Source organism: Streptomyces sp. CB01201, assembly GCF_002803085.1.
Lineage (GTDB): Bacteria > Actinomycetota > Actinomycetes > Streptomycetales > Streptomycetaceae > Streptomyces > Streptomyces hundungensis.
Genome location: NZ_NNBJ01000007.1, coordinates 1 through 57671 on the forward strand (window position 1 = coordinate 1; position 57671 = coordinate 57671).

Below are 57671 nucleotides of genomic sequence, written 5' to 3' on the forward strand. Positions count from 1 at the left end.
GCCTTTCAGCGCCGATGGTACTGCAGGGGGGACCCTGTGGGAGAGTAGGACGCCGCCGAACAAATCTTCAACGCTGGTCCCTGAACTTCGGTTCGGGGGCCAGCGTTTTTTTTGTGCCCGATCACCTGGCGTTCATGTGGCAAGAGGAAGATCCGCTGTCATGGGAATGACAGGAGCGCTCAAGTCTGCCGGGGTCGCGACCGGCGACGAGGTGATCGTGCCGGCCTACGACACCGCGGAGTCGGCCCGGGCCGTCGTCGCCGCAGGGGCCGTTCCGGTGTTCGCCGACATCGATCCGTCGACGTACTGCCTGGACCTGGACGCCGTCGGGCGGGCCGTCACGTCACGGACCGCCGCTGTCGTACTCGTACGCCGCTTCGGGTATCCCGCGGATGGCGGGCGGTTCGCCGAACTGGCCGCTGGGCGTGGGGTGTTGCTGATCGAGGCCGAGGACCACGAGGGCCTCGGCGGGGACGTGGCCCAACGGCGGGAACACGCCGGGTATTTGGACCGGCGGCTCATCGGAGTGGAGACGCCCGTGCCCGCCGAGGGGCATCGCTATCAGCGGTACGTGGTGCGGGTCCCCGGCAACGGCCGGCCCGATCGGGACGCGTTCGCACGGCTGTTGCGGCGGCGCGGGGTCGCGTGCGAGGTGCCCGTGCCCATTCCCGTCCACCGGATGCGGGAGTTCAGGCGGGACGGGCTGAGCCTTGCCGCGACCGAGCGGGCCGCGGACGAGACGCTGGCGCTGCCCTCGCTCGACGGGCTTTCCCCGGCGGAATTGCGGCGGTTGGTCTCCGTCTGCAATGCACTCGGCGGCCTGCTGCAACCCGCCTAGCGGCAAGCGCCGGGCGCGGTTCGGAACACCGTCTGATTCGGGGTATGCTTTATCTCGTTGGTGAGGGGGAAACCCCGAAACGACAACAGGCCCCTATAGCTCAGTCGGTAGAGCGTCTCCATGGTAAGGAGAAGGTCTGCGGTTCGATTCCGCATGGGGGCTCAGAACATCGAAAGGCCCCGCCCTCTGGGCGGGGCCTTTCGCGTTCCCGCGTGCCCTCCCCGGGCTAGCGCTTGGCCTGCTCGGGGATGCGCATGGACAGGATCGCCATGTCGTCGGATGCGGGTTCGGCGGCGAACCGCTCGACCGCGCGCAGGACCCGTGCCGCGACCGCGCCCGCCGTCAGACCCGTGCACGTGGCCAGCACATCGGTGAGGCCGTCGTCGCCGAGCATGCGGGTGCCCTCGCGGCGTTCGGTGATGCCGTCGGTCACACAGAGCAGGACGTCGCCCGGGTCGAGGGTGATCGTCTGCTCGTACAGTTCCAGGTCCTCCATCACGCCGAGCAGCGGCTGCGGGTCGGCGGCCGGCTCGACCGTTCCGTCCTGGCGCAGGCGCAGCGGGAGCGGATGGCCGGCGCAGACGACCTTCAGGATGGCGCTGCCGTCCTCCTGGGGCCACAACTCCCCGTAGAGGAGGGTGAGGAAGCGGCTGCGGGCGCCCTCGTCGAGGATCGCCGCGTTCAGGCGCTCCAGGACCGCCGGCCCGCCGAAGCCCTCACGGGCCAGCAGGCGCAGGGCGTGCCGGGCGAGGCCGGTGACCGCGGCGGCCTCCGGGCCCGTACCGCACACATCCCCGATGGCGAAGCCGTACGCGCCGTCGCGGATCGGGAACAGGTCGTAGAAGTCGCCGCCCACCTCGTTGCCCTCGCCGGCCGCGCGGTAGATCACCTCGACCTCGACGCCCGGGATCTGCGGCAGGCCCGGCGGCAGCAGGGAGCGCTGGAGGGAGCGGCTGATCGCCATGCGCTCCGAATACAGGCGTGCGTTGTCGAGGGCGAGGGCGGCCCGGCGCGAGAGGTCCTCGGCGAGTTCGAGGATCTCCTGGCGGAAGTGGTCGTCCGACGGCTTGCCCAGCGTCAGCATGCCGATCACGCGGTTGCGGGCCACCAGCGGCAGCACGACCGTCTCGCCGCCGACCGCGGCCGCCGTCGACAACGTGGTGCCGAGGCTGCTGCCGGTGAGCGGGCCGCCGGAGCGGCCGAAGTCACGCATCGAGACGCGGAGCGCGGCCTGGTGGGCGGCCTCGCCCGGCGCGGTCCAGACGCGGGCGCCGGGGGTGGGCACCGGCTCCGGCGGGCTGATCTTGGACAGGAGGGCCTTGAGGCCGTCGATGCGCTCCTCGTCCTCGTGCAGGACATAGGAGAGGTAGGGGTCCGACGCCTGGTCGGCGATCGTGTAGACGGCGCACCAGGTGGCCAGCGTGGGCACGGTCATCTGGGCCATCAGGGCCAGCGTCTGATCCCGGTCCAGGGTGCCGGCCAGCAGGTCGGAGGCCTCGACGAGGAAGCTCAGGGAGCCCCGGCGCAGGCGTTCCAGCTCGCCCAGGCGGGCCGATTCGACGGCGAGCGCGATGCGGTCGGCTGCGAACTGGAGGCGCAGCGCCTCCTCGTTGGAGTAGCGGCCGGGGGATTCGGCGGCGACACCGAGCGAACCGGTCAGGCGGCCCTCGACCTTGAGGGGGACGGTGACGACCGAGCGCATCCCGGTGCTCTCCAGGAGCGGCACCGCACCGGGCACCGCCGCGAGGTCCTCGTGGACGGCGGGCATCCGCGCCGAGCCGTAGCGGCCGGTGCCGGCTTCGACGGGCACGCGGGCGAAGCGCTGGCGGGCCGAGGGCAGGCCGGTGGTGGCCCGCACCTCCAGCTCGGTCTCGTCGTCGGTGGCGAGCAGCAGGAACGCCGAGTCGCCGTCCAGCATGTCGCGGGCGCGTTCCACGGTGCGCTGGAGCAGGCCGTCGAGGTCGTCGGGGGCGGGGGAGCCGATGAAGACCTCGAACGGGTCGACGCTGCGGCTGTCCCCCAACGTGCCGGGATCGGCGGCGGGTTGACGCGTCGGCGTCTGCAACACGGCCCGCTCGTCGTCGCGTACGAGCAGACAGACGGTGGACGGTTCGCCCTCGGTGTCGCGGACCCGCAGATGCGAGGCGTACACCGGGACCACCCGCCCGTCGGCCCCTCTTATCCCGTACGTGCCTTCCCAGCGCGAGAGTTGGAGGGCCTCGACGATGCCGGTGGACGTGCCGGGGGTGTGCGGCCAGGCCGCGAAGTCGGTGAGCGCCTTGCCGGTGACCTGCTCGGCCCGGTGGCCGAAGAGTTCCTCGGCGTCCTCGTTCCAGGCGCGTACCGCGCCCGCGCGGTCGATCTGGACGACGGCGACGCGGACCCTGCCGTCGGTGACCGGCAGCAGCGCGGTCGGCAGGGCGGGGCCTGCCGAGCGGGTGCCCACGGGGCGGTTGGGCAGGTCGAGTTGGAACCAGACGGTCTTCCTGGTCGGCGTGTACTCGACGCCCCAGCGCGAGGCGAGGGCCGCGCACAGCAGCAGGCCTCGGCCGTTCTCGCGGTCGGGGCCCGCGATGTCGGCGGGCGAGCCGAGCAGCGGAACCTCACGCTCGGGATAGCGGTCGGCCACCTCGACGCGTACGCCGTCGTCCGAACGCAGGCACAGCACGTCGGCCTGGGTGCCGGCGTGGACGACCGCGTTGGTGACGAGCTCACTGGTGAGGACCACCGCGTCGTCGACGACATCGGCGTACCCCCAGCCCTGGAGGGTGTCGCGGACGAAGGCGCGGGCGGTCGCGACCGACCGCCCGACAGGGTCGAAGCTGGCTGCCGCCCGCGCGGTGATCACAGAACTCCTCGTACGCGTCTCGACGCCCGGATCTCCTTGCCGGGGCTCCGGAACGTGCCCTCCGGGAATCAACAGTCCCACGTCGGCCCGCCCCCTCCGGTGTCCCGTGGTCGTCCTTTGTGCCGCCCGCCCCAAGCTTTACCGAGCGAAGGGGACGAACCACCCCTTGCCGGGCGGACCGGGGCGGTGGGACAGCCGGAAGCCAGGTTACTTACCTTCGCTGTCCGAACGGATGCCGGTCACCGGTGTTTCCGCCCTCCGTGGGCGGGGACGGATATGCGAAGCTGCCGAACTGTTATGGCCTGGTTCGGCCATGGTGAAACACTGGGCATGCTTTGGGAGACAGCCCGGGCAGTGCGGTCAACCCTTGCGGGAGGGACACGGTGGAGTCTGGCGCAGCAGCGCGGGGCGTAAGCACGCGCGCGAAAGACGATCAGTCCCGGACTCAACAGGCCCGGAGTCACAAGCAGCGGGGAGGCAACGGGACCACCGAGGTCGACACGGCGGCACTGCAACGACTGCTCGCCGCCCTCGCCTCGATGCGGGACGGGAACTTCCGCAAACGCCTGACGGTCTCGGGCGACGGGGTGATGACGGAGATCGCCGCCGTCTTCAACGAGGTCGCCGACCGCAACCTCCACCTGACCGGGGAGATCGCCCGGGTGCGCAGGATGGTGGGACGCGAGGGCAAGCTCACCGAGCGCCTGGAGAACGGCGCCTGCGAGGGCTCCTGGGCGACCGCGATCGACGCCTCCAACGCGCTCGTCGACGATCTCGCCCGGCCCGTCTCGGAGGTCGGGCGGGTCCTGTCCGCGGTCGCCGACGGTGATCTCGAACAGCGCATGGACCTGCGCTCGCACGGCAGCGACGGCGCCGAGCGGCCCCTGCGCGGCGAGTTCCTCAAGGTCGGCCGGACCGTCAACAACCTCGTCGACCAGCTGTCCGCGTTCACCGACGAGGTGACCCGGGTCGCCCTCGAAGTCGGCACGGAGGGCAAGCTCGGCGGCCAGGCCCAGGTACGCGGAATGTCCGGTTCCTGGAAGGATCTGACGGATTCCGTCAACACGATGGCGTACCGGCTGACGGCCCAGGTACGTGATATTGCTCTCGTCACCACGGCCGTCGCCAAGGGCGATCTGTCCCGCAAGGTCACCGTGCACGTGGCCGGCGAGATGCTCCAGCTGAAGAACACCGTCAACACGATGGTCGACCAGCTGTCCTCGTTCTCCTCGGAGGTGACCCGCGTCGCCCGCGAGGTCGGCACGGAGGGCGAGCTCGGCGGTCAGGCGCAGGTGCCGGGCGTGGCCGGGGTGTGGAAGGACCTCACCGACTCCGTCAACGTGATGGCGACCAACCTGACCGCGCAGGTGCGCGGCATCGCCCAGGTCACCACCGCCGTCGCCAACGGTGACCTGTCGCAGAAGGTCACCGTGAACGCGCGCGGCGAGGTCGCCCAGCTCGCGGAGACCATCAACCAGATGACCGAGACGCTGCGCACGTTCGCGGACGAGGTCACGCGCGTCGCCAACGAGGTCGGCGCCGAGGGCCTGCTCGGCGGTCAGGCGCAGGTGCCGGGGGCCGCGGGCACGTGGAAGGACCTCACCGACTCCGTCAACACCGTCTTTCGCAACCTGACGACGCAGGTGCGGGACATCGCGCAGGTGACGACGGCCGTCGCCAGCGGAGACATGAGCCAGAAGGTCACGGTCGACGTGGCCGGGGAGATGCTGGAGCTGAAGAACACCGTCAACACGATGGTCGACCAGCTCCAGTCGTTCGGCTCCGAGGTGACCCGGGTCGCCCGCGAGGTCGGCATCGAGGGCCGGCTCGGCGGACAGGCCGAGGTGCCGGGGGCCGCGGGCACGTGGAAGGACCTCACCGACTCCGTCAACACCGCCTTCCGCAACCTCACCGGCCAGGTCCGCGACATCGCCCAGGTGACCACGGCGGTCGCCAACGGCGACCTGTCGCAGAAGGTCACCGTGGATGTCGCGGGCGAGATGCTGGAGCTGAAGAACACCGTCAACACGATGGTGGCGCAGCTCTCCTCGTTCGCCGACCAGGTCACGCGCATGGCGCGGGACGTGGGCACCGAGGGCCGGCTCGGCGGGCAGGCGCGCGTCGACGGCGTGTCCGGCACCTGGAAGGAACTCACCGACTCCGTCAACTTCATGGCCGGCAACCTGACGTCGCAGGTGCGTCAGATCGCCCAGGTGACCACGGCGGTCGCCCGCGGCGACCTGTCCCAGAAGATCGACGTGGACGCCCGCGGCGAGATGCTGGAGCTGAAGAACACCATCAACACGATGGTCGACCAGCTGTCCGCCTTCGCCGAGCAGGTGACCCGCGTCGCCCGCGAGGTCGGCACCGACGGCCGGCTCGGTGGCCAGGCCCAGGTGCCCGGCGTCGCCGGTGTGTGGCGCGACCTGACGGACTCCGTGAACGGCATGGCCGGCAACCTCACGGCCCAGGTCCGCAACATCGCCCAGGTCGCCACCGCCGTCGCCCGCGGCGACCTGTCCCAGAAGATCGACGTGGACGCCCGCGGCGAGATCCTGGAACTCAAGAACACCCTCAATACGATGGTCGACCAGCTCTCCAACTTCGCCGAGCAGGTCACCCGTGTCGCCCGCGAGGTCGGCACCGAGGGCATCCTGGGCGGCCAGGCCGAGGTGCAGGGCGTCTCCGGCACCTGGAAGGACCTCACCCAGTCCGTCAACTCCATGGCCAACAACCTGACTTCACAGGTCCGCAACATCGCCGAGGTGACGACCGCGGTCGCCGAGGGCGACCTCTCCAAGAAGATCACCGTCGACTCCAAGGGCGAGATCCTGGAGCTGGTCACGACCGTCAACACCATGGTCGACCAGCTGTCCAACTTCGCCGACGAGGTCACCCGCGTCGCCCGCGAGGTGGGCACCGAGGGCATCCTCGGCGGTCAGGCCCGGGTGCGGGGCGTCACCGGCATCTGGAAGGACCTCAGCGACAACGTCAACCTGATGGCCGCGAACCTGACGACCCAGGTCCGCAACATCTCCCGGGTCTCGGCCGCCGTCGCCAACGGCGACCTCACCAAGAAGGTGACGGTCGAGGCGCGCGGCGAGGTCGCCGAACTCGCCGACACCGTGAACACGATGGTCACCACCCTGTCCTCGTTCGCCGAGCAGGTCACCAAGGTGGCCCGCGAGGTGGGCACGGACGGCATCCTGGGCGGTCAGGCCCGCGTGCCCGGTGTCTCCGGCACGTGGAAGGACCTCACCGAGTCGGTGAACTCCATGGCCGACAACCTCACCGGTCAGGTCCGCCAGATCGCCACCGTCACCACCGCCATCGCCCAGGGCGACCTCACCAAGAAGATCGACATCGATGCGCGCGGCGAGATCCAGGAGCTGAAGAACACCATCAACACGATGGTCGACCAGCTGTCGTCGTTCGGCCAGGAAGTGACCCGGGTGGCCCGCGAGGTGGGCACCGAGGGCCAGTTGGGCGGCCACGCCCGCGTCCGCGACGTCGACGGGACCTGGCGCGACCTCACCGAATCGGTGAACGAGATGGCCGGGAACCTGACCCGGCAGGTCCGCGCGATCGCAGCCGTCGCCACCGCCGTGACCCGCGGCGACCTCAACCTGAAGATCGACGTGGACGCGGCCGGCGAGATCCAGGCCCTCCAGGACAACATCAACACGATGATCGCCAACCTGCGCGACACCACCGTCGCCAACAAGGAACAGGACTGGCTCAAGGGCAACCTCGCCCGCATCTCCGGCCTCATGCAGGGCCGCCGCGACCTCGACGACGTCGCCTCCCTCATCATGACCGAGCTGACCCCGGTCGTCTCCGCCCAGCACGGCGCGTTCTTCCTCGCCATGCCGACCGGCGGCGCCCCCGAGGTCAGCGCGGCCGGCGACGGCTCGTACGAGCTGCGGATGCGCGGCAGCTACGGATACTCGGCCGGCTCCATGCCGACCTCCTTCCGGCCCGGCGAGACCCTCATCGGCACCGCCGCCGAGGAGAAGCGGACCATCCTGGTCGAGAACGTCCCGCCCGGCTACCTCAAGATCTCGTCCGGGCTGGGCGAGGCACCGCCCGCCCATGTGATCGTGCTGCCCGTCCTGTTCGAGGGCAAGGTCCTCGGCGTGATCGAACTGGCCTCCTTCCAGCCGTTCACCCACATCCAGAAGGACTTCCTCAACCAGATCGCCGAGATGATCGCGACCAGCGTCAACACCATCTCCGTCAACTCCAAGACCGAAGTCCTGCTCAAGCAGTCCCAGGAACTCACCGAGCAACTGCGCGAACGCAGCGCCGAGTTGGAGAACCGCCAGAGCGCCCTCCAGGCCTCCAACGCCGAACTGGAGGAGAAGGCCGAGCTGTTGGCCCAGCAGAACCGGGACATCGAGGTCAAGAACACCGAGATCGAGGAAGCCCGCCAAGTGCTTGAGGAGCGCGCCGAACAGCTCGCCGTCTCCATGCGCTACAAGTCCGAGTTCCTCGCCAACATGTCCCACGAGCTGCGCACCCCGCTCAACTCCCTGCTGATCCTGGCCAAGTTGCTCGCCGACAACGCCGAGGGCAACCTCTCGCCCAAGCAGGTCGAGTTCGCCGAAACGATCCACGGTGCGGGTTCCGACCTGCTCCAGCTGATCAACGACATCCTCGACCTGTCCAAGGTCGAGGCCGGCAAGATGGACGTCTCACCGACCCGCATCGCCCTCGTCCAGCTCGTCGACTACGTGGAGGCGACCTTCCGCCCGCTCACCGCGGAAAAGGGCCTCGACTTCTCCGTACGGGTCTCACCCGAACTGCCCGCCACCCTCCACACCGACGAACAGCGCCTGCTGCAAGTGCTGCGCAACCTGCTGTCCAACGCGGTCAAGTTCACCGACAGCGGCGCCGTCGAACTCGTCATCCGCCCCGCCGGAACCGACGTACCGCACGCCATTCGCGAACAGCTCCTGGAAGCCGGCTCGCTGCGCGACGCCGACGCCGACCTCATCGCGTTCTCCGTCACCGACACCGGCATCGGCATCGCGGCCAGCAAGATGCGCGTCATCTTCGAAGCGTTCAAACAGGCCGACGGCACCACCAGCCGCAAATACGGCGGCACCGGACTCGGCCTGTCCATCAGCCGGGAGATCGCCCGCCTGCTCGGCGGCGAGATCCACGCGGCCAGCGAACCGGGCCGCGGCTCCACCTTCACCCTCTATCTCCCGCTCCACCTCAGCGAGTTGCCCTCCCAGGGCTACCCGCAGCTCGCCCCCGGCGGCATGGAAGCCGCGGCCGGCCTCGCCATCGAAGCCGCCGGCCGCCCCGACCCGGAGCCCTACCAGGACGCCACCGCCACCGGCACCGGACACGGCGCCACCGGACACGGCACCACCCAGCCCGGGACCGCCGGTCTGTTCCGCAGGCGCCGCAAGGTGCTCGGCGGCGACCCCCACCAGGAGACGGCGCCCACCGGGCAGCCCCCGGCGCAGAGCTGGGAGGAGAGCGAGCCCGAGCGGAGCCCCGCCAAGGCGTTCCACTTCGGCGGCGAGAAGGTACTGATCGTCGACGACGACGTACGCAACGTCTTCGCGCTCACCAGCGTCCTCGAACAGCACGGCCTCTCAGTGCTGTACGCCGAGAACGGGCGCGAGGGCATCGAGGTCCTCGAACAGCACGAGGACACCGCGGTCGTCCTGATGGACATCATGATGCCGGAGATGGACGGCTACGCGACGACGTCCGCGATCCGGCGCATGCCCCAGTTCGCGGGCCTGCCCATCGTCGCCCTCACCGCGAAGGCGATGAAGGGGGACCGCGAGAAGGCCATCGACTCCGGCGCCTCCGACTACGTGACCAAGCCCGTCGACCCCGACCATCTGCTCTCCGTCATGGAGCAGTGGATGCGAGGAAAGTGACCGCCCGCCGCCCGCGGGCCCGGGCGTTGCTGACTCACTGTGGCCGACGACGTGTGAGGCAACGGTATTCGGGGAACCTTCTGGTCTCCCACTACGTTTCTGCTACGTGCACAGTGACATCGCGGTGACAGGGTGTGGCGACAGGCGGGGTGCGGCTACCATGACCGGCACAAGGACGGGCGACGCAAGGGAGTCGTCCCCTGGGGCGGCGCCCGGTGCACTGCCGGGGCGAGGAGGACGGGCCATGGTGCAGAAGGCCAAGATCCTCCTGGTCGATGACCGGCCGGAGAATCTGCTGGCGCTGGAGGCCATCCTCTCTGCGCTCGATCAGACACTGGTGCGGGCATCGTCAGGGGAGGAAGCGCTCAAAGCGCTACTGACGGACGATTTCGCGGTCATTCTGCTGGACGTCCAGATGCCCGGAATGGACGGGTTCGAGACCGCCGCGCACATCAAGAGGCGCGAACGCACACGAGATATCCCGATCATCTTCCTCACGGCCATCAACCACGGCCCCCACCACACCTTCCGCGGATACGCGGCGGGCGCCGTGGACTACATCTCGAAGCCGTTCGACCCCTGGGTGCTCCGCGCCAAGGTGTCCGTCTTCGTCGAGCTGTACATGAAGAACTGCCAGCTGCGCGAACAAGCCGCCCTGCTCCGCCTCCAACTCGAAGGCGGCACCCACGGCAGCGGCCCCGCCAAGGAATCCGCCGGCCTGCTCGCCGAACTCTCCGCGCGCCTCGCGGCAGTTGAAGAACAGGCCGAAGCGCTCTCCAAGCAGCTCGACGACGACTCCGCCGACGCCGCGGCCGTCGCCACCGCCGCCCACCTGGAGCGCAAGCTCACCGGCCTGCGCCGCGCACTGGACGCCCTGGAGCCCGGAACCGGCGGCGCGCCCACCCTCCCCTCCCAGAACTGACCGCCCGACACCTGACGCCACGTCCACCTGACGTGGCGTCAGCAGCCTTGCGGCATACGACACGGACGGGTGAAGGCGTAGGCACACGTGTCCACCGCCGCCGACCCAGGTAACCTCAGCACCATGGCCTCACGTACGTCCGGCAAGGGTTCCCAGGGCACGGCGGGCACCGCGAAGCGCACCGGCCGTACCCCGGCGAAGAAGGCTGCGCCCGCGAAGAAAGCCACCGCCCCCAAAGCACCCGTCAAGAAGACCGCGCCCAAAAAGGCGCCCGCGAGGAAAGCGGCCGCCCCCCGGCCCGCCCCCAAAGCCGCACCTTCCCCGACCGGCGGCGTCTACCGCCTCGCCCGCGCCGTCTGGCTCGGCGCCGCCCACACCGTCGGAGCCATGTTCCGCGGCATAGGACGCGGAGCCAAAGGACTCGACCCCGCCCACCGCAAGGACGGCGTCGCCCTCCTGCTCCTCGGCCTCGCACTCATCGTCGCCGCCGGCACCTGGTCCAACCTGCGCGGCCCCGTCGGCGACCTCGTACAAATGCTCGTCACCGGCGCCTTCGGCCGCCTCGACGTCGTCGTACCGCTGCTCCTCGGCGCCATCGCGATCCGCCTCATCCTCTATCCCGAGAAGCCCGAGGCCAACGGGCGCATCGTGATCGGCCTGTCCGCCCTCACCCTCGGCGTCCTCGGCCAGGTCCACATCGCCTGCGGCTCACCCGGCCGCAACGACGGCACCGACGCCATGCAGGACGCCGGCGGCCTCATCGGCTGGAGCGCGTCCAAACCCCTCGAATTCACCCTCGGCGACGTCCTCGCCGTCCCCATGCTCATCCTGCTCACCGTCTTCGGACTGCTCGTCGTCACCGCCACCCCCGTCAACGCCATCCCGCAACGGCTGCGGCTGCTCGGCGTCAAACTCGGCGTCCTCGAACCGCTGCCCGGCGACGCCGCCGAGGACGAGGCGTACGACGACGAATGGCGCGAGGACGAACCCGTCGCCCGCACCCGGCGCCGCCCCGCCACCCCCGCCGCACACGACCCCGAATGGGCCGAGCAGGAAGCACTCACCCGCCGCCGCGGCCGCGGACCCCGGCGGGGCTCCGTACAGCCGGCGTTCCAGAACGGACTCGACCCCGTCGACGTGGCCGCCGCCGCGGCCGCGGCCCTCGACGGCGCCGTCATGAACGGACTGCCGCCCTCGCCCGTCGTCGCCGACCTCACCCAGGGCGTCACCGGCGAACGCGACAAGGAACAACACGAAGCCACCCCGCTGCCCACCGCCCGGGCCGCCGAGACCGCCACCCCCGAAACCGCCACCCCCGCCAAGACGGCCCCCAAGGCCACACCCGGCGCGCCCCCCGTCGTCCCCGACCTGACCAAGCCGCCGCGCGACACCACCGAAGCACTGCCCCCGCGCGCCGAACAGCTCCAGCTCGCCGGGGACATCACCTACGCGCTGCCCTCCCTCGACCTCCTGGAGAAGGGCGGCCCCGGCAAGACCCGCAGCGCCGCCAACGACGCCGTCGTCGCCTCGCTCCAGAACGTCTTCATGGAATTCAAGGTCGACGCCAACGTCACCGGCTTCACCCGCGGCCCCACGGTCACCCGCTACGAGATCGAACTGGGCCCCGCCGTCAAGGTCGAGCGGATCACCGCCCTGGCCAAGAACATCGCCTACGCCGTCGCCAGTCCCGACGTACGGATCATCTCGCCGATCCCCGGCAAATCCGCCGTCGGCATCGAGATCCCCAACACCGACCGCGAAATGGTCAACCTCGGCGACGTACTGCGCCTCGCGGACGCGGCCGAGGACGACCACCCGATGCTGGTCGCGCTCGGCAAGGACGTCGAGGGGGGCTATGTGATGGCCAACCTCGCCAAGATGCCGCACGTCCTGGTCGCCGGAGCCACCGGCTCCGGAAAGTCCTCCTGCATCAACTGCCTCATCACCTCCGTGATGGTGCGCGCCACCCCCGAGGACGTCCGCATGGTCCTCGTCGACCCCAAGCGCGTGGAGCTGACCGCCTACGAGGGCATCCCGCACCTCATCACGCCGATCATCACCAACCCCAAACGGGCCGCCGAGGCGCTCCAGTGGGTCGTGCGCGAAATGGACCTGCGCTACGACGACCTCGCCGCGTTCGGATTCCGCCACATCGACGACTTCAACGAGGCCATCCGCAACGGCAAGGTGAAACTGCCCGAGGGCAGCGAACGCGAGCTGACGCCGTACCCGTACCTCCTGGTGATCGTCGACGAGCTCGCCGACCTGATGATGGTCGCGCCGCGTGATGTGGAGGACGCGATCGTCCGCATCACCCAGCTGGCCCGCGCCGCCGGCATCCACCTGGTCCTCGCCACCCAGCGGCCCTCCGTCGACGTCGTCACCGGCCTCATCAAGGCGAACGTGCCCTCACGGCTCGCGTTCGCCACGTCCTCCCTCGCCGACAGCCGCGTCATCCTCGACCAGCCGGGCGCCGAGAAGCTCATCGGCAAGGGCGACGGCCTCTTCCTGCCGATGGGCGCGAACAAGCCGACCCGCCTCCAGGGCGCCTTCGTCACCGAGCACGAGATCGCGGCCGTCGTCCAGCACTGCAAGGACCAGATGGCCCCGGTCTTCCGGGACGACGTCACCGTCGGCACCAAGCAGAAGAAGGAGATCGACGAGGAGATCGGCGACGACCTCGACCTGCTGTGCCAGGCCGCCGAGCTGGTCGTCTCCACCCAGTTCGGCTCGACGTCGATGCTCCAGCGCAAGCTCCGGGTCGGCTTCGCCAAGGCCGGCCGGCTGATGGACCTCATGGAGTCCCGCAACATCGTCGGCCCCAGCGAGGGCTCCAAGGCGCGGGACGTCCTGGTCAAACCGGATGAACTCGATGGAGTGCTGGCGGTGATCCGGGGGGAGGCTCCCTGAGTGTGCGGGAGCGCGAGCGCGGCGGTCGCGGGCGGTCGGCGGACAGAATCCGTCGACTGTCATCGCGCTGTCAGCTGACAGATTCTGTCGCCCCACCCCCCACTCCGCCCCCCGCCCCCACCCGCCACTGTCGGCCGACCGGCCCAAACAGCACTCGTACGGGATCCCCGAGCAACCGTTTCCCTTGGCCGTACGTCAAGTTGAGGGAAGCGTGGAAGCAAGCGTGGTCGCCGTTCCGTTCGTCAGGGGCGCCGGCCATACCGATGGCGTACAAACTCCGCTCCACCGGTTGCCCCACTCTTTCCCACCCCCCCTAGACTGAACACCCAGCAGGTGGCTCACGCTCGAAAGGCGCCCCCGTGTCCATCGGCAACTCTCCCGAAGACGACCGGCCTTCGATCGAAGACGACGGGCCCTCGATCGGTCGTGTCCTCCAGCAGGCCCGTATCGCCGCCGGACTGACGGTCGACGAGGTCAGTTCCGCCACCCGGGTGCGCATCCCCATCGTGCACGCGATCGAGGAGGACGACTTCTCGCGCTGCGGCGGCGATGTGTACGCGCGCGGACACATCCGCACGCTCGCCCAGGCCGTCGGCATCGACCCGGGCCCCCTGGTCGACCAGTACGACGCCGACCACGGCGGCCGTCCCGCGCCCACCCCCGCGGCCCCCCTGTTCGAGGCGGAACGCATCCGCCCCGAACCGCGCCGCCCCAACTGGACCGCCGCCATGGTCGCCGCCATCGTCGTGGTCGTCGGCTTCGTCGGCTTCACCATGTTCAGCGGCGGCAGCGACAAGAAGAGCGGCAGTTCCGTCGCCGAGGGCCCCGCCCAGCAGAAGCCCCCGGCCAAGTCGCCGTCCGCCCCCGCCCCCTCCAAGCCCCCCGCCCCCAAGCCCACCCCCAGCCCCTCCGACAGCGCGATCGCAGCCGTCCCCGCCGACAAGGTCACCGTCAAGGTCACCGCGATCAACGACAAGAGCTGGATCTCCGCCAAGGACCACAACGGCAAGATGCTCTTCGACGGCCTGCTCCAGAAGGGCGAGGCCCAGACGTTCCAGGACGGCCAGCAGGTCGACCTGATCCTCGGCAACGCCGGGGCGATCGAGCTGTACGTCAACGGCAAGAAGATCGACAGCAAATTCGAGGACGGCCAGGTCGAGCGCCTGAGCTACACCAAGGGCGACCCGCAGGTCGGCTGAGCCCGCCCGGCCCACGACCCTCGCGGCGGGGGCGTGGGCCAGGACAAAGTAGTCTTGAGTCCATGCCCGAACGCCGCACCGTCGCCCTTGTCACTCTTGGCTGCGCCCGTAACGAGGTGGACTCGGAGGAGCTCGCAGGCCGCTTGGCAGCGGACGGCTGGGAGCTCGTCGAGGACGCATCGGCCGCGGACGTCGCCGTCGTCAACACCTGCGGATTCGTCGAAGCCGCCAAGAAGGACTCCGTCGACGCCCTCCTCGAAGCCAACGATCTGAAGGATCACGGCAAGACCCAGGCCGTCGTCGCGGTCGGCTGCATGGCCGAGCGGTACGGCAAGGACCTCGCCGAAGCGCTCCCCGAGGCCGACGCCATCCTCGGCTTCGACGACTACGCCGACATCTCCGACCGCCTCCAGACCATCCTCAACGGCGGCATCCACGCCTCGCACACCCCCCGCGACCGGCGCAAGCTCCTGCCGATCAGCCCCGCCGAGCGCCAGAGCGCCCCCGACGTGGCGCTGCCCGGACACGCCCAGGACACCCCGCCCGAGGACCTCCCCGAGGGCCTCGCGCCCGCCTCCGGGCCGCGCGCCCCGCTGCGCCGCCGGCTCGACACCAGCCCCGTCGCCTCCGTGAAGCTGGCCTCCGGCTGCGACCGCCGCTGCTCGTTCTGCGCCATCCCGTCCTTCCGCGGCTCGTTCATCTCGCGCCGCCCCAGCGACGTGCTCGGCGAGACCCGCTGGCTGGCCGAGCAGGGCGTCAAGGAGGTCATGCTGGTCTCCGAGAACAACACCTCCTACGGCAAGGACCTCGGCGACATCCGGCTCCTGGAGACGCTGCTGCCCGAGCTGGCCGCCGTCGACGGCATCGAGCGCGTCCGGGTCAGCTACCTCCAGCCCGCCGAGATGCGCCCCGGCCTCATCGACGTGCTGACCTCCACCGACAAGGTCGTGCCGTACTTCGACCTGTCCTTCCAGCACTCGGCGCCCGCCGTACTGCGCGCGATGCGCCGCTTCGGCGACACCGACCGCTTCCTGGAACTGCTCGACACCATCCGCGCCAAGGCCCCCACCGCCGGCGTGCGCTCCAACTTCATCGTCGGCTTCCCCGGCGAGACCGAGGCCGACTTCAAGGAGCTGGAACGCTTCCTCAGCGCGGCCCGCCTCGACGCCATCGGCGTCTTCGGCTACTCCGACGAAGAGGGCACCGAAGCGGTCGGCTACGAGGGCAAGCTGGACGCCGACACCATCGCCGAACGCCTCGCCCACCTGTCACGCCTGGCCGAGGAGCTCACCGCGCAGCGCGCCGAGGAACGCATCGGCGACACCGTGCGCGTCCTGGTCGAGAGCGTCGACGACGAGGACGGGGCGGTCGGCCGCGCCGAACACCAGGCGCCCGAGACCGACGGCCAGGTGACCTTCACCGAAAGCGCGGGCCTCACGCCCGGCCTTATGGTCGAGGCCAAGGTCGTCGCCACCGAGGGCGTCGACCTGGTGGTCGAATTGATCGGCGGGGTTGAGGAGGCGGGCAGATGACCGGAGTCCCGGCATCGGCGGCGGGCGGTACCGGCCGGACGCCGGCGCCCGGCGGCAAGCTGGGCGCTGCGGCCGTCAACCAGGCCAGCCTCTGGAACATCGCCAACATCCTCACCATGATCCGGCTCGTGCTCGTGCCGGGCTTCGTCATGCTGCTGCTCGCGGACGGCGGCTACGACCCGGCGATGCGGGCCTGGGCCTGGGCGGCCTTCGCCGTCGCCATGATCACCGACATCTTCGACGGACACCTGGCCCGCACGTACAACCTGGTCACCGACTTCGGGAAGATCGCCGACCCGATCGCCGACAAGGCGATCATGGGCTCCGCGCTGGTCTGCCTCTCCCTCCTCGGCGACCTGCCCTGGTGGGTCACCGGCGTCATCCTGTTCCGGGAACTCGGCATCACGCTCATGCGTTTCTGGGTCATCCGGCACGGAGTGATTCCGGCCAGCCGCGGCGGCAAGCTCAAGACCCTCGCCCAGGGCACCGCGACCGGCATGTACGTCCTGGCGCTCACCGGGCCGCTCGCCACCCTGAGGTTCTGGGTGATGGCGCTCGCCGTGGTGCTCACGGTCGTCACAGGGCTCGACTATGTGCGCCAGGCGGTCGTCCTGAGGCGCAAGGGGCTCGCCGCGCAGCGCGAGGCCGCGGGATCCGCGTTGTGACCGAGGCGGCCCGGCTCCTGCGCGTGCTCACGGAGCGTGACGAGACGCTCGCCGTGGCGGAGTCCCTGACGGGTGGCCTGGTGGCCGCCGAGCTGACCTCGGTGCCCGGCGCCTCACGCGTCTTCCGCGGCTCCGTCACGGCGTACGCCACCGAGCTCAAGCGGGACGTCCTGGGCGTCGACGGGACCCTTCTGGCCGAGCGCGGCGCGGTCGATCCCGAGGTCGCGCAGCAGATGGCGGCGGGGGTGCGCACGGTGCTGGGCGCGGACTGGGGGATCGCGACCACGGGTGTGGCCGGACCCGAACCCCAGGACGGCCGGCCCGTCGGGACGGTATACGTTTCGGCCGTTGGCCCGGCGGGAGCGAAGAAAACCGTCGCATTGAGGTTGAACGGCGACCGGGCGGAAATTCGTAGGGAGAGTGTACGCAGCGTGCTCGAACTCCTCTCCAGTGAACTCCGCAAGGACGAGCGGGCACAGGATACGGAACAGAACGGGGGGATTTGATGTTTGCAGCCCTGAGTGAACACGACATCGCTCCCCGCACGGCCGCGGCGCGAGGCGGTACGGTGGGGCGTGAAGGATGCGGCTACGCGGTCCGAGGAGGGAGCCACCGATGATTCTGCTCCGTCGCCTGCTGGGTGACGTGCTGCGTCGGCAGCGCCAGCGCCAGGGCCGTACTCTGCGCGAAGTCTCCTCGTCCGCCCGAGTCTCACTCGGCTATCTCTCCGAGGTGGAGCGGGGGCAGAAGGAGGCATCCTCCGAGCTGCTCTCCGCGATCTGCGACGCGCTTGACGTACGGATGTCCGAGCTCATGCGCGAAGTGAGCGACGAGCTGGCACTTGCCGAGCTCGCTGCCTCTGCGGCGGCGAGTGACCCGGTGCCGGTGCGTGCGCCGGTACGTCCGATGCTCAACTCGATCTCCGTGTCGTCAGTGACTGGTGTGCCGACGGAGCGGGTGACGATCAAGGCGCCCGCGGAAGCGGTGGACGTCGTCGCGGCCTGATCTCCAGGGCGCGCACCCAGGCTTGTACTGAGCCCCGGCCGGTCTCCATGACCGGCCGGGGCTCAGCCCTTTCCCGGCCCCGTCCGAGCCCTTTCCCGGCCCTTTCCCGGCCTCCTTCCGGCGCGCCCGATTCGGGGCTTCTGTGGCAGGGTGGTAAGAGATCGCGCATACGTCCGCATGTTCCGTACGGGTGTTCCCCCCTGCGGTGATCCCGCGGGCGGTACGCCCCGTGGAGCCGTGGAGGAAACGCATGTCCTACATCAAGAGCCCGCTGTCCGACGCCGACCTCAAGGTGGTCGGCGACGCTCTGCAGGGCGCTCTCGTCGACCTCGTGGACCTCGCCCTGGTCTCCAAGCAGGTCCACTGGAACGTGGTCGGCCCCCGCTTCCGGTCCGTCCACCTCCAGCTCGACGAAGTGGTCGACACCGCGCGACTGCACTCGGACACCGTCGCCGAGCGGGCCTCCGCCGTCGGCGTCAGCGCGGACGGGCGAGCCGCCACCGTCGCCAAGTCCAGCGCGATCGGCACCGTTCCCGACGGCTGGATCAAGGACACCGACGCCGTGAAGATCCTCGTCGACGGGCTCGGCGCGGTCATCGCCCGGATGCGGGAGCGCATCGAGGCGACCGCCGACCCGGACCCCATCAGCCAGGACATCCTCATCGGCCTCACCGCCGACCTGGAGAAGCACGCCTGGATGTTCCAGGCCGAGACGGTCTGACGACCCCGATGAACGCCCAGGACACCGAGGCCGCCCAGGGCACTCGGGACACCGAGGTCGCCAAGGCGACAGCCCCCACCCGCCGCACGCGAATAGGCCGCGCGCGGGCCGGGTCGTACGCCGCGGAGCGCCGCCGGGAGAGCGGAGCGCGCCGGGCCTGCACCCGGTGCGCCCTCCCGGCGCCTTCCGCGGCGGTCTAGCGTCGGCCCGAGGAGGCAACCCCATGGCGGTGGCGGTGCGTTGGGTGCCCGCGCTGGTGGTAGCGGCGCTGTGGTGGTGGGCCGTGCTGCGCATGGTCCTGGAGCCCGGCCAGACCGGGTTCGTCGAGGGCGCGATGGTCGCGGGCGGCTGGGGGCTGAGCCTGCTGCCCGTCCATGTGGCGTCCGCGGCCGCCGGGCGTCGCGAACCCGCCACGCAGCGGCCTACCAGGGCATGGAGACGCCGCCGTTCGGACGCAGGATCTGACCCGTCGTGAACGCCGAGGCGTCCGCCGCGAGATGCAGCACCGTCTGGGCGACGTCCTCCGGCTGCCCGAGCCGGCCGAGCGGCGAAAGGCGCAGCATCATCGACTCGATCTGCTCCTGCTGCTCGGCCGCGTGCTGATCGGTCATGGGAGTACGGATCCAGCCGGGCGCGACGGCGTTGACGCGGATCCCGTGCGGGCCGAGCTCGGCGGCGAGCGTCCTGGTGAGCTGCACGACGGCGACCTTCGAGACGCTGTAGCAGAACAGGCCGGGCCGCGAGGAGTCCACCGCACCCGACGCCATGGTGACGATCGAGCCCCGGATGCCGTGCGCGATCATCGCGCGGGCCACCTCCTGGCAGGCGTGCAGTACGCCCCGGAAGTTGACGGCGAGCACCCGGTCCAGATCGGCGTCCTCGGTGTCCAGGACCGAGCTGGTGTGCATGACGCCCGCGATCGCCGCCAGCACATGGACCGGGCCGGCCACCTCCAGCGCCGCCTTGACCTGCGCGCGGTCCGACACGTCGAGCCGGTGGACGTGCGCGGTGCCGCCCGCCTTCACGATCAGCGCCCGCGTCTGGTCCAGTCCCGCCTCGTCGAGATCCGCGCAGTGCACCGCGGCACCCGCCTGCGCGAGCAGCAGGGCACTGGCCCGCCCGATGCCGCCGGCGGCGCCGGTGACGAAGGCGGTCCGGTCATGGAGGTCGTACGCCGTGAGGGGCATTCCCGGACGGTACGACCAGACCTGACGGGTCGTCAATAACTGTGCGGGCAGGCCTCGATGGGGCTGTTGGCGGCTCGGCGGGGTTGTGGTGCGGCGGGGGTGGGGCGGGTGCGTGGCGGGTACGCGGCAGGGCCCGTACCAGGGGCGGGCCGGGTGCGCGGCGGGAGGCGGGGGCGGCGCCACGGGCGGGCCGGGTGCGCGGCGGCTCTGCGAATGGGCCGGGCGCAGCCGGGCCGCCTCGGGCCGGCTGCCCGGGGCTCCAGGTGGTGGCGCGGGCCAGCGTCAGTGTGTGACGCCCGGTGTTCGGCGCTCTGCGCTCGGCGTGCAGCGCTCGATGTCGGGCTCCCCGTGCTCAAAGGGCGGGCGCGGGCTGGCACTTGGGGCACCAGTAGGTCGGGCGCTCCCGGCCCGAAGAGTCACGCTGCGCGGCGGTACGGATCGCGGTCCGGCAGCGCGGGCACGGCCGGCCCGCCCGGCCGTAGATGTACGTCTGCCGGACCGGACGGTCCTTGTTGGCCTCCAGGAGCTGCTTGGAGGTGGCGATCAGGCGCTCGGGCGCCGGGAACGCGCCGATCGCCAGCCAGGGCACGACCCGCAGCGCGAAGCAGATCTCCGACTTGAACACATTGCCGACCCCGGCGAGGTTGCGCTGATCGAGCAGCGCGTCACCGATGGTGCGGTCCGGGTCGCGGACGAGGTTGCGCAGGGCGACCTCCGCGTCCCAGTCGGGGCCCAGCAGATCAGGGCCGAGGTGACCGACCGCCTTCGACTCGTCCTGGGTGCGCAGCAGTTCGAGGACGGGCAGCCGAAAGCCGACGGCCGTGTGCCCGGCGTTCGCCAGGATCGCCCGGATCTGGTGCGAAGGCCCGCCGTTCCAGCGCTCGCCCGGCCGGTAGATCCGCCACGACCCGTCCATCCGCAGATGCGAGTGCAGGGTCAGGCCGCCTTCGATGCGCATCAGAAGGTGCTTCCCGCGCGGTGTCACGTCCAGGACCGTGCGGCCCGTCAGATCCGCCGTGGCGAACCGGGGCACCCGCAGATCGGACCGCGTGAGCACCTCACCGGCCAGCGCCGTGTGCAGCCGCCGCGCGGCCTGATAGACGGTGTCGCCTTCGGGCATGGCTCCATTGTGCCGGGCCCACCCCGTCACGGCGCGCCCGCTTCCGCCCGGGGGAGGGGGAGGGAGGGGCGGGGGTGCGAAGGCTGGGGGAGGGGAGGAGCGTGCCGCCGCCTGCCCCGCCCCCGGATACGGCCCTTGCCCAAGGCCACGGCCCGGCCCGGCCGTGACGTGAGCCCGCCCGGATACGCGCCCGGCCCCAGCCTGCCCGACACCGGCCCCAGCCTGCCCGGCACCGACGCTACCTGCCCGGAACCGACGCGCACCGCCCCGGCCCCGACGCCGACCGCCCCGGCATCGACGTGAACGGCCCCGCACCCGAACTGGACCGCACCCCAGCCGCGCCCCCGGCCCGCCTCCTACCCGGCAAGGTGCGCCCCGTTCAGGGCCTCAGGCGCAGCCCCTTCGGGGTCGGGACGAAGCCTGCCGCCTCCAGAGGGCGGGCCAGGGGGGAGGTCAGAGCGGGGTCGCCGTTGGCGCGCTCCACCGTGATCGTGCCGAGCCGTCCTGCCCGGGCCGCACCGGCCAGCGCCCCGCACGCCGCCGTCAGCGCCGGATCGTCCGGCTCCGCGGCCCAGGCGAGGAGCGATTTGCCGCCACGCTCCAAATACAGCACCAGCTCGCCGTCGACCAGCACCACCAAGGAGCCCGCCTTGCGGCCCGGCTTGTGCCCGGCGCCGCCCGGCGGCTCGGGCCAGGCGAGCGCGGCACCGTAGGCATTGGCCGGGTCGGCCGCCGCCAGAACGAGCGCCTGCGGGGCGGTGTGCGCGTCCGCCCCCCGGTCCCGGGCGGTCGCCGCGGCCCGCAGCCGGTCCACCGCACCGTCCATCGCGAACTGCGCCGCGCCCAGACCCTCGACCACATAGCCGCGCCGGGCCTGCCCGCTGTCCTCGAACGCGGCAAGGATCCGATACGTCGCCGAGAAGCCGCCCTCGACGCCCTCGGCCTGCACCGCGCCGCGCGTCACCACACCGTGCCGGTCCAGCAGACTGCGGGCCAGGGCATGGGCGCGATGGGTGGGATCGGGCTCGCGGGGCGCCAGCAGCGACCAGCGGCCCGAGACGGTCGGCGGCCCGCCGCGCGCGGCCGGGCGGGCCGACGCGGTCAACGTGCCGTAACGGCCGCGCGGCACCGGCCGCTTGGCGCGGTGGGCCGTCGAACCCGCCGTGCGCCCCGAGCCGAGCAGCGCCCGCAGCGGCGCCAGGGTGTCGTTGGTGAGCCGCCCCGACCACGCCAAATCCCATACGGCATCCGCGAGTTGAGGGTCACTCACCCCCGGATGCGTGGTCGCCCGCACCTGGTCGGCGAGCTGCCGGAAGAACAAGCCGTAACCCGGGGCCAACGCCGACAGCACCGACTCGTGGAGCGCGGTCAGCTCCAGCGGATGCGGCGGCGGCAGGAGCAGCGGGGCCGCGTCGGCCACATACAACGAGATCCAGCCGTCCTTGCCGGGCAGCGCGCCCGCCCCCGCCCACACCACCTCACCGGTCGTGGTGAGCTCGTCCAGCAGCGCCGCACCGTAGTCCGACACCCGCGACGGCAGGACCAGCTTCTCCAGCGCGGAGGCGGGCACCGCGGCGCCCTGCAACTGCTCCACGGCACGCGCCAGGCCATCGATGCCGCGCAGGCCATTGCCGCCCAGGTGCTGCCACTGCGGCAGGAACGTGGCGAGCGCGGCGGGCGGCACCGGCTCCAGCTCCTCGCGCAACGCGGCCAGCGAACGGCGCCGCAACCTGCGCAGAATCCTCGCGTCGCACCACTCCTGGCCGATGCCCGCCGGATGGAACTCGCCCTGCACCACCCGGCCCGACGCCGCCAGCCGGTGCAGCGCCCCGTCCGTGACGGCGGCACCGAGCCCGAACCGGGCCGCGGCACTCGCCGACGTGAACGGGCCGTGCGTGCGCGCGAACCGCGACAGCAGATCGCCCAGCGGATCCTTCACCGGCTCCGTGAACGCCTCCGGCACCCCCACCGGAAGAGCCGTGCCCAGCGCGTCCCGCAACCGGCCCGCGTCCTCGATCGCCGCCCAGTGATCGGTGCCCGCGATCCGCACCCGCAGTGCCCGGCGCGCCGCCTCCAGCTCCACCGCCCAGCCCGGCTCCGCACCCCGCTCCAGCAACTCCGCATCCGTGAGCGGACCCAGCACCCGCAACAGGTCGGCGACCCCCTCGCCGTCCTTGACGCGGCGCTCCTCGGTCAGCCACTGGAGCTCCCGCTCCAACTCGCCCAGCACATCGGCGTCGAGCAGCTCACGCAGCTCGGCCTGCCCCAGAAGCTCCGACAGCAGCCGCGAGTCCAACGACAGCGCCGCCGCCCGCCGCTCCGCGAGCGGCGAATCCCCCTCGTACAGGAACTGCGCGACATAACCGAACAGCAGGGAACGGGCGAACGGCGACGGCTCGGGCGTCGTCACCTCCACCAGACGCACCCGGCGCGCCTCCAGATCACCCATCAGCTCGGTCAGCCCCGGCACGTCGAACACATCCTGGAGGCACTCCCGGACCGCCTCCAGCACGATCGGGAACGACCCGAACTCGCTCGCCACCTGCAACAGTTGAGCCGCCCGCTGCCGCTGCTGCCACAACGGCGTCCGCTTGCCCGGGGTGCGCCGCGGCAGCAGCAGGGCACGCGCCGCACACTCCCGGAACCGCGAGGCGAACAGCGCCGAACTGCCCACCTGATCCGTGACGATCTGCTCGATCTCGCCCTTGTCGAAGACCGTGTCCGCCGCCCCCACCGGCGCCTGCTCACTGTCGTACGCCGCCTCCGCCCGCGCCGGATCCTGGTCCAGCAGATCCAAACCCATCAGATCCGCGTCCGGCAGCCGCAGCACAATGCCGTCGTCCGCATGCATGACCTGCGCGTCCATGCCGTACCGCTCGGCAAGCCGCGCCCCCAGCGCCAGCGCCCACGGCGCGTGCACCTGCGCACCGAAAGGCGAATGGATCACCACCCGCCAGTCACCCAGCTCGTCCCGGAACCGCTCCACCAAAATCGTCCGGTCATCCGGAATGTGACCGCAGGCCCGGCGCTGCTCGTCGAGATAGCCGATCAGATTGTCCGCCGCCCACGCGTCGAGCCCCGCGCTCAGCAGCCGCAGCCGGGCATCCTCGGGCGTCAGCGAACCGACCTCCCGCAAGAACGCGCCCAGCGCGCGCCCCAGCTCCAGCGGACGCCCCAGCTGATCGCCCTTCCAGAACGGCAGCCGGCCCGGCACCCCCGGCGCCGGCGACACCAGGACCCGGTCCCGCGTGATGTCCTCGATCCGCCACGACGTGGTGCCCAGCGTGAAGACATCACCCACCCGCGACTCGTACACCATCTCCTCGTCGAGCTCACCGACCCGCCCCCCGCCCTTCTTCGGATCGGCCCCCGCCAGGAACACACCGAACAGACCCCGGTCGGGAATCGTGCCGCCCGAGGTGACCGCCAGGCGCTGCGCACCCGGCCGGCCCGTGACCGTGCCCGCCACCCGGTCCCACACCACCCTCGGACGCAGCTCCGCGAACGCGTCCGAGGGATAGCGGCCCGCCAGCATGTCCAGGACCGCCGTGAACGCCGACTCCGGCAGCGCCGCGAACGGCGCGGCCCGGCGCACCAGCGCCAGCAGATCGTCCACCTGCCAGCTGTCGAGCGCCGTCATCGCCACCAACTGCTGCGCCAGCACATCCAGCGGATTCGACGGCACGCGCAACGACTCGATCGCCCCCGACCGCATCCGCTCGGTGACCACCGCCGACTGCACCAGATCGCCCCGGTACTTCGGGAAGACCACCCCCGTGGACACCGCACCCACCTGATGCCCCGCCCGGCCCACCCGCTGCAAGCCCGACGCCACCGACGGCGGCGACTCCACCTGCACCACCAGATCCACCGCACCCATGTCGATGCCCAGCTCAAGACTGGAGGTGGCCACCACCGCCGGAATCCGGCCCGCCTTCAAATCCTCCTCCACCACCGCCCGCTGCTCCTTGGACACCGAACCGTGGTGCGCCTTCGCCAACAGCGCCGGAGCACCCGGCGCCGCACCCGAGCCGCCCATCAGATCGGCCGGCGCATGATGCTCCGGAAGCGGCGCCCCCGTCGCCCGCTCGTACGCGATCTCATTGAGCCGGTTGCAGAGCCGCTCCGCCAGCCGACGCGAGTTCGCGAACACGATCGTCGAACGGTGCGCCTGCACCAGATCGACGATCCGCTCCTCCACATGCGGCCAGATCGACGGCTTGTCGGCGCCCTCCTGACCACCGGAATGACCATCGGAACCGGCATCGGAGGCAGGCGAACCCCCCAGCTCGCCCAGATCCTCCACCGGCACCACCACCGACAGATCGAACTCCTTGGTGGACGGCGGCTGCACGATCTCCACCTTGCGCTGCGGAGACAGATAACGCGCCACCTCGTCCACCGGACGCACCGTCGCCGAAAGACCGATCCGGCGGGCCGGCTTCGCGAGCAGCTCGTCAAGACGCTCCAGCGACAACGCCAGATGCGCACCCCGCTTGGTGCCCGCCACCGCGTGCACCTCGTCCAGGATCACCGTCTCGACACCCGCAAGCGCCTCACGCGCCGCCGACGTCAGCATCAGGAACAACGACTCCGGCGTCGTGATCAAAATGTCCGGCGGCCGCGTCGTCAACGCACGCCGCTCCGCCTGCGGCGTGTCCCCCGAGCGGATCCCGACCCGCACCTCCGGCTCCGGCAGCCCCAGACGCACCGACTCCTGCCGGATCCCCGTCAACGGAGACCGCAGATTGCGCTCCACATCCACCGCCAGAGCCTTCAGCGGCGACACGTACAGCACCCGGCAGCGCTTGAGCGCCTCGGCTGGCGGCGGCACCGCCGCCAGCCGGTCCAACGCGGCCAGGAACGCCGCGAGCGTCTTGCCGGACCCCGTCGGAGCGACCACCAGGACATCCGACCCCGCACCGATCGCCCGCCAGGCACCCTCCTGCGCCGCGGTGGGCGCGGTGAAGGCCCCCGAGAACCAGCCGCGCGTCGCGGGCGAGAAGGAATCCAGCGCTGTCCGTGCCATGGTCCCCATCGTGCACCCACCCACTGACAATGGCCCGGAGCTGCGAGAATGGCAGGGTGAACGGCGTCGAGGAATGGGCACGGCACTGGCAGCACCACGAGCTGCCCGGCCTCGACCTGCTCCACGCCCGCTACATCCACCACACCTTCCCCCGCCACGCCCACGAGGGATTCGTCCTCGGCGCGGTACGCACCGGCATCGAGGACGTCGTGATGCCCGGCGGGACCGTCCGGGCCCGCCCCGGCACCGTCGTCATGATCAACCCCGAGGTGCCGCACGCCGCCCACGCCGGAACCCCCGAAGGCTGGACGTACGCCACCCTCTACCCCTCCGCCCGGCTGATCGCCTCCATAGCCGCCGAGACCACCACCCTGTCCGGCACCCCCGGATTCGCCGAAACCATCGTCGAGGACCCCGACACCGCCCTCCTCATCCGCGACGTCCACCGCGCCGCCGAACAGGGCAACGCGCTGGCCGCCGACACCGTCTTCCGCATCGCCGTCGCCCGCCTCCTGCGCCGCCACGGCCGCGACCTGCCCCCGCGCACCCCGAGATCCGCCGGCGCCCGCGCCGCCGCCACCGCCCGCCTCCTGCTCATCGAGCGCCTCGCCGAACCGCCCTCCCTCGAACAGCTCGCCACCGAACTCGGCACCAGCCCCTTCGCCCTGCTGCGCGCCTTCAAGGCGGAGTACGGACTGCCCCCGCACGCCTGGCTGACCGGTGAACGCGTACGCCGCGCCCGCCGCCTCCTGGACCGGGGAACACCGCCCGCGCAGGCCGCCCTCGCCGTGGGCTTCAGCGACCAGCCACACCTCAACCGGCACTTCACCCGCATCGTCGGCGTCACCCCCGGCGCCTACCGCCGCGAACGCAACGCGGCCCGCGCACAACCACCGGGACGGGCACAGCCACAGCACCCGTAGGACGGGCGCGCAGCCACAGGCACAGCCGCAGCCACCGCCGTGGGGACAGCCACAGGCACGGGGCAGCGCAAGAACGTACAAGAACCAGAACGGCGCCTTCTTCTAACGTCCACGGCGTGGCAACAGAACAGACAGCACCCCCACCGGCCCCTCCGGAGACACCGCCCGGCACCGGCGGCAAGGCCGACGCGGCCGTCGTCCGCGACGCACTGGGCGTCGGCGTCGCCGTAGGACTCTCCGGCTTCGCCTTCGGCGTGACCTCCGCCGGCTCGGGACTGAGCCTCCTCCAGACGTGCGCGCTCAGCCTCCTCGTCTTCACCGGCGCCTCCCAGTTCGCCCTCGTCGGCGCCCTCGCCGCCGGCGGCAACCCCCTCACCGCGGCCGCCGGCGCCTTCTTCCTCGGCACCCGCAACGCCTTCTACGGACTGCGCCTGTCCCAACTGCTCGCGCTCCCCAGGGCGTTGCGCCCCCTCGCCGCCCACTGGGTCATCGACGAGACCACCGCCGTCACCCTCGCCCAGCCGACCCGGCGCGCCGCCCGCATCGGCTTCACCGTCACCGGCGCCACCCTCTACCTGCTGTGGAACCTGACCACGCTCGCCGGAGCCCTCGGCGCACGCGCCCTCGGCGACACCGGCGCCTGGGGACTCGACGCCGCAAGCCCCGCCGTCTTCCTCGCGCTCCTCGCCCCCATGCTCAAGACCACCACCGAGCGCGCCACCGCCGCCCTCGCCGTCGCCGTCGTCCTCGTCCTGCTGCCCGTACTGCCCGCCGGCGTCCCCGTCCTGGGCGCCGCCCTCGCAGCCCCCCTCGTGCTCTTCCTGAAGGGACGCGGCGACAACGCCCCCGCCCCCGCTCCGGGCCCCACCGCGGACGACATCACCCATCCGGGTCGAACCGGCGAGCCCGGGAACTCCCCGAAGGGACAAGCACGTTGAACGTCTGGATCGCCATAGCCGCCACCGCCCTCGGCTGCTACCTCGCCAAGCTCCTCGGCCTGCTCGTCCCCGCCGGCGCCCTGGACCGCTCCCTGGTCAAACGGCTGGCAGCGCTCCTGCCGGTCGCCCTGCTCGCCGCCCTCACCGCGCAGCAGACCTTCAGCACCGGCCACCACGTACTGATCGACGCCCGGGCCGCCGGACTCGCCGCCGCGGCCGTCGCCCTGCTGCTGCGCGCCCCGTTCCTCGTGATCGTCGCGGCCGCCGTGCTCGCCACCGCTGGCGTACGGGCCCTGGGAGGCTGAGCGGGCGCAACGGGCCCCGGACGACCGGGCGGGCACACGGCCCCTGGGCGGCTGAGCGGGCGCACGGCCGCACGGGAGGCGCCACAGGCGGACCGGGGCCAGGGGACCGCCGACAGGACCGCCACGGCGCTCCCACCGCCCTCCCGCAGGACACCGGCCCGCGCCCGATGCTCCCGATCCCGGCCCCGCCTCACCCGATGGCGCGGCCATGGGCGCGCAGCGTACGCAGCGCCTCGATGGTCACCATCGGCCGGCACTCCAGCTCCGTACCGGGCGCCCACGCCCGCCAACGGATCGGCCAGCCCCCGTCCGCGCGCTGCCCGCCCGCCAGATGGTCGAGCGAACGCCCCATCTCCTCGTCGGTGAACCAGCGCCGCGCCAGCGACCCGGGCTCCCGCGCGTAGTCGTACGGAAAGTGGTGCTCGCCCGGCGCGTACCCCTCCGCGACCGGATACTCGGCGATCCGCGCCGGATCGAGCACCGCGAGCCCCTGCTCCCGCACGAGCCGGCCGAGCCGGTCGGCGGCCGCCTCCGCCCGGGAACGGTCCGGGGCGCCGTCCAGGAAGGCGACCGCCGCCTCCACCTCGTACGGATGCGAGGCCTCCAGCGCGTCGACCGCGGCCCAGCAGAAGTCGGTGGCCCGGAAGAGCCAGGCGTGCCACACCTGGTTGCGGTGCAGCAGCCCCACCACGGGACCGGTGGTCAGCAGCGCGCTCGGCGGATCGTCGACCACCGGCACGAACGGCGCCGCCGGATAGCCGCGCTGCGAGGGGTGCAGCGCGGGCAGCGCCCCGTCCCGGGTGGACACCTCCGTCAGATAGCGGCACATCCGCTCCACCCGCTGCCCGCCCAGCCGGCCGACCGAGTCAAGGACCCGCAGCGCGTGCGCGGTGTGCAGGGGCTGACTGACCGGGCCGCGCAGATCGGGCTCCAGAGCGTGGCCGTAGCCGCCGTCGTCACCCTGATAGGCGGCGAGTGCCGCCTCGACGGCGTCGGCGTCCCCGCCGAGGAAGTGGTAGGCGAACCGGCGCTGTTCGAGCACCCTGGCCGTCAGCCAGACGAAGTGCTCGGCACGCGCCAGCGGGGAGTCGGGGGAGTGGGGGGATGCCCCGGAACCAGCCATGCTGGAGACGGTAGGGCCCCCAGCGCCGCGGACAAGCCCCACGGCCGGGGCTGCACTCTCAGGGGCGCGATACTTGAGTCATGCGGTTGACGATTTTCTGGGAGCGGATGGCCGACCACTTCGGCGCCGCCTACGCGGACTCCTTCGCGCGTGACCATGTGATGACGGAACTGGGCGGGCGCACCGTGCACGAGGCGCTGGACGCGGGCTGGGAAGCGAAGGACGTCTGGCGTGCGGTCTGCGCGGCCATGGACGTACCCGCCGACCGACGCTGAAAGCCACCCCGCGCCCCCGCGCGGCGCGGTCCGCCGCGACCGGACCCGCGCCGGCCGGCACGCACCCGGTCGACCGCCTTCGGGTGAACGACACGACCACGGCTGACATCCCGGCCCGCGCGGGCCGAACGGCCCGATACGCCGGGCCGGCCCGCGCTCCCCGGCCCGGCCGGCCGGTGGCGGCCCGCTGTCGGACCCATGGGCGAGACTTGCCCCGTGGCACCGACTGATGAGATCACCCCCGACGACCGCACGGCCGACCGCGAAACCGTCCCGGCGGGCGGCCGCGAAGCCGACGCCAAAACCCGCCGGCCTGCTGACGCCGGCGGCGGAACCGGCCTTACGGGCGACCGGCCGGCCAGCGGCGGAACCGGCCTTACGGGCGACCGGCCGGCCAGCGGCGGAACCGGCTCGGCGGACGGCCCGGCGGACGAGCCGCCCGCCGACGGGAAGCCACCGGCGTACCCCCTCGGGGCGGGCGGCCCCGCCCGCATGCCCCGCTGGCTGCCGCGCGCCGTCGTCCTCGTCCTGGCCCTGTACGCCTGCTTCCAGCTGGGCAGCTGGGCCTTCCACCAGCTCATCGGCCTGCTGATCAACATCCTGATCGCGTTCTTCGTCGCGCTCGCCATGGAACCCGCCGTCGGCCGGATGGCGGCCCGCGGCATGCGCCGAGGACTCGCCACCTTCCTCGTCTTCCTCGCCCTGACGATCGCCACGGTCGGCTTCGTCGTGCTGCTCGGCTCGATGCTGGCGGGCCAGATCGTCGACATGGTCGAGCAGTTCCCCAAGTACCTCGACTCGGTGATCAACTGGGTCAACCACACCTTCCACACCGAGCTCTCCCGCGTCGAGGTGCAGGACAGCCTGCTCCACTCCGACTGGCTGCAGAAATACGTCCAGAACAGCGCGACCGGAGTGCTCGACGTCTCCGCGACCGTGCTCGGCGGCCTCTTCCGGCTGCTCACGATCTTCCTGTTCTCGTTCTACTTCGCCGCCGACGGGCCCCGGCTGCGCCGGACCATCTGCTCCGTACTGCCCCCCGCCCGCCAGGCCGAGGTGCTGCGGGCGTGGGAGATCGCGGTCGACAAGACCGGCGGCTACCTCTACTCGCGCGGCCTCATGGCGCTCGTCTCCGGCATCGCCCACTACATCCTGCTGGAGGTCCTGGGCGTCCCCTACGCCCCGGCGCTCGCGGTATGGGTGGGCCTGGTCTCGCAGTTCGTCCCCACCATCGGCACCTACCTGGCCGGCGCCCTGCCCATGCTGATCGCCTTCACGGTGAACCCCTGGTACGCGGTGTGGGTGCTCGGGTTCGTGGTGGTCTACCAGCAGTTCGAGAACTACATGCTCCAGCCCAAGCTCACCGCCAGGACCGTGGACATCCACCCCGCCGTCGCCTTCGGCTCGGTGATCGCGGGCACCGCCCTCATGGGCGCGGTCGGCGCCCTCATCGCCATCCCCGCCGTCGCGACCCTCCAGGCCTTCCTCGGCGCCTACGTGAAGCGGTACGACGTCACGGACGACCCCCGCGTCCACGGCAGACACCAGGCCCGCGGCATGTCCTGAGCGGGCGCGCAGTACGTCCGGCGAGGGCGCGCAGTGCGTCCGGAGCGGGGAGCTCCGCCCGGCGTGGTGCGCTTGACACCGAAATCGAACATCCATTCTGATGAGAGTCCGGCCCTGTGTTTGCAAGGGTTCCACCGCGTTTCCGGTGGAGTTATCCACAGGCTGGAAGGACGTCGGGGCCCATTGTCAGTGGCAGGGGTTAGCGTCTTTGACGTGAAGCGATCGACTCAAGCAAATCGGGTGGAACCCATGGCAGGAACCGACCGCGAGAAGGCGCTGGACGCCGCGCTCGCACAGATTGAACGGCAATTCGGAAAGGGCGCGGTGATGCGCCTGGGCGAGCGGCCGAACGAGCCCATCGAGGTCATCCCCACCGGGTCGACCGCGCTCGACGTCGCCCTCGGCGTCGGCGGCCTGCCGCGCGGCCGCGTGGTGGAGGTGTACGGCCCGGAATCCTCCGGCAAGACGACCCTGACCCTGCACGCCGTGGCCAACGCCCAGAAGGCCGGCGGCGCCGTGGCGTTCGTCGACGCCGAGCACGCCCTGGACCCCGAGTACGCCAAGAAGCTCGGCGTCGACATCGACAACCTGATCCTGTCCCAGCCGGACAACGGCGAGCAGGCCCTGGAAATCGTCGACATGCTGGTCCGCTCCGGCGCCCTCGACCTCATCGTCATCGACTCCGTCGCCGCCCTCGTGCCGCGCGCCGAAATCGAAGGCGAAATGGGCGACTCGCACGTCGGCCTCCAGGCCCGACTGATGAGCCAGGCCCTGCGGAAGATCACCAGCGCGCTCAACCAGTCCAAGACCACCGCCATCTTCATCAACCAGCTCCGCGAGAAGATCGGCGTGATGTTCGGCTCCCCCGAAACCACCACCGGTGGCCGGGCCCTGAAGTTCTACGCCTCCGTACGCCTCGACATCCGCCGCATCGAAACGCTCAAGGACGGCACCGACGCGGTCGGCAACCGCACCCGCGTCAAGGTCGTCAAGAACAAGGTCGCGCCGCCCTTCAAGCAGGCCGAGTTCGACATCCTCTACGGCCAGGGCATCAGCCGCGAAGGCGGCCTGATCGACATGGGCGTCGAGCACGGCTTCGTCCGCAAGGCCGGCGCCTGGTACACGTACGAGGGCGACCAGCTCGGCCAGGGCAAGGAGAACGCCCGCAACTTCCTCAAGGACAACCCCGACCTCGCCAACGAGATCGAGCGGAAGATCAAGGAGAAGCTCGGCGTCGGCGTCCGGCCGGAAGAACCGGCCACCGACACCGCCAAGGACGGCAAGGACACCAAGGACGGCAAGGACGCCGCGGGCGAGACCGCCCCGGCAGCCGACGCCACCGCGGTGCCCGCCCCCGCCACCAAGGCCAAGACGGCCAAGGCCACCGCCGCCAAGAGCTAACGGTGACCCGCAGGACCGAGTGGGCCGACCCCGAGGAGCCCAGCCCCCCAAGGGGCCGCTCCCGACGGGCCGGCCCCGGCGGAACGGCCGACGCCACCCACACGGCCAAAGCCGACACACCGCCATCGCCACAAGACCCGGCCGAGCGGGCGCGAGCCATCTGCCTGCGCCTGCTCACCGGGACCCCCCGCACCCGCAAACAACTCGCCGACGCCCTCAAGAAGCGGGAGATCCCCGACGACGTAGCCGAAGAGGTCCTCACCCGCTTCGAAGAAGTCGGCCTGATCAACGACGCCGCGTTCGCCGACGCCTGGGTGGAATCCCGCCACCACGGGCGCGGCCTCGCCCGCCGCGCCCTCGCCCGCGAACTGCGCACCAAGGGCGTCGACACCACCGTCATCGACGAAGCCGTGGCCCAGCTCGACTCCGACCAGGAAGAGGACAGGGCCCGCGACCTGGTGGCGCGCAAACTCCGCTCCACCCGCGGCCTCGACCGCGACCGTCGCCTGCGCCGCCTCGCCGGAATGCTCGCCCGCAAGGGCTACCCCGAAGGCATGGCCCTCAGGGTGGTCCGCCAAGCCCTCCAAGAAGAGGGCGACGACGCGGACGACCTGTACGAGCCGTGACCCGTACGCGCCCCGAGCCACACCGGCTCGACGCGTACGGGCCACGACCTCGGCAAGCCGCCCGCTGAGCCGGCCCCGGGTGAGCCGCCCACCGCCCTGACCCCCGGGCGCCCGGCCCGAGGCAAGCCCGCCCGCCGTCCCGGCCCCGACCACATGCCGGTTGCCGGCCACAGCCCTCCCGCGGACGGGAGGCAGCGGTCCCGGCCGCGCGGCTACCCGCCGCCCGACGGGGGAGCCAGCGGCAGGCCCGCCGCACGCCACGCCTGGAAACCGCCGATCAGATCCGTCGCCCGGTACAGCCCCAACTGCCGCAGCGACACCGCCGCGAGAGACGACGCATACCCCTCGTTGCAGACCACCACCACCCGCAGATCGTGCCCCGTAGCCTCCGCCGCACGATGGCTGCCCTGCGGATCGAGCCGCCACTCCAGCTCATTGCGCTCCACGACCAGCGCCCCCGGAATCAGCCCGTCCCTCTCCCGCAGCGCCGCATACCGGATGTCCACCAGCAGCGCCCCGCCGGCCGCCTCCGCGAACGCCTCCTGCGCCGTCACCCGGTCCAGGTCGGCCCTGACCCGCTCCAACAGATCGTCGATTCCCACCGGTTCCGTACGCCGCGCGCTCAACTCCAGTCCTCCGGACGCTCGACCTGCTCGACCCGCAACACCGCACCCGTACGGCTGTACCGCCGGATCAGCGGCAGCGGCGGAAAATAGGCATGCACCGAAATCGCATGCTCGGTCCGCGACTCGTTGCGCACCTCATGCACATGATGCGGCCCGAACGCCCGGCCCCCGCCCGCCCCCAACTCCCGTGAACGGTCCACCCCTTCGGCCAGCTCCAACGTCTTCCACCCCTCGGTGGGCAACCGCGCCGCGAGCGAATCCTCACGCAGAGCACCGGCCGCCGTGGCGAACGCCCCATGGGAACCGCCATGATCGTGCCAGCCCGTCCCGGTACCCGGCGGCCAGCCGATCAGCCACGCCTCACTGCCACCCGGGCCATCGAGCCGAACCCACGTCCTGCCCTGCTCATCGAGGGGCAGCGAGGCGATCAGAGCGGCATCCGCCGCGGTACGGCGGGCGAAGTCGAGCAACTCCGCCGCAGTCGGCGCGGAACCGGAAGGGGAACCGGCGGAGGAGTCAGAACCCGAATCGGGCGCCGCCACGGGGGAGGGGGCGGGCACGGACGTACGGACAGGGGTGTTGACGGAGAGCGACACGAAGGACCGTCCTGAGGAAGTTCGCGAATGCGCGCGTACGGCCGACGGCGCCAAGAGGGCGCGGCGGCACGGCGCGAAGGGAAAGGCGAATCAGCAGGACGGACGACACACGCAGCCCGCATAGCGGACGAGGTCCATATGGACCCTCCGCCACAGGCGCACATCGGTGTCGGTCACATTTCGGAGTAGACCATGGACGCCTGCGCCGGTCAATCAGTGTTCGGATGGCGGATGGCGGAGCCCGGACGTGGCTCATCGATGACCGTTCGCCGATGACAGCTCAGCGGCAACAGATCACCGATGACAACAATCGACAACTGTCATTTGACGTCCGCCGTCCGCCCCGCCTCCCCCACCCCCGACACCCCGGCCACCTCAGCCCCAGCCCCGCCCACACCACCACCGGCACCAGCCCCACCAGAACCAGAACCAGAACCAGAACCCGCACCCGCACCGGAGCCCGCACCCCGCCCCGCCCCACCCCGTACCGCATCCGCCGCCGCGAACAGTTCCTCCGGCTGCACCCCGTTGAACGCCGCGACCAGATGACCGTCGGGCCGCACCAGAAGCACCGCATGGGCCGGAGCCCCCGGATAGTCCTCCGCGACCAGCAGCTCCGCATCCAGCGGAAGAGCACCCACCGCCGCGTCCAGAGCCGGCATCACCCCCGCCGTCAACCAGTGGCGGCGATCCCACACACCCGTACCCGGCGCCACCAGAACCACCAGCAGCCTGCCCCGGCCCAGCCGGTCCCGCAGCGGCACCGTCGCACCGTCGGGCGCCATCACCGGCACATCCGCCACCGGCCCACCCGACTCCGTACCCACCACAAGATGCGACGCGGCCGGCCCCGGAGCCAGCGGCGAATCCGGATAGGCCGGGGGAGCGCCCAGCGGCCCCCGCCCCAGATGACCGTCCGTCACCAGCGCGTCATGCCCCCGCGCCGTCCCCGGAACCCAACCCCGCAACCCCGCCCCGCCCCGCAGAATCGGCAACGACTGGTCCGCCGCACGCAGCCGGGCCGCGACCGCCGAACGCCGCTCCGCCTGATAACTGTCCAGAAGCCCCTCCGCCGCCCCGTGATGCCACACCCGGGCCAGCTTCCACGCCAGGTTCTGCGCGTCCCGCAGACCCTCGTCCAGAGCCTGCGTGCCCAGCGCACCCAGCAGATGCGCCGCATCCCCCGCCAAGAACGCCCGCCGCACCCGCCAACGCCGCGCCAACCGGTGATGCACCGTATGCACACCCGTGTCCAACAACTCGTACGGCCCCGCCTCACCGCACCAACCCGCCAGCGTGTCCCGGATCCGGCCCACCAGAGCATCCGGCGTGACCAGCTCCGCACGCGGCGGAAGCAACCAGTCCAACCGCCACACACCATCGCGCAGCGGCCGCGCCGTCACCTCGTCACCCCCCGCCCGCCATGGCGGCAACCGATGGGACAACGCCTCACCCGGCCACGGAAGTTCCGTACGCAAGGCCACAACCGCCTGACGCTCCACCGCGGTTCGCCCCGTGAACCGCACATCCAGCAGCTTGCGCACCGTCGAGCGGGCACCGTCGCAGCCGACCGCGAAACTCCCCCGCCACCACGTCCCGCCCGGCCCCGACGTATGCGCCGACACACCCTCCGCGTCCTGCTCCAACGCGTCCAGACGGCTGTGCGTGACGATCCGCACCAGACCCGACGCCGTCACCGCCTCCCGCAACCCCCGGGTCAACGCATGCTGCGGCACATGCACCGGCGACGGCCCCCCGGCCCGCCCCTCACCGAACTCCACATGACGCAGCAACCGACCACGCCGCATCGACCGCCACGCCACCCAGCGGGCCCCCTCGTCCCGCACCGCCGCGCATCCCAGACCCGCCACGAACGACGCGATGTCCGGCCGCAGCACGACCGTCCGCACCCCACGGGGCTCCTCCTTGCCGGGCCCCTCGTCCAGCACGACGGACGGCACGCCCTGCGCGGCCAGCGACAGAGCGAGGGCCAGTCCCACCGGACCCGCCCCGACGACGATCACCGGGTCCACGGCGTGACTCCCAGGACACGGCGGGACGGCTTGCAGGTGGCGCGGAGAACCCGGTGCACGATCACAGAACGTATGCAACCCACTGCGCGTGCTTGCGTCAAGTGACGGAGGCAGCGACGCGAACGCCACTGCCTCATATGCCGTCAGTTCGTCGCGGCAGGCGCCACATCCGGCCCATCGGCCCCGTCCCCGGCCGGCGTCGAACCGGACCCGTCCCCGGTGACCGGAGCCGCCGCCGCCATCGCGATCCCCGTCTTCGCCCGACGGCCCCGCTTCTCGATCCACGTGGCCAGCGCCGAAAGCAGCAGACACATCGCCACATAGATCGTGCCGATCACCACGATCGTCGACACATACGGATACTGGCCGTTGACCTGCGTATTGCTCGCGATCAGACGAGCCGTCTGCAACAGCTCCGGATACAGGATGATGAAGCCCAGAGACGTGTCCTTCAGGGTCACCACCAGCTGGCTGATGATCGTCGGCAGCATCGCACGCACCGCCTGCGGCATCAGCACACTGACCATGACCTGCGTCTTGCTCATCCCCAGCGCGTACGCCGCCTCACGCTGCCCCCGGGGCACCGCGTTCACCCCCGCACGCAGCACCTCCGCCTGCACACACCCGTTGTAGATCGACAGGCCGAGCGCCAGCGCCCACATCGAGTAGTCGGTGAGGAAACCGATCCACACCGCGTAGATCGTGATCAGCAGCGGGATCGAACGGAACAGCTCGATGAACGCCGTCGCCGCCCACCGCACCGGCCCGTGGTCCGAGAGCCGGCCCACCGCCAGCACCACACCCAGCACCAGCGAACCCACCGCCGCCAGACCGAACGCCTTCAACGTGGCGAGCACCGCCTCGGCGATGTTCTGCCGGATCCCCGCATAGTTGAAGATGTCCCACATGCCGTAGGCGAGATCGCCCTTCGCCGACAGCCGCACCACGGCCACCACGACCAGCGCCAGCAGCGCGAACGAACCCACCACCGCGTACACGCGGTTGCGGATGACGGCCTTGGGGCCCGGGGCGTCGTACAGAACGCTGGCACTCATCGGGCGACCTCCATGCGGCGCTCCAGAAGACGGAAGAGACCGCTCATCGCGAACGTGACGACCAGATAGCCCAGAGCCACCCACAGGAAGACCGGCACGATGTCGTAGCCCTGGTCACTCATCAGCTTCTGCCAGCCGAACAACTCGGTCACGCTGAACGCACCCGCGATCGCCGAGTTCTTCGTCAGCGCGATGAAGATCGAACTCAGCGGCGGGATGACCGTCCGGGTGGCCTGCGGCAGCACGATCACACTCAGGGTCTGCGTGAAACTCATCCCGATCGAACGAGCCGCCTCCGCCTGCCCCAGCGGCACCGTACTGATGCCTGACCGCACCGCCTCGCACACGAACGACGCCGTGTAGAAACCCAGCGCCAGCGAACCCAGCAGGAACGGACTCATACCGGGGAAGAAGATCTCCGGCACGACGAAGAAGAAGACCAGGAACAGCAGCGTCAGCGGCGTGTTGCGCAGCAACGTCACCCAGGCCGTCCCGAAGAACCGCAGCGGCGGCACGGGCGACACCCGGAAACCGGCGAGCAGCAGGCCGAGGACCAGGGCGATGACCGAACTGACGGCGGTGATCTCCACGGTGCCTATGAAGCCGTCGCGGAACTCCGCGAAATGGTCGAGCAGTACGTTCATGAGGTCTCCGCGTCGGCGGGCAGCGGCTGGGGCATCGATCGGGACAACGGGTGGGACATGCAACAGGGCCCGGCGCCCCGCACCGCGGTACGGGGCGCCTCGGGCCGCGCCGCTCAGTAACGGGCGACGGCCGGCGGAGCCTGGTACGTCGAACCGGACAGGCCGAGCGTGGCGTCGTAGATCTTCTTGTACGTGCCGTCCTGCTCGTGCTTCTCCAGCGCGCTGTCGATGAAGTCACGCAGCGCCTTGTCGTCCTTGTTCATGCCGATGCCGTACGGCTCCTCGGTGAACGGCTTGCCGACGACGCGCAGCTTGCCGGAGTTCTTCGCGGCGTAGCCCTTCAGGATCGCGTCGTCCGTGGTGACCGCGTCGACCTGCTTGGACAAGAGCTGCTGCACACAGTCCGAGTACTTCGACAGCTCGACCACGGACGCGCCGTACTCGGGCTTCTTGATCTCCTGGAGCGGCGTGGAGCCGACGATCGAGCAGACCTTCTTGCCCTTCACCGCGTCCTTGCCGGTGATCGAGGTGTCGCCCTGGCGCACCAGGAGATCGGCGCCGGCCTTGTAGTACGGGCCCGCGAACCCGACCTGCTGCTTACGCTTGTCGTTGATCGTGTACGTGCCGACGTAGTAGTCGACCTGGCCCTTGGAGATCGCCGTCTCACGCACACCGGAGTCCACGGTCTTCCACTCGATCTGGTCGGCCTTGAAGCCCAGATCGGCGGCGATCATCTTGGCGATCTCGACGTCGAAGCCGGAACGCTCCTTGGTCGACTGGTCCTCGAAACCGAGGTAGGGCTGGTCGGCCTTCGAGCCGATGACGAGCTTGCCGCGCGCCTTGGCCGCCTTGAGGGTCGGCGAGTCGAGCGTGACGTTCGAGGCGACGGTGTACGTCGGCAACTGCGGCGCGCCGCTGGAACCGGGCTGGGCGGACTGCTTGTCACCGGCGGAGCCGGACTTGCCGCCACAGGCGGTCGCGGTCAGGGCGAACACGGCGATCGCCGCGACGGCGGCGGACTTGCGGAGCATCATGGCGAACATTCCTTGTGTCGTTGGTCGTTGGTCGTCATCGGTGGGCCGGTGGCCGGTCGGGTCGGACGATCCACAACTGCCCGGTATCGAACTGCCCAGTATCGAGAGCCAGTTGACGTTGGATTCCGTCGTCTGTCATCTGTTATCTGTCATCCGTCGGCCGTCACACCCGCCATCTGCCGACTGCTGCCCGAGGGGCCTCGGCCTCCGCGGTCGGCCGACCACTGGCCAGGGCCGGTGGTCGGTAGCCGGTGGTCAGAAATCGGAAATCAGAAGTCAGTACTCGTCAGGTGTCAGACACCCGGCGTCAGGCGTCAGGCGTCAGGCGTCAGGCGTCAGTGGTGCAGGATCTTCGAGAGGAAGTCCTTCGCCCGGTCGCTGCGCGGGTTGCTGAAGAACTGGTCGGGCGTGGCCTCCTCGACGATCTTGCCGTCGGCCATGAAGACGACCCGGTTGGCCGCGGAGCGGGCGAAGCCCATCTCGTGCGTGACCACGACCATCGTCATCCCGTCCCGCGCCAACTGCTGCATGACCTCAAGGACCTCGTTGATCATCTCCGGGTCCAGCGCCGAGGTGGGCTCGTCGAAGAGCATCACCTTCGGGTCCATCGCCAACGCCCTTGCGATCGCCACGCGTTGCTGCTGGCCGCCCGAAAGCTGTGCCGGGTACTTGTCGGCCTGCGTCCCGACGCCGACCCGGTCGAGCAGCGTCCGCGCCTTCTGCTCGGCGCTCTGCTTGTCGGCCTTGCGCACCTTCACCTGGCCCAGCATGACGTTCTCAAGGACCGTCTTGTGCGCGAACAGGTTGAACGACTGGAAGACCATGCCGACATCGGCCCGCAGCCGCGCCAGTTCCCGGCCCTCCTGGGGCAGCGGCCTGCCGTCGATCGAGATCGCCCCGGAGTCGATCGTCTCCAGGCGGTTGATGGTGCGGCACAGCGTGGACTTCCCGGACCCGGACGGCCCGATGACGACGACGACCTCGCCCCGGGCGATGGTCAGGTCGATGTCCTGGAGCACGTGCAGCGCGCCGAAGTGCTTGTTGACGTTGTTCAGCACGACCAGGTCGCCCGACGCGGGTGCCGCGTCCTCGGTCCCCTTGGCCACTGATACTCCGCTCATCGGCTTCTTGCTCCGTCCCACTCGGTTGGGGAGGACCGTAGTGGTGAGTTGTGACCAGCGTCATTACATCTGAGCGGAACTTGAGGATAACGATCTGGTCGCGCGGCGGCACTCTGGGTGAGCGCACCGCCCGGCGAATACCGGCTGCGTAACGGATGGTGCGAAGGGGCGGGCGCCCCCTTGACCGATGTGGCGACCATGGGCGTGTATTCGGGGGTACGTGCCGCGATGCGGCCGATGAACACTTCGTGCGCGGGTCCCGACGGGTCGCGGCGCAGCCAGGGAGGGGGGCCATGAGACTGCTGCTCGTCGAGGACGACGACCACGTCGCCGCCGCCCTGTCCGCCGTCCTCGCCAAGCACGGCTTCGAGGTGAAGCACGCCCGCAACGGCGAAGAGGCGCTCCAGGCGCTCCTTCCTGACGAGCACTGCGCCAAACCCCCCTTCGGCGTGGTCCTGCTCGACCTCGGACTGCCCGACCAGGACGGCTACGAGGTCTGCGGCAAGATCCGCAAGCGCACGTCCATCCCGGTGATCATGGTGACCGCGCGCGCCGACGTCCGCTCCCGCATCCACGGGCTGAACCTCGGCGCCGACGACTACGTGGTCAAGCCCTATGACACCGGCGAACTCATCGCCCGCATCCACGCCGTCATCCGCCGCCCCCCGCCCGGCGCGCGGCCCGAGGTCGCCGACACCGCCCTGCGCTTCGGCCGCGTCCAGATCGAACTGCCCACCCGCCGCGTCAGCGTCGACGGCGAGGGCGTCCAGCTGACCCGCAAGGAGTTCGACCTGCTCGCACTCCTCGCCCAGCGCCCCGGCGTCGTCTTCCGCCGGGAACAGATCATCAGCGAGGTGTGGCGCACCAGTTGGGAAGGGACCGGCCGCACCCTCGAAGTGCACGTCGCGTCCCTGCGCTCCAAACTGCACATGCCCGCACTGATCGAGACCGTGCGCGGCGTCGGCTACCGGCTCGTCGCGCCGGCCGCCCTCTGAGCCCCGAGAAGCCCGGTGCGCACGCGACTTCTCCCGCTCCTCATCTTCCTGCTCGCCCTCGTCCTGGTCGCCTTCGGCTTCCCGCTCGCCCTGAGCGTGGCCCACGCACAGCAGCAGGCGGTGGTCATCGACCGCATCGACGACACCGCGCGCTTCGCCGCCCTGGCCCAGTTCGTCACCGCCCCCGACGGCAACGACACCAACAGCGCGGAACGGCTCACCACGCTGGAGGAGGAACTGTCGCGCTACTCGACCCTGTACGGGATCAAGGCCGGCGTCTTCTTCCGCAACGGCAGCGCCATGGCCAGTGCCCCCGCGGGCTGGCAGGTACCGGCGAAGGGCCAGGGATATCTCGCCTTCCACGAGGCGCTCGCCGGCCGCCGCAGCCACGACCCGGCCCAGGTCTGGCCCTGGCAGAGCGGCCGCCTCGTCGTGGCCTCGCCGGTGGTGCGGGAGGGCGACGTCATCGCGGTCGTGGTCACCGACTCGCCCACCGGAAGCATGCGCTCCAACACCCTGCGCGGCTGGCTGCTCATCGGGGCGGGCGAACTGGCGGCGATGCTGCTCGCGTTCGGCGCGGCGGTCCGCCTCACCGGCTGGGTGCTCAGGCCCGTACGTGTCCTGGACGCCGTCACCCACGACATCGCCACCGGACGCATGAACTCCCGCGTCGCCGCCGCCGGCGGGCCCCCCGAACTCCGCCGGCTGGCTCACTCGTTCAACGAGATGGCCGACAACGTCGAGGAAGTCCTGGAGCAGCAGCGCGCGTTCGTCGCCGACGCCTCCCACCAACTGCGCAACCCGCTGTCCGCGCTGCTGCTCCGCATCGAGCTGCTCGCCCTCGAACTCCCCGAGGGCAACGAGGAGATCGCCTCGGTACGCACCGAGGGCAAGCGCCTGGCGCAGGTACTCGACGACCTGCTGGGGCTCGCCCTCGCGGAGCACGCGGCAGCCGACCTCCAGCTCATCGACATCGGGGCGCTGGCGGGGGAGCGGGTCGCCGCCTGGCGGCCGCTCGCCGAGGACAGGGGCGTACGGCTGCTCGCGGACGGCGCGGCCGCCGCGACCGGCTGGGCGGACCCGGTGGCGCTGTCCAGCGCGCTCGACGCGGTGATCGACAACGCGCTGAAGTTCACGCCCGAGGGCGAGGACGTCACGGTGGCCGTCGGCGTGTGGGGCCCTCGGGTCAGCGTGACGGTGACCGACCGCGGGCCCGGTCTCACCGACGAGGAACTGGGCCGCGTCGGCGACCGCTTCTGGCGCGCGGGCCGCCACCAGAACGTCAAGGGCTCCGGCCTCGGCCTCTCCATCGCCCGCACCCTGCTCGCGGCCGGCGGCGGAACGATCGCCTACGCCCACCACGAGCCGAACGGACTGCGGGTGACGGTCACGGTGCCGCGTACGCAGCCGGAGGGGTGAGGAGCGCCGAAGAGGGGGCCGCAGGGTGAGTGACTGACAGATGTCAGATGTCGTCGGTCCCTACCCGGTCGTCAGCCGGACCCCGACCCACGGCCGCCATCACGGTCGCCATAACGGCCGCCATCTCGGCCACCCTCACGGTTTCACCGACCGGTAGTAGTCCCGCGCCCCGTCGTGCAACGGCAGCGGCGCCGTGTAGATCGCCGTGCGCAGGTCCACCAACTGGGCCGCGTGCACTTCCCGTCCGATCCGGTCGCGGCTGTTTATCACGGTACGGGTGAACCCCTCGGTGAGTGCCGCGTTCGTGCGATCCGTGGTGACCAGGAGGTTCGCCACGGCGATCGTCGGCACGGGAACGCCCCGCTGGGCCTTGGGGTACGCGTCGGCGGGCATGGTCGCCGCCCGGTAGTAGCCGGTGCTGCCGTCCGCCTTGTGCAGGGCCGACACCAGCTCGGCGAGCGGCACGAGCCGGATCGGGTACGCCTCGGAGAGTCGGAGGACGGCCGTGGTCGGCAGGCCCCCGGACCAGAAGAACGCGTCGATCCGGTGCTGCCGCAGCAGGTCGGGCATGGTGTCGATGCCGGCGGGGACGGGGGTGATGTCGTGCTGCGGGTCCAGTCCGGCGGCCGGCAGCAGCCGGTCGGCGAGCAGCCTGACGCCGGAGCCCGCCTGACCGACGGCGACCCGCTTGCCGCGCAGGTCGGCCACCGATCGCACCGGGGAGTCCTGGGGCACCACCAGCTGCACGTAGTCGTCGTACAGCCGGGCGCAGCCGCGCAGCAGATCGGCGCCGGGCCTGTTGTCCTTGCGGAACTTGTCGACGGAGTCGGCGGTGGCGATGGTGAAGTCGGAGGTGCCGTTGGCCAGGCGCGCCAGGTTCTCCTGGGAGCCCTGGCTGGTGCGGAGGCTGACCTGGACCTTGGGGAGGTCGGAGGCCAGCGCTTGTTGCAGCAGTTCGCCGTAGCGCTGGTAGACCCCGGTGCGTACCCCCGTGCTGAAGTCGATCCTGCCGGCGGGGGAGCGTCCGCCGAGCGGCAGCAGCCACCACAGGAGCAGCCCGAGGACGGCCGCGAAGGCCGCGGCCGCGGTCAGGACGCGGCGGCGGTGGAGCCGGGGCAGGGCGGGGAGCATGGCTGGATCCTGCCAGTTCCCCGCCCGCCAGGACCAGGGGTGGCGGGCCGTGGACACGGCTGGGCCCGCGGCCGGTGTCCACCGCGGCTCCCGTACGCGGCCGCCGCGTCTGCGCTTGATCGGAGCGCTTACCCTGGACGGGTGAGCGGTATCGACGTGGCAGGCGGAGCGGTGGACGGTTTCAAAACGTACGAGGTGCGCACCTATGGGTGCCAGATGAACGTCCACGACTCCGAGCGGCTGTCCGGCCTCCTCGAAGGGGCCGGCTATGTCCGTGCGCCCGAGGGCGCCGACGGCGACGCCGATGTCGTCGTCTTCAACACGTGCGCGGTGCGGGAGAACGCGGACAACAAGCTGTACGGCAACCTCGGCCGGCTCGCCCCGATGAAGACGAAGCGCCCCGGCATGCAGATCGCCGTGGGCGGCTGCCTGGCGCAGAAGGACCGGGACACGATCGTGCGGCGGGCCCCGTGGGTCGACGTCGTCTTCGGCACCCACAACATCGGCAAGCTGCCGGTGCTCCTGGAGCGGGCCCGCATCCAGGAGGAGGCGCAGGTCGAGATCGCCGAGTCCCTGGAGGCGTTCCCCTCCACGCTGCCGACCCGGCGCGAGTCCGCGTACGCGGCCTGGGTGTCCATCTCGGTGGGCTGCAACAACACGTGCACGTTCTGCATCGTTCCGGCGCTGCGCGGCAAGGAGAAGGACCGCCGGCCCGGCGACATCCTGGCCGAGATCGAGGCGCTGGTCGCCGAGGGCGTCTCCGAGATCACGCTGCTGGGGCAGAACGTGAACGCGTACGGCTCGGACATCGGTGACCGTGAGGCGTTCAGCAAGCTGCTGCGCGCCTGCGGGACCATCGAGGGTCTGGAGCGGGTCCGCTTCACCTCGCCGCATCCGCGGGACTTCACGGACGACGTGATCGCGGCGATGGCCGAGACGCCGAACGTGATGCCGCAGCTGCACATGCCGCTGCAATCGGGCTCGGACACGGTGCTCAAGGCGATGCGCCGCTCGTACCGGCAGGAGCGTTTCCTCGGGATCATCGAGAAGGTGCGGGCCGCGATTCCGCACGCCGCGATCTCCACGGACATCATCGTGGGCTTCCCCGGCGAGACCGAGGAGGACTTCGAGCAGACCATGCACACGGTCCGCGAGGCCCGCTTCGCGAACGCGTTCACCTTCCAGTACTCCAAGCGCCCCGGTACGCCGGCGGCGACGATGGACGGGCAGATCCCCAAGGAGGTCGTGCAGGACCGCTACATGCGCCTGTCGGCCCTTCAGGAGGAGATCTCCTGGGAGGAGAACAAGAAGCAGGTCGGCCGGGTGCTTGAGGTCATGGTCGCCGAGGGCGAGGGCCGTAAGGACGGGTCGACGCAGCGGTTGTCGGGACGCGCCCCCGACAACCGTCTGGTCCACTTCACGAAGCCGGACCAGGAGGTGCGTCCGGGCGATGTGGTGACCGTCGAGATCACCTACGCGGCCCCGCACCACCTGCTCGCCGAGGGCCCGACGACCGGCGTGCGCCGCACCCGTGCGGGGGACGCCTGGGAGAAGCGCAACGCCGAGCCTGCGGGGAAGCCGGCCGGTGTGATGCTCGGTCTGCCGTCCATCGGCGCGCCGGCCCCGCTGCCGGAGCCCACGGGCGGCGGCTGCTCGGTCCTGTAGCCGCATTGCCGCGGCCGGATTCCTCTCGTCCGGCCGCATTGCCGCCGGCGGCTTCCTCTCGCCCGGCCGCGTTGCCGCGGCCGGATTCTCCTCGCTCGGCCCGGATCCGTCTCCGGACCGGTCCTCCGGCCGGAGGTGCGGGACGGTGGCCGGGCCCGGGCGCCGGAGCGGGGCTAGGCTGCGGATCATGCTCGTAGCCGCCGCTGTCTGCCCCTGTCCGCCCCTCCTGGTGCCCGAAGTGGCCGCCGGTGCCGCCCCGGAACTCGACGCGGCCCGCGACGCCTGCGCGGACGCCGTGGGCCTCCTTGCCGCTTCCCGGCCCGACCTCCTGGTCGTGGTCGGACCGGCCGAGCAGGGGGGCACGTTCCGGCAGGGGGCGCCGGGTTCGTTCGCCGGGTACGGCGTGGACGTCTCCGTGAGCCTGGGCCGCGGCGGCCCGGCCGGTGCCTCGCGGCTGCCGGTGTCGCTCGCGGTGGGTGCCTGGCTCCTGGAGCGCGCGGGATGGGCGGACGCGCCGGTCGAGGCCCTCGCCGTCGCCGAGGACCTCGAAACCAAGGCCTGTATCGGGGCCGGGGAGGAACTCGCGGCCCGGGCCGACCGGGTCGCGCTGCTCGTCATGGGCGACGGCAGTGCCTGCCGCACGCTCAAGGCGCCCGGCTATCTCGACGAGCGGGCCGCCGGGTTCGACGAGATCGCGGCGACCGCGCTCGGCGCCGCCGACACCGCCACCCTGATGGGCCTTGACGAAGGCCTCGCGCGCGAGCTGAAGGCGGCGGGACGCGCGCCCTGGCAGGTACTCGCCGGCGCGGGCCGCGATGCCGGCCTCGCCGGGCGGCTCCTCCACGAGGACGCGCCCTACGGAGTGGGCTACTTCGTGGGCGTCTGGTCCTGACACCCCCGCCCGCCCTCAGGCGCTTCCCGGTTCCCGCCGTGGACACGCCGGAGGGCCGTGGAGCGGGCAGCTCCACGGCCCTCCGGCGCGCGTGCGTGAAGGACGCGGGGCGACTGTGTGCGGAACGGAACGCGGGGCGACTACTTGCGGACGCCCTCGCCGGCCTCGTTGTCCGCCGCCGCCTCCGCCGACTGCTGCTTGGGGATCTCGACGCCCTCGGCGGCGGCCTCGGCGGGCTCCGCCGCGCCCGGCTCCTCGGCACCCTCGGACAGCTCACGGGCCTCGGCCGCCGCCGCTTCGCCGGCGGTGTCGGAGCCCGCCCCGGCCTCCGGCTCGGCCGTCAGCGTCGACCCCGCGGCCTCCTCGGTCGAAGCCTCGGCGGCCTTACGGCGAAACCTTGAAAAAACGCCCATATCTACTCCAAAACGTACTCGTGTGGGCGAAATCCCGCGCCGACCGGAGCGCCTCATTGCGTCGCCCGGCGGCACCGGTCGGCAAACCGGCGTTCGGAACCTCGCAACAGGCAACGAACCCGGCCGTGTGCCGTCACGTAGCTCGTTCGGGGAGAGGCCGTGAGGTTTGCGAGACTGTGTCGGTGAGAAGCGCAGCTCCCGCACCGCGGGTCATCGCCGTAGTCGGCCCGACAGCGGCCGGAAAGTCCGATCTGGGCGTCCACCTCGCCCAGCAACTGGGCGGCGAGGTCGTCAACGCCGACTCCATGCAGCTCTACCGGGGGATGGACATCGGTACGGCCAAGCTGACGCTCGACGAGCGCGGCGGCGTCCCGCACCACCTCCTCGACATCTGGGACGTCACCGAACCGGCCAATGTGGCCACCTACCAAAAGCTCGCCCGCGCCGAGATCGACCGGCTGCTCGCCGCGGGCCGCACCCCCGTCCTCGTCGGCGGATCCGGGCTCTACGTACGCGGCGCGATCGACGTGCTCGAATTCCCCGGCACCGACCCCGCAGTACGTGCCCGCCTGGAGGGCGAATTGGACGAGCAGGGCCCCGGCGCCCTGCACGCCCGCCTCGCGGCCGCCGACCCGGAGGCGGCCCGCGCGATCCTGCCCGGCAACGGCCGCAGGATCGTCCGCGCACTCGAAGTGATCGAGATCACCGGCCGCCCCTTCACCGCCAACCTGCCCACCCATGAATCCGTGTACGACACCGTGCAGATCGGCGTGGACGTCGGCCGCCCGGAGCTCGACGAACGCATCGCCCTGCGCGTCGACCGGATGTGGGAGGCGGGACTCGTCGACGAGGTGCGCGCCCTGGAGGAGCGCGGGCTGCGCGCGGGGCGCACCGCGTCGCGCGCGCTCGGCTACCAGCAGGTGCTCGACGCGTTCGCCGGCGAGTGCACCGAGGAGGCGGCGCGCGCCGAAACGGTCCGCGCCACCAAGCGCTTCGCACGCCGTCAGGACTCCTGGTTCCGGCGCGATCCGCGCGTCAACTGGCTCAGCGGAGCGATGGCGGACCGGGCGGAACTCCCGGGCCGGGCGCTGGCGTTGGTCGAACGAGCGGTCACAGCCTGATCACGTGATGGCATCGGGACGCCCCGCCGGTCATCGCGGCGCCGCTGCCCGTGCCATCATCAAACGTCGATCGACCAGTGGAGTCCGAGTTGGGAGGGCGCGTGGCGATGGAGGCCGGCCCTCGCGACAGAGAGCAGGGATCGCGGCAGGACACCGCGCGCCCCGGCTCGACGGGCCCCGATGCGCCGCTGCCGCACCCCGCGCGAGCGGAATCCGCCGCGGACACCGCCGAAGGCGGGCGGGGTCCGGGCAGTGCGTCGCCGACCCTGGGCTCCGCGGTACTCGGCGCCTCGGGCCTGAGCCCGGACGGCCCGGAGGATGGCTCCGTCGGAGCGGTCCCCGACGGCGGCGAGGTCGAGGTCGAACTGCGCCCCCAGCGCCGCCTGAGAATCTGGCAGCTCGCCCCCATCGTCATGCTCGCCGCCCTCGGCTCGCTCATGTTCGCCTTCCCCCTCGCCTTCGAGTTCGGCGACGGCGGACCGGTCGTGGCCATGCTCGGACTGCTCATCAGCTGCTGCGCCGCCGGCTGGGGCATGATGGCCGCCCGCCGCGTCGGCCACACCTGGCCGGGACTGCCCGGCCGGGGCTCGCGCGAGCGCCCCAACTGGCGGGTCCTCGCCCTGTACGTGGGCCTCGCCGCGATCCTCGTCACGCTCGCCGTCTGGCGCGTGGCACGGCTGCGCTGAACCCGGCACCGGCGCTGGACCCGGCACCGGGTGCCGGCGGCCGCACCGGCCGGCTGTCGGCGCGCCCCCGTACGATTGACGCGTGAACACCTCACCCATCGCCTTCCTCAAGGGCCACGGCACCCAGAACGACTTCGTGATCGTCCCCGACGCGGACAACGCGCTCGACCTGCCCGCCGACGCGGTCGCCCGGCTCTGCGACCGCCGGGCCGGAATCGGCGGCGACGGGCTGCTCCACGTGGTGCGCAGCGCCGCCCACCCCGAGGCGAAGGTCATGGCCGACGAGGCCGAATGGTTCATGGACTACCGCAACGGCGACGGCTCGATCGCCGAAATGTGCGGCAACGGCGTCCGCGTCTTCGCCTGGTACCTGGTGCGCGCCGGTCTCGTCGAAGCGGGCGACCTCGCGATCGCCACGCGCGGCGGCGTCAAGAAGGCACACGTCGCCAAGGGGGGCGACGTCACCGTCTCCATGGGCCGCGCCCTGCTCCCCGAGGCCGGTGTCACGGTCACCGTGGACGGCCGCAGCTGGCCCGCCCGCAACGTGAACATGGGCAACCCGCACGCGGTGGCGTTCGTGGACGCGCTGGACCACGCCGGTGACCTGCGCTCGGCGCCCCCGTTCAGCCCCGCGGGGGTCTACCCGGACGGGGTGAACGTCGAGTTCGTCGTGGACCGCGGCCCGCGCCACGTGGCGATGCGGGTCCACGAGCGCGGCGCGGGCGAGACCCTGTCGTGCGGCACCGGCGCCTGCGCGGTCGCCGTCGCCACCGCCCGCAGGGACGGTACGGACCCGGCGCGCACCGGCACCCCGGTGACGTACACCGTCGACCTTCCGGGCGGAACGCTGGTCATCACCGAGCACCCGGACGGCGAGATCGAGATGACGGGCGGCGCGGCGATCGTCGCCGAGGGCGTCATCGACCCCTCGCTCCTGGCCCGCTGACCGGCCGGGCGGGGCAGGCGCCCCGCCCGTGACCGGACCGGTCGGATGCGAAACGGCGATGGCCGAAACCTTCGCTCGAATGGGTGATCCGGTTCACGCTCGGCGAGAGCGGGACTGCGCCACGTGGTGGGGTCGGTAGCATCAAGCACCGGTCCGAAGGGGCACGCCGGTCCCTCACCACCGGTCGATGCCGCCGGAGGTGCCCCCCATGAGTGCAGAGGCTCCACATCCTGGTGCTCCCAGCCGCCGCCGCGGCCGCCCCCGGATCGACCTCCGCCGCCTCGGCCGAGCCGCCCTGCTCGGCCCCGTCCCCCGCGACCGGCTGCCCGACGCCATCGGGCACGTGGCCGACGCCCACCGGGCCCACCACCCCGACGCCGACCTCGCCGTACTGCACCGGGCGTACGTCCTCGCGGAAACGTCCCACCGCGGCCAGTTCCGCAAGAGCGGCGAGCCCTACATCACCCACCCCCTCGCCGTGACCCTGATCCTCGCCGAACTCGGCGCGGAGACAACGACGTTGACCGCCTCACTGCTCCACGACACCGTCGAGGACACCGAGGTGACGCTCGATCAGGTACGGTCCGAGTTCGGTGCGGAAGTCGCCTATCTGGTGGACGGCGTCACCAAACTGGAGAAGGTCGACTACGGGGCCGCCGCCGAACCCGAGACCTTCCGCAAGATGCTGGTCGCCACCGGCGACGACGTACGCGTCATGTCCATCAAACTCGCCGACCGGCTGCACAACATGCGCACCCTCGGCGTGATGCGGCCCGAGAAACAGGCCCGGATCGCCAAGGTGACCCGGGACGTCCTGATCCCGCTCGCCGAACGCCTGGGGGTGCAGGCCCTCAAGTCCGAGCTGGAGGACCTGGTCTTCGCGATCCTGCACCCCGAGGAGTACGAACGCACCCGACTCCTGATCGCGGCCAACTCCGGCGCCCTCGACCCCCTCACCGGCATCGCCGACGGGGTGCGCGCGGTACTGCGCGAGGCCGGGATCAACGCCGAAGTCCTCATCCGGCCACGGCACTTCGTCTCCGTGCACCGGGTACAGCTCAAGCGCGGCGAACTGCGCGGCAGCGACTTCGGCCGGCTGCTCGTCCTGGTCGGCGAGGACGCCGACTGCTACGCGGTCCTCGGCGAACTCCACACCTGCTTCACGCCGGTCGTCTCCGAGTTCAAGGACTTCATCGCCGCGCCCAAGTTCAACCTGTACCAGTCGCTGCACACCGCGGTCGTCGGGCCCGGCGGCGAAGTCGCCGAAGTCCTCATCCGCACCCACCAGATGCACATGGTCGCCGAGGCCGGCGTCATCGCGCTCGGCAACCCGTACGCGGGCGGCCCCGGCGACGGCACGCAGCCCAACGGCGACGAGCGGCAGGACCCGACCAGGCCGGGCTGGCTCTCCCGCCTCCTGGACTGGCAGCAGAACGCCCCCGACCCCGACACCTTCTGGTCCTCGCTGCGCGAGGAACTCGCCGGCGACAGCGAGATCACGGTGTTCTGCGCCGACGGCCACACCCTCGTCCTGCCGGCCGGCGCGAGCTGTGTGGACGCGGCGTACGCACAGTACGGGGCGGTCGCCCACGGCTGTATCGGCGCCCGCGTCAACGGCCGCCTGGCGACGCTCAGTACGGTCCTGCACGACGGCGACACGGTGCAGCTCCTGCTCGCCCAGGACCCCACGTCCGGACCTTCCGCCGAGTGGCTCGACCACGCGAGGACCCCGGCCGCGCGGATCGCGATCAGCGGCTGGCTCGCGGTCAACCCGGAAGGCGTCAAGATCCCGGCCGCGGCCCCGCGGCCCCAGGTCAACGTCCCCGCCGACCGGCGCTCGGCCGGGAACGCGGTGACCGACCTGCCCGATGTGACGGTCCGCCTCGCCGGCTGCTGCACCCCCGTGCCGCCGGACACCGTCACCGGGTTCTCGGTCCGCGGCGCCGCCGTGACCGTCCACCGCCAGGAGTGTCCGGCCGTCGCGCGGATGAAGGCGGTGGGGCGGGCGCCCGTGGAGGTGCGCTGGGGCGAGGCCGCCGCGTGCCGGGTCACCCTGGTCGCCGAGGCCTTCGGCCGCCCGCGGCTGCTCGCCGACCTCACGGAGGCCATCGCCGCCGCCGACGTGGCCGTCGTCTCGGCCACCATCGAACCCCCCAGCGAACAACGCGTCCGCCACACCTACACCCTCCAACTCCCCGACGCGGCAGGCCTTCCCGCGCTCATGCGGGCCATGCGGGACGTGGCCGGGGTGTACGACGTGAGCCGGGCGCAGCATCCGGCGGCGGCGGGCTGACGATCATTGCCGGACGGGTGCGCGATGACAGCTTTCGTCATCTGACATTCACCATCCGTCAGCATCCGTCAGCATCCGTCGCCATCCGTCAGCGCCCGTCGCCCGCCCCCGTCGGCGCCCCCTCGCCGCCCCCCCCGGAACCCCCCGTTCGGGTGGCCCTCATGCGAGTCGGCCCGGCGGGGGCTCCTGCCGCTGGTAGCGGTAGTCCATGCCGCTCACCCCCCGCCGCCCCCGTTCCCGCCGTCTGCGTGCCGTGCTGCTTGCCGCCGCCGCGGCGTCCGTCGTCGCCGCGGCGCTGCCCGCCCCGGTGCCGCTGGGCATCGGGGACCCGCTGTTCCCGCATCTGGGCAACCCCGGGTACGACGTCCTCGCGTACGACATCGGGCTGTCCTATCCGGGGAACAACAGCACGCCCCTGGAGGCGGTCACCACCATCGACGCCGTCGCGACCGACGGTCTGGAGCGGATCAACCTCGACTTCGCGCGGGGCACGGTGCACGGTGTCGAGGTCAACGGGCGGGCCGCGGAGTTCGCGAGCGCCGACGAGGACCTCGTGATCACCCCGCAGGAGCCCGTCCGCGCCGGCGAGCGGCTGCGGATCACGGTGCGGCACACCAGCGACCCGAAGGCGGCCACGGACGGCGGCTGGGTGCGCACCACCGACGGCCTGGTGATGGCCAACCAGGCCGATGCCGCCCACCGGGTGTTCCCCTGCAACGACCATCCCTCCGACAAGGCGTACTTCACCTTCCATGTGTCGGCGCCCGCGGACGTGACGGTCGTCGCCAACGGGGTGCCGGCCGCCCGGGAGCGCCGCGGCGGGCGGGTCGTGTCGACGTACCGCAGCAGCCACCCGATGGCGACGGAGCTGGCGCAGGTGTCGATCGGGCGCTCGGCGGTGCTGCACCGCGAGGGGCCGCACGGGCTGCCGGTCCGCGATGTGGTCCCGGCCGCCGACCGGGACCGTCTGGAGCCGTGGCTGGAGAAGACGCCGGGGCACATCGCCTGGATGGAGCGGCAGGTCGGGCCGTATCCGTTCGAGACGTACGGGGTGCTCATCGCGGGCGCCGAGACCGGGTTCGAGCTGGAGACGCAGACCCTGTCGCTGTTCGAGCGGTCGCTGTTCGTGCGGCCCGAGTTCCCCGCCTGGTACGTCGACTCGGTGATGGTGCACGAGCTGGCCCACCACTGGTTCGGGGACAGTGTCACGCCCCGCTCGTGGTCGGACCTGTGGCTGAACGAGGGGCACGCCACCTGGTACGAGGCTCGGTACGCCGAGGAGTTCGGCAAGCACCCCATGGAACAGCGGATGAAGAACGCCTATGCGCTGTCGGACGGCTGGCGGGCGGCGGGCGGTCCGCCGGCGGCGCCGAGGGCGGCCGCGCCGGGCCAGAAGATCGGCATCTTCCGGCCGATCGTCTACGACGGCAGCGCGCTGGTCCTGTACGCGCTGCGGCAGGAGATCGGGCCGAAGGCGTTCGACCGGCTTGAGCGGCGCTGGGTGCGCGACCACCGCGACTCGACGGCGTCGACGGCCGACTTCTCCGCGCTGGCCTCGCGGATCGCGGGCCGTGATCTGTCCGGGTTCTTCCGGGCGTGGCTGTACGGGGAGAAGACGCCGGCGATGCCGGGGCACCCCGACTGGCACAGCCGGGCGCCCCGGCACGCCTGACCGGCCACGGGGCCGTGCCGGGCCCCGCAGGGCCCGGAGGGCCGGAAAACCGGGATGACGGCCCCGGAGGCACCGTGCGACCATCGTTGTCGTCGGCGGCGCCGCCGGGGCCGATTCCGTCCGGGAATCATTGGGGCTCATGACGCGTTGTGACCGACACAGCCGGAATTCCTCGTGGGGCTCCGGTCCGGAATTCCAACGACGTAAAGGATCCAATGACCTCCTCTTCATCCCCTTCCCAGGACGAGCAGAGCTTCGCGGACACGCACCGCACCGAGAGCCTTCGGGCCGATGCCCTGATGGAAGAGGACGTCGCCTGGAGCCACGAGATCGACGGAGCGCGGGACGGCGAGCAGCTGGACCGCTCCGAGCGTGCCGCCCTGCGGCGCGTCGCGGGCCTGTCCACCGAGCTCGAAGACGTCACCGAGGTCGAGTACCGGCAGCTGCGCCTGGAGCGCGTGGTGCTGGTCGGCGTCTGGACCACGGGGACGCTCAAGGACGCGGAGAATTCGCTCGCGGAGCTCGCGGCCCTCGCCGAGACGGCGGGCGCCCTGGTGCTCGACGGCGTCTACCAGCGCCGTGACAAGCCCGACCCGGCCACCTACATCGGCTCCGGCAAGGCGCAGGAGCTGCGGGACATCGTTCTGGAGACCGGCGCGGACACGGTGGTGTGCGACGGTGAGCTGAGTCCCGGCCAGCTGATTCACCTCGAAGACGTCGTCAAGGTGAAGGTGGTCGACCGGACCGCGCTGATCCTCGACATCTTCGCCCAGCACGCCAAGTCCCGCGAGGGCAAGGCGCAGGTGTCCCTGGCTCAGATGCAGTACATGCTGCCGCGGCTGCGCGGCTGGGGTCAGTCGCTGTCGCGTCAGATGGGCGGCGGCGGGTCCAGCGGTGGCGGTGGTATGGCCACGCGTGGTCCCGGTGAGACCAAGATCGAGACGGACCGGCGGCGGATCCGCGAGAAGATGGCGAAGATGCGCCGGGAGATCGCGGAGATGAAGACGGGCCGCGAGATCAAGCGTCAGGAACGGCGTCGCAACAAGGTGCCCTCGGTCGCGATCGCGGGCTACACCAACGCCGGAAAGTCCTCGCTGCTCAACCGTCTGACGGGTGCGGGTGTGCTGGTGGAGAACGCTCTGTTCGCCACCCTCGACCCGACCGTGCGCCGGGCCGAGACGCCCAGCGGGCGGCTGTACACGTTGGCGGACACGGTCGGGTTCGTCCGGCATCTGCCGCACCACCTGGTCGAGGCGTTCCGTTCCACGATGGAGGAGGTCGGCGACTCCGACCTGATCCTGCATGTGGTCGACGGGGCGCATCCCGACCCGGAGGAGCAGCTGGCGGCCGTGCGCGAGGTGATCCGTGACGTGGGCGCGGTGGACGTGCCGGAGATCGTCGTGATCAACAAGGCGGACGCGGCGGACCCGTTGGTCCTCCAGCGGCTGCTGCGGATCGAGCGGCATTCGATCGCGGTCTCGGCGCGTACCGGTGAGGGCATGGCGGAGCTGCTCGCGCTCATCGACGCCGAACTGCCGCGTCCGCGGATCGAGATCGAGGCGCTGGTGCCGTATACGCACGGGCAGTTGGTCGCCCGGGCGCACGCCGAGGGCGAGGTGATCTCCGAGGAGCACGTCGCGGAGGGCACGGTGCTCAAGGCGCGGGTGCACGAGGTGCTCGCCGCGGAGCTCGCCCCCTATGTGCCGGCCGCGCACTGAGCGCAGGCAAGGCGGTAGTGCAGGGCACGAGGCCCGCCCCTTCCGGTGAGGGGGCGGGCCTCGTGCCGTGTGCGGTGGCCCGTGGTGCGGGGGTTACCGGCCGCCGTACTTCGCGCTCATCGAGTCGAAGAGGGCCTTCGCGCCGGCGCCGAGCTGGGGTCCGGCCAGCCAGCCCGAAGTGACCGGGCCGATCGAGGTGTTGGAGACCAGCTGGGCCTTGCCGTCGGGGCCGTTCATGAACCAGCCGCCGCCGGAGGAGCCGCCGGTCATGGTGCAGCCGATGCGGTACATCGCGGGTGTGCCGGGGCTGATGGACAGCTGGCCGGGGCGGTCGACGCAGCGGAACATCTGGAGGCCGTCGTACGGGGGAGCGGCCGGGTAGCCCCAGGCGCCCATGGAGGAGACGGAGTGGGCCTTGGGGGCGGAGAAGTTGACGGTCAGGGCGTTGCCGACGGTCTCCTCCAGGGACTTGGTGCCGTTCTCCGCCTTCACGTGGAGGACCGCGTAGTCGTAGGGCGCGCCGGTGCCGCCGGTCGGGCCGCCGTCGTTGATCCACTCGCCGGAGGTGGAGGCCCAGTCGGCCCAGAAGACGCCGTAGGGCGCGATCTGCTGCGGCTGTGCGTTGTTGAGTGCCGCCGCCGACTTGCCCTGGTCGTTGTAGGAGGGCACGAAGGCGATGTTGCGGTACCAGCCGCCGGAGCCGCCCTGGTGGACGCAGTGGCCGGCGGTCCACACCAGGTTGGACTTGCCGGGGTGGGCCGGGTCCTTGACGACGGTGCCCGAGCAGACCATGGGGCCCTTGGGGGAGTCGAAGAACACCTTGCCGACCGGGGCCGCGTAGTTGTGGTAGGGCAGCTTCTCCTGGACGGCCCGGACGGGCGCGGGCTCCGGGTCGGAGATGCCGGTGCCGCCGCTCGCTTCACCGGCGGCCATGGTCTTCTGCGGGTCCTTGGCGGACTTCATCCGGTCGGGCTTCCACAGGCCGTCGACGACCGGGTTGACGAAGTCCTTGGCCTCGCGCAGCCAGGTGCTCCTGTCCCAGTTGCGCCAGCCGCCGTTCTTGTACTTGTCCAGGTCGACGCCGTGCTTCTTGAGGGCGTCGGCGAGGTCGGACGGGCTCGTCGAACCGCCGCCCGCCCGGGCGGAGTCGGAGGCGGACGGTTTGCTGTCCGCGCCGTCGCCGCCCTGGCCGCACGCGGTGGCGGTCAGTGCGAGAGCCGCGGCCAGGCCGGAGGCGGCGAGCAGCGGACGTATGGATCGCATGGATACGGTTCCCCCTGATGTGTTGCCCCCACGGGCAGGTGTTGCCATGTACGTGTCATGGCGGTGGGCGGACCGGTTCCCGGGCCGCCCACCGCGGGCCCTACTATGCCTGCTCGGCGGGAGCGGGACGCACGGGGGCCCCGGCGTTCACAGGACCCCCGCACGGCGCTAACGCCCGGCGTACTTGGTGCTCACCGAGTCGTAGACGCCCTTGGCTTCCTTGCCCAGGCGCGGGCCGGCCAGCCAGCCCGCGGTGACCGGGCCGATGGAGGTGTTGGAGACGAGCGAGGGCCTGCCGTCCGAACCCGTGGCGATCCAGCCGCCGCCGGAGGAGCCGCCGGTCATGGTGCAGCCGATGCGGTACATCGTGGGCAGGCTCGCGGCGAGCGAGAGCCGGCCCGGCTTGTCCTTGCACTGGAACAGCTTCTGGCCGTCGTAAGGAGGCGCCGCCGGGAAGCCGTTGGCCGACATCGTGCTGATCTTCGGCACGGCCGGGGCGTTGAAGTCGACCGGGAGCGCCCCGCCGACCGTCTCCTCAAGGGACTTGCCGTTCGAGCCCTTCTCCGGCGTCACGTGCAGCACCGCGAAGTCGTAGGGCGCGCCCTGCCCGCCGGTCGGGCCGCCGCCCTCGATCCACTGCTGCGAGGTCTGCGCCCAGTCCGCCCAGTACACCCCGTACGGGGCGATCTGCTGCCGGGTGGCCTTCTGCAACTGGGCCGTGGGCAGGGCGGCGTTGTTGTACGAGGGCACGAAGGCGATGTTGCGGTACCAGCCGCCCTTGGCGCCCGCGTGCACGCAGTGGCCCGCGGTCCACACCAGGTTGGACTTGCCGGGGTGCGCCGGGTCCTTGACGACCGTCGCGGAGCACACCATCGAACCCTCGGGGCTGTCGAAGAACAGCTTGCCCAGCTCCGGCAGGTTCTGGTGGTACGGGGCCTTCACCGCGGCGGCCTTCACACGCGCGGGCGTCGGGTCCGTGATGCCCTTGTCGCCGGAGATGTCATTGGGGACGGTCTTCTCCGGGGGCTTGTCCGCCTTGCGCATCCGGTCCGGGTCCCACAGGCCCTGGATGATCGGGTTCACATAGTCCTTGGCCTCGCGCAGCCACGTGGCCCGGTCCCAGTTGCGCCACTCGCCGTTCTTCCACTTGTCCAGGTCGATCCCGTGCTTCTTGAGCTGGTCCAGCACATCGCTGGGGATCTGGACCTGGCCGGTGCCGCTCGCGGTTGCCGAGGCCGACGGCTTGCTGTCGGCCGTCGAGCCGCCGGGCCCGCAGGCGGTGACGGTCAGCGCGAGCGCGGCCGTCAGGCCG

At 71.4% G+C, this 57671-nt stretch carries 45 protein-coding genes, 1 tRNA gene and 1 pseudogene (1 of these 47 running past the window's edge); 30 read left to right on the top strand and 17 right to left on the bottom strand.

What is annotated here, in order from left to right; translation table 11 throughout:
• The first annotated feature begins 73 nt into the window (after nt 1-73).
• Together CG740_RS16060 and CG740_RS16065 are read left to right on the top strand one after the other, a co-directional pair.
• Nucleotides 74-838, top strand: a complete 765-nt coding sequence (locus tag CG740_RS16060) for a DegT/DnrJ/EryC1/StrS family aminotransferase (RefSeq protein WP_442802831.1) — start codon at nt 74-76, stop codon at nt 836-838.
• An 89-nt stretch (nt 839-927) separates the two neighbouring features.
• Nucleotides 928-1000: transfer RNA gene (locus tag CG740_RS16065), tRNA-Thr, on the top strand.
• A gap of 64 nt (nt 1001-1064) precedes the next feature.
• Here the strand turns inward: CG740_RS16065 and CG740_RS16070 are convergent.
• Complete coding sequence (locus tag CG740_RS16070; protein ID WP_324901114.1) at nt 1065-3686, bottom strand: SpoIIE family protein phosphatase; 2622 nt, start codon at nt 3684-3686, stop codon at nt 1065-1067.
• 383 nt (nt 3687-4069) lie between these two features.
• On the opposite strand from CG740_RS16070, the gene CG740_RS16075 reads away from it, so the two are divergent.
• The 11 genes from CG740_RS16075 (at nt 4070) to CG740_RS16125 (ending at nt 19018) form a co-directional block, all read left to right on the top strand.
• Nucleotides 4070-9589: a HAMP domain-containing protein gene (locus tag CG740_RS16075; RefSeq protein WP_199846470.1), complete on the top strand. Its 5520-nt coding sequence runs from the start codon at nt 4070-4072 to the stop codon at nt 9587-9589.
• Nucleotides 9590-9833: 244 nt separating this feature from the next.
• Nucleotides 9834-10511 carry a response regulator gene (locus CG740_RS16080; RefSeq protein ID WP_100575830.1) on the top strand — a complete coding sequence of 226 codons (678 nt, stop codon included), beginning with the start codon at nt 9834-9836 and terminating at the stop codon, nt 10509-10511.
• A 123-nt stretch (nt 10512-10634) separates the two neighbouring features.
• Nucleotides 10635-13421, top strand: a complete 2787-nt coding sequence (locus CG740_RS16085; RefSeq protein ID WP_100576066.1) for a DNA translocase FtsK — start codon at nt 10635-10637, stop codon at nt 13419-13421.
• Between the two features lie 359 nt (nt 13422-13780).
• A complete protein-coding gene (locus CG740_RS16090) occupies nt 13781-14620 on the top strand; it encodes a helix-turn-helix domain-containing protein (RefSeq protein ID WP_100575831.1) in 840 nt (279 codons plus the stop codon).
• A gap of 62 nt (nt 14621-14682) precedes the next feature.
• Nucleotides 14683-16152, top strand: a complete 1470-nt coding sequence (rimO, locus tag CG740_RS16095; RefSeq protein WP_100575832.1) for a 30S ribosomal protein S12 methylthiotransferase RimO — start codon at nt 14683-14685, stop codon at nt 16150-16152.
• Complete coding sequence (gene pgsA / locus CG740_RS16100; RefSeq protein WP_100575833.1) at nt 16149-16817, top strand: CDP-diacylglycerol--glycerol-3-phosphate 3-phosphatidyltransferase; 669 nt, start codon at nt 16149-16151, stop codon at nt 16815-16817. Before rimO ends, pgsA begins: the two co-directional genes overlap by 4 nt.
• A complete protein-coding gene (locus CG740_RS16105) occupies nt 16814-17323 on the top strand; it encodes a CinA family protein (RefSeq protein ID WP_100575834.1) in 510 nt (169 codons plus the stop codon). The genes pgsA and CG740_RS16105 overlap by 4 nt, the downstream gene beginning before the upstream one ends.
• A gap of 109 nt (nt 17324-17432) precedes the next feature.
• Complete coding sequence (locus tag CG740_RS16110) at nt 17433-17822, top strand: helix-turn-helix domain-containing protein (protein WP_100575835.1); 390 nt, start codon at nt 17433-17435, stop codon at nt 17820-17822.
• Nucleotides 17823-18072: 250 nt separating this feature from the next.
• On the top strand, nt 18073-18543 hold the full coding sequence (locus CG740_RS16115; protein WP_100575836.1) for a Dps family protein: 471 nt from the start codon (nt 18073-18075) through the stop codon (nt 18541-18543).
• Nucleotides 18544-18551: 8 nt separating this feature from the next.
• A complete protein-coding gene (locus tag CG740_RS16120) occupies nt 18552-18743 on the top strand; it encodes a hypothetical protein (RefSeq protein ID WP_100575837.1) in 192 nt (63 codons plus the stop codon).
• A 29-nt stretch (nt 18744-18772) separates the two neighbouring features.
• Nucleotides 18773-19018: a hypothetical protein gene (locus CG740_RS16125; protein WP_100576067.1), complete on the top strand. Its 246-nt coding sequence runs from the start codon at nt 18773-18775 to the stop codon at nt 19016-19018.
• Here CG740_RS16125 and CG740_RS16130 read toward each other — a convergent pair.
• The 3 genes from CG740_RS16130 to CG740_RS16140 all read right to left on the bottom strand — a co-directional run bounded on the left by CG740_RS16130 (nt 18966) and on the right by CG740_RS16140 (nt 25879).
• Complete coding sequence (locus CG740_RS16130; protein WP_100575838.1) at nt 18966-19730, bottom strand: SDR family NAD(P)-dependent oxidoreductase; 765 nt, start codon at nt 19728-19730, stop codon at nt 18966-18968. The two genes, CG740_RS16125 and CG740_RS16130, sit on opposite strands and share 53 nt — an antisense overlap.
• 352 nt (nt 19731-20082) lie before the next feature.
• The gene (locus CG740_RS16135) at nt 20083-20850 is read right to left on the bottom strand and encodes a DNA-formamidopyrimidine glycosylase family protein (RefSeq protein ID WP_100575839.1); all 768 of its coding nucleotides are present in this window, start codon (nt 20848-20850) and stop codon (nt 20083-20085) included.
• A 379-nt stretch (nt 20851-21229) separates the two neighbouring features.
• The gene (locus tag CG740_RS16140; RefSeq protein WP_100575840.1) at nt 21230-25879 is read right to left on the bottom strand and encodes an ATP-dependent helicase; all 4650 of its coding nucleotides are present in this window, start codon (nt 25877-25879) and stop codon (nt 21230-21232) included.
• A 56-nt stretch (nt 25880-25935) separates the two neighbouring features.
• On the opposite strand from CG740_RS16140, the gene CG740_RS16145 reads away from it, so the two are divergent.
• The 3 genes from CG740_RS16145 to CG740_RS16155 all read left to right on the top strand — a co-directional run bounded on the left by CG740_RS16145 (nt 25936) and on the right by CG740_RS16155 (nt 28045).
• Nucleotides 25936-26802, top strand: a complete 867-nt coding sequence (locus tag CG740_RS16145) for a helix-turn-helix transcriptional regulator (RefSeq protein ID WP_234376288.1) — start codon at nt 25936-25938, stop codon at nt 26800-26802.
• A gap of 116 nt (nt 26803-26918) precedes the next feature.
• On the top strand, nt 26919-27740 hold the full coding sequence (locus CG740_RS16150) for an AzlC family ABC transporter permease (RefSeq protein ID WP_234376289.1): 822 nt from the start codon (nt 26919-26921) through the stop codon (nt 27738-27740).
• Nucleotides 27737-28045 carry an AzlD domain-containing protein gene (locus CG740_RS16155; RefSeq protein WP_100575842.1) on the top strand — a complete coding sequence of 103 codons (309 nt, stop codon included), beginning with the start codon at nt 27737-27739 and terminating at the stop codon, nt 28043-28045. Before CG740_RS16150 ends, CG740_RS16155 begins: the two co-directional genes overlap by 4 nt.
• A 190-nt stretch (nt 28046-28235) precedes the next feature.
• On the opposite strand, the gene CG740_RS16160 is transcribed toward CG740_RS16155, so the two are convergent.
• The gene (locus CG740_RS16160) at nt 28236-29168 is read right to left on the bottom strand and encodes a hypothetical protein (RefSeq protein WP_100575843.1); all 933 of its coding nucleotides are present in this window, start codon (nt 29166-29168) and stop codon (nt 28236-28238) included.
• An 80-nt stretch (nt 29169-29248) separates the two neighbouring features.
• Between CG740_RS16160 and CG740_RS16165 the strand changes: the two genes are divergently transcribed.
• The 4 genes and pseudogenes from CG740_RS16165 to recX all read left to right on the top strand — a co-directional run.
• Nucleotides 29249-29443, top strand: a complete 195-nt coding sequence (locus CG740_RS16165; RefSeq protein WP_100575844.1) for a DUF3046 domain-containing protein — start codon at nt 29249-29251, stop codon at nt 29441-29443.
• Nucleotides 29444-29935: 492 nt separating this feature from the next.
• On the top strand, nt 29936-31009 hold the full coding sequence (locus CG740_RS16170; RefSeq protein ID WP_100576068.1) for an AI-2E family transporter: 1074 nt from the start codon (nt 29936-29938) through the stop codon (nt 31007-31009).
• Nucleotides 31010-31258: 249 nt separating this feature from the next.
• A complete protein-coding gene (gene recA, locus CG740_RS16175; RefSeq protein WP_100575845.1) occupies nt 31259-32410 on the top strand; it encodes a recombinase RecA in 1152 nt (383 codons plus the stop codon).
• Nucleotides 32335-33036, top strand: a pseudogene (gene recX / locus CG740_RS16180) (recombination regulator RecX); the annotation flags it as partial. The gene recA and the pseudogene recX, both read left to right, overlap by 76 nt.
• Nucleotides 33037-33248: 212 nt before the next feature.
• On the opposite strand, the gene CG740_RS16185 reads toward recX, so the two are convergent.
• From CG740_RS16185 to CG740_RS16215, 8 genes are all read right to left on the bottom strand, one after another.
• Nucleotides 33249-33668 (bottom strand): rhodanese-like domain-containing protein, encoded by a 420-nt coding sequence (locus CG740_RS16185; protein ID WP_100575846.1) that lies wholly within the window; start codon nt 33666-33668, stop codon nt 33249-33251.
• Nucleotides 33659-34204 (bottom strand): cysteine dioxygenase, encoded by a 546-nt coding sequence (locus tag CG740_RS16190; protein WP_234376308.1) that lies wholly within the window; start codon nt 34202-34204, stop codon nt 33659-33661. The genes CG740_RS16185 and CG740_RS16190 overlap by 10 nt, the downstream gene beginning before the upstream one ends.
• A 144-nt stretch (nt 34205-34348) precedes the next feature.
• A complete protein-coding gene (locus tag CG740_RS41890) occupies nt 34349-34435 on the bottom strand; it encodes a putative leader peptide (protein WP_311605579.1) in 87 nt (28 codons plus the stop codon).
• Nucleotides 34436-34578: 143 nt separating this feature from the next.
• Nucleotides 34579-36291, bottom strand: a complete 1713-nt coding sequence (locus CG740_RS16195) for an FAD-dependent monooxygenase (RefSeq protein ID WP_100575848.1) — start codon at nt 36289-36291, stop codon at nt 34579-34581.
• 143 nt (nt 36292-36434) lie between these two features.
• On the bottom strand, nt 36435-37346 hold the full coding sequence (locus CG740_RS16200; protein WP_100575849.1) for an amino acid ABC transporter permease: 912 nt from the start codon (nt 37344-37346) through the stop codon (nt 36435-36437).
• The gene (locus CG740_RS16205; RefSeq protein ID WP_100575850.1) at nt 37343-37990 is read right to left on the bottom strand and encodes an amino acid ABC transporter permease; all 648 of its coding nucleotides are present in this window, start codon (nt 37988-37990) and stop codon (nt 37343-37345) included. Before CG740_RS16205 ends, CG740_RS16200 begins: the two co-directional genes overlap by 4 nt.
• A gap of 113 nt (nt 37991-38103) precedes the next feature.
• A complete protein-coding gene (locus tag CG740_RS16210) occupies nt 38104-39024 on the bottom strand; it encodes a glutamate ABC transporter substrate-binding protein (RefSeq protein WP_100575851.1) in 921 nt (306 codons plus the stop codon).
• Nucleotides 39025-39359: 335 nt separating this feature from the next.
• The gene (locus CG740_RS16215) at nt 39360-40145 is read right to left on the bottom strand and encodes an amino acid ABC transporter ATP-binding protein (protein WP_100575852.1); all 786 of its coding nucleotides are present in this window, start codon (nt 40143-40145) and stop codon (nt 39360-39362) included.
• 293 nt (nt 40146-40438) lie between these two features.
• Between CG740_RS16215 and CG740_RS16220 the strand changes: the two genes are divergently transcribed.
• Both CG740_RS16220 and CG740_RS16225 read left to right on the top strand, forming a co-directional pair.
• The gene (locus CG740_RS16220; RefSeq protein ID WP_100575853.1) at nt 40439-41140 is read left to right on the top strand and encodes a response regulator transcription factor; all 702 of its coding nucleotides are present in this window, start codon (nt 40439-40441) and stop codon (nt 41138-41140) included.
• Nucleotides 41141-41155: 15 nt separating this feature from the next.
• On the top strand, nt 41156-42559 hold the full coding sequence (locus CG740_RS16225; protein WP_100575854.1) for a sensor histidine kinase: 1404 nt from the start codon (nt 41156-41158) through the stop codon (nt 42557-42559).
• A gap of 135 nt (nt 42560-42694) precedes the next feature.
• Here CG740_RS16225 and CG740_RS16230 read toward each other — a convergent pair whose 3' ends face one another.
• Nucleotides 42695-43690 (bottom strand): TAXI family TRAP transporter solute-binding subunit, encoded by a 996-nt coding sequence (locus CG740_RS16230; protein WP_100575855.1) that lies wholly within the window; start codon nt 43688-43690, stop codon nt 42695-42697.
• A gap of 171 nt (nt 43691-43861) precedes the next feature.
• Here CG740_RS16230 and miaB point away from each other — a divergent pair, with 171 nt between their 5' ends.
• Together miaB and CG740_RS16245 are read left to right on the top strand one after the other, a co-directional pair.
• On the top strand, nt 43862-45355 hold the full coding sequence (gene miaB / locus CG740_RS16235) for a tRNA (N6-isopentenyl adenosine(37)-C2)-methylthiotransferase MiaB (protein ID WP_100575856.1): 1494 nt from the start codon (nt 43862-43864) through the stop codon (nt 45353-45355).
• Nucleotides 45356-45542: 187 nt separating this feature from the next.
• On the top strand, nt 45543-46247 hold the full coding sequence (locus tag CG740_RS16245; protein ID WP_100575857.1) for a class III extradiol dioxygenase subunit B-like domain-containing protein: 705 nt from the start codon (nt 45543-45545) through the stop codon (nt 46245-46247).
• 140 nt (nt 46248-46387) lie between these two features.
• On the opposite strand, the gene CG740_RS16250 is transcribed toward CG740_RS16245, so the two are convergent.
• Nucleotides 46388-46660, bottom strand: a complete 273-nt coding sequence (locus CG740_RS16250) for a hypothetical protein (RefSeq protein WP_100575858.1) — start codon at nt 46658-46660, stop codon at nt 46388-46390.
• 182 nt (nt 46661-46842) lie between these two features.
• On the opposite strand from CG740_RS16250, the gene miaA reads away from it, so the two are divergent.
• The 6 genes from miaA (at nt 46843) to hflX (ending at nt 55096) form a co-directional block, all read left to right on the top strand.
• Nucleotides 46843-47781 carry a tRNA (adenosine(37)-N6)-dimethylallyltransferase MiaA gene (miaA, locus tag CG740_RS16255; RefSeq protein WP_100576069.1) on the top strand — a complete coding sequence of 313 codons (939 nt, stop codon included), beginning with the start codon at nt 46843-46845 and terminating at the stop codon, nt 47779-47781.
• 101 nt (nt 47782-47882) lie between these two features.
• Nucleotides 47883-48467, top strand: coding sequence for a hypothetical protein (locus tag CG740_RS16260; protein ID WP_324901116.1), 585 nt, complete (start codon nt 47883-47885; stop codon nt 48465-48467).
• Between the two features lie 82 nt (nt 48468-48549).
• Nucleotides 48550-49413 carry a diaminopimelate epimerase gene (gene dapF / locus CG740_RS16265; RefSeq protein WP_100575860.1) on the top strand — a complete coding sequence of 288 codons (864 nt, stop codon included), beginning with the start codon at nt 48550-48552 and terminating at the stop codon, nt 49411-49413.
• Between the two features lie 208 nt (nt 49414-49621).
• Entirely contained in the window at nt 49622-51706 is a 2085-nt protein-coding gene (locus tag CG740_RS16270) for a RelA/SpoT family protein (protein WP_100575861.1), read from the top strand.
• 208 nt (nt 51707-51914) lie between these two features.
• A complete protein-coding gene (locus tag CG740_RS16275; RefSeq protein ID WP_100575862.1) occupies nt 51915-53378 on the top strand; it encodes a M1 family metallopeptidase in 1464 nt (487 codons plus the stop codon).
• A gap of 215 nt (nt 53379-53593) precedes the next feature.
• On the top strand, nt 53594-55096 hold the full coding sequence (hflX, locus tag CG740_RS16280) for a GTPase HflX (protein ID WP_100575863.1): 1503 nt from the start codon (nt 53594-53596) through the stop codon (nt 55094-55096).
• A gap of 93 nt (nt 55097-55189) precedes the next feature.
• Here the strand turns inward: hflX and CG740_RS16285 are convergent, their stop codons facing one another.
• Nucleotides 55190-56359: a trypsin-like serine peptidase gene (locus tag CG740_RS16285; RefSeq protein ID WP_100575864.1), complete on the bottom strand. Its 1170-nt coding sequence runs from the start codon at nt 56357-56359 to the stop codon at nt 55190-55192.
• A gap of 168 nt (nt 56360-56527) precedes the next feature.
• Nucleotides 56528-57671, bottom strand: partial view of a trypsin-like serine peptidase gene (locus tag CG740_RS16290; protein WP_199846472.1) — the 3' portion only. It continues 80 nt past the right edge of the window; the window shows 1144 of its 1224 coding nt (coding positions 81-1224); its start codon lies beyond the right edge, outside the window; the stop codon is at nt 56528-56530.

What these genes read in the sequence shown, in the direction of transcription:
- CG740_RS16205 (WP_100575850.1), bottom strand. Translation starts at nt 37,990, where the DNA reads ATGAACGTACTGCTCGACCATTTCGCGGAGTTCCGCGACGGCTTCATA.
- CG740_RS16270 (WP_100575861.1), top strand. Translation starts at nt 49,622, where the DNA reads ATGAGTGCAGAGGCTCCACATCCTGGTGCTCCCAGCCGCCGCCGCGGC.
- CG740_RS16115 (WP_100575836.1), top strand. Translation starts at nt 18,073, where the DNA reads ATGTCCTACATCAAGAGCCCGCTGTCCGACGCCGACCTCAAGGTGGTC.
- CG740_RS16110 (WP_100575835.1), top strand. Translation starts at nt 17,433, where the DNA reads ATGATTCTGCTCCGTCGCCTGCTGGGTGACGTGCTGCGTCGGCAGCGC.
- CG740_RS16275 (WP_100575862.1), top strand. Translation starts at nt 51,915, where the DNA reads ATGCCGCTCACCCCCCGCCGCCCCCGTTCCCGCCGTCTGCGTGCCGTG.
- rimO (WP_100575832.1), top strand. Translation starts at nt 14,683, where the DNA reads ATGCCCGAACGCCGCACCGTCGCCCTTGTCACTCTTGGCTGCGCCCGT.
- CG740_RS16220 (WP_100575853.1), top strand. Translation starts at nt 40,439, where the DNA reads ATGAGACTGCTGCTCGTCGAGGACGACGACCACGTCGCCGCCGCCCTG.
- CG740_RS16080 (WP_100575830.1), top strand. Translation starts at nt 9,834, where the DNA reads ATGGTGCAGAAGGCCAAGATCCTCCTGGTCGATGACCGGCCGGAGAAT.
- CG740_RS16210 (WP_100575851.1), bottom strand. Translation starts at nt 39,024, where the DNA reads ATGATGCTCCGCAAGTCCGCCGCCGTCGCGGCGATCGCCGTGTTCGCC.
- hflX (WP_100575863.1), top strand. Translation starts at nt 53,594, where the DNA reads ATGACCTCCTCTTCATCCCCTTCCCAGGACGAGCAGAGCTTCGCGGAC.
- CG740_RS16130 (WP_100575838.1), bottom strand. Translation starts at nt 19,730, where the DNA reads ATGCCCCTCACGGCGTACGACCTCCATGACCGGACCGCCTTCGTCACC.
- CG740_RS16285 (WP_100575864.1), bottom strand. Translation starts at nt 56,359, where the DNA reads ATGCGATCCATACGTCCGCTGCTCGCCGCCTCCGGCCTGGCCGCGGCT.
- CG740_RS16230 (WP_100575855.1), bottom strand. Translation starts at nt 43,690, where the DNA reads ATGCTCCCCGCCCTGCCCCGGCTCCACCGCCGCCGCGTCCTGACCGCG.
- CG740_RS16085 (WP_100576066.1), top strand. Translation starts at nt 10,635, where the DNA reads ATGGCCTCACGTACGTCCGGCAAGGGTTCCCAGGGCACGGCGGGCACC.
- CG740_RS16160 (WP_100575843.1), bottom strand. Translation starts at nt 29,168, where the DNA reads ATGGCTGGTTCCGGGGCATCCCCCCACTCCCCCGACTCCCCGCTGGCG.
- CG740_RS16165 (WP_100575844.1), top strand. Translation starts at nt 29,249, where the DNA reads ATGCGGTTGACGATTTTCTGGGAGCGGATGGCCGACCACTTCGGCGCC.
- recA (WP_100575845.1), top strand. Translation starts at nt 31,259, where the DNA reads ATGGCAGGAACCGACCGCGAGAAGGCGCTGGACGCCGCGCTCGCACAG.
- CG740_RS16135 (WP_100575839.1), bottom strand. Translation starts at nt 20,850, where the DNA reads ATGCCCGAAGGCGACACCGTCTATCAGGCCGCGCGGCGGCTGCACACG.
- CG740_RS16215 (WP_100575852.1), bottom strand. Translation starts at nt 40,145, where the DNA reads ATGAGCGGAGTATCAGTGGCCAAGGGGACCGAGGACGCGGCACCCGCG.
- CG740_RS16140 (WP_100575840.1), bottom strand. Translation starts at nt 25,879, where the DNA reads ATGGCACGGACAGCGCTGGATTCCTTCTCGCCCGCGACGCGCGGCTGG.
- CG740_RS16245 (WP_100575857.1), top strand. Translation starts at nt 45,543, where the DNA reads ATGCTCGTAGCCGCCGCTGTCTGCCCCTGTCCGCCCCTCCTGGTGCCC.
- pgsA (WP_100575833.1), top strand. Translation starts at nt 16,149, where the DNA reads ATGACCGGAGTCCCGGCATCGGCGGCGGGCGGTACCGGCCGGACGCCG.
- CG740_RS16250 (WP_100575858.1), bottom strand. Translation starts at nt 46,660, where the DNA reads ATGGGCGTTTTTTCAAGGTTTCGCCGTAAGGCCGCCGAGGCTTCGACC.
- CG740_RS16200 (WP_100575849.1), bottom strand. Translation starts at nt 37,346, where the DNA reads ATGAGTGCCAGCGTTCTGTACGACGCCCCGGGCCCCAAGGCCGTCATC.
- CG740_RS16120 (WP_100575837.1), top strand. Translation starts at nt 18,552, where the DNA reads ATGAACGCCCAGGACACCGAGGCCGCCCAGGGCACTCGGGACACCGAG.
- CG740_RS16170 (WP_100576068.1), top strand. Translation starts at nt 29,936, where the DNA reads ATGCCCCGCTGGCTGCCGCGCGCCGTCGTCCTCGTCCTGGCCCTGTAC.